This is a genomic window from Arthrobacter sp. 01T428 (assembly GCF_056398685.1).
In genome coordinates this window covers 1-54811 of sequence record NZ_JBFTPW010000020.1, presented here as the reverse complement: position 1 = coordinate 54811, position 54811 = coordinate 1, and the positions used below count along the sequence as shown (strand labels likewise).

General features: G+C 62.4%; 67 protein-coding genes and 2 tRNA genes (1 of these 69 cut by a window edge). 51 read left to right on the top strand and 18 right to left on the bottom strand.

Features of this window, described 5'->3' with window-relative positions; translation table 11 throughout:
• From AC1DJB_RS18715 to AC1DJB_RS18530, 38 genes are all read left to right on the top strand, one after another.
• Positions 1-291, top strand: partial view of a hypothetical protein gene (locus tag AC1DJB_RS18715; RefSeq protein ID WP_476910669.1) — the 3' portion only. The gene continues 108 nt to the left of window position 1, outside the view; the window shows 291 of its 399 coding nt (coding positions 109-399); its start codon lies off the left edge, out of view; its stop codon occupies positions 289-291.
• Positions 288-1154, top strand: coding sequence for a hypothetical protein (locus tag AC1DJB_RS18710; protein ID WP_476910668.1), 867 nt, complete (start codon positions 288-290; stop codon positions 1152-1154). The genes AC1DJB_RS18715 and AC1DJB_RS18710 overlap by 4 nt, the downstream gene beginning before the upstream one ends.
• A 295-nt stretch (positions 1155-1449) precedes the next feature.
• Complete coding sequence (locus tag AC1DJB_RS18705; RefSeq protein ID WP_476910667.1) at positions 1450-1842, top strand: hypothetical protein; 393 nt, start codon at positions 1450-1452, stop codon at positions 1840-1842.
• Between the two features lie 2 nt (positions 1843-1844).
• The gene (locus tag AC1DJB_RS18700) at positions 1845-2081 is read left to right on the top strand and encodes a hypothetical protein (RefSeq protein WP_476910666.1); all 237 of its coding nucleotides are present in this window, start codon (positions 1845-1847) and stop codon (positions 2079-2081) included.
• Positions 2078-2389, top strand: coding sequence for a hypothetical protein (locus tag AC1DJB_RS18695; RefSeq protein WP_476910665.1), 312 nt, complete (start codon positions 2078-2080; stop codon positions 2387-2389). Before AC1DJB_RS18700 ends, AC1DJB_RS18695 begins: the two co-directional genes overlap by 4 nt.
• Entirely contained in the window at positions 2386-2796 is a 411-nt protein-coding gene (locus AC1DJB_RS18690; RefSeq protein ID WP_476910664.1) for a RusA family crossover junction endodeoxyribonuclease, read from the top strand. Before AC1DJB_RS18695 ends, AC1DJB_RS18690 begins: the two co-directional genes overlap by 4 nt.
• The gene (locus tag AC1DJB_RS18685) at positions 2793-2972 is read left to right on the top strand and encodes a hypothetical protein (protein ID WP_476910663.1); all 180 of its coding nucleotides are present in this window, start codon (positions 2793-2795) and stop codon (positions 2970-2972) included. Before AC1DJB_RS18690 ends, AC1DJB_RS18685 begins: the two co-directional genes overlap by 4 nt.
• Complete coding sequence (locus AC1DJB_RS18680; RefSeq protein ID WP_476910662.1) at positions 2969-3589, top strand: hypothetical protein; 621 nt, start codon at positions 2969-2971, stop codon at positions 3587-3589. The genes AC1DJB_RS18685 and AC1DJB_RS18680 overlap by 4 nt, the downstream gene beginning before the upstream one ends.
• Before the next feature lie 466 nt (positions 3590-4055).
• A tRNA-OTHER gene (locus AC1DJB_RS18675) sits at positions 4056-4140 on the top strand.
• A gap of 310 nt (positions 4141-4450) precedes the next feature.
• Entirely contained in the window at positions 4451-4756 is a 306-nt protein-coding gene (locus tag AC1DJB_RS18670; protein ID WP_476910692.1) for an HNH endonuclease, read from the top strand.
• A gap of 254 nt (positions 4757-5010) precedes the next feature.
• The gene (locus AC1DJB_RS18665) at positions 5011-5403 is read left to right on the top strand and encodes a hypothetical protein (protein ID WP_476910661.1); all 393 of its coding nucleotides are present in this window, start codon (positions 5011-5013) and stop codon (positions 5401-5403) included.
• Positions 5404-5413: 10 nt separating this feature from the next.
• On the top strand, positions 5414-6919 hold the full coding sequence (locus tag AC1DJB_RS18660) for a hypothetical protein (RefSeq protein ID WP_476910660.1): 1506 nt from the start codon (positions 5414-5416) through the stop codon (positions 6917-6919).
• An 11-nt stretch (positions 6920-6930) separates the two neighbouring features.
• On the top strand, positions 6931-8529 hold the full coding sequence (locus tag AC1DJB_RS18655; protein WP_476910659.1) for a hypothetical protein: 1599 nt from the start codon (positions 6931-6933) through the stop codon (positions 8527-8529).
• Positions 8530-8531: 2 nt separating this feature from the next.
• Positions 8532-9278: a VG15 protein gene (locus tag AC1DJB_RS18650; RefSeq protein ID WP_476910658.1), complete on the top strand. Its 747-nt coding sequence runs from the start codon at positions 8532-8534 to the stop codon at positions 9276-9278.
• 86 nt (positions 9279-9364) lie between these two features.
• Positions 9365-10003 carry a hypothetical protein gene (locus AC1DJB_RS18645; RefSeq protein ID WP_476910657.1) on the top strand — a complete coding sequence of 213 codons (639 nt, stop codon included), beginning with the start codon at positions 9365-9367 and terminating at the stop codon, positions 10001-10003.
• A 12-nt stretch (positions 10004-10015) separates the two neighbouring features.
• Positions 10016-10402, top strand: coding sequence for a hypothetical protein (locus tag AC1DJB_RS18640; protein ID WP_476910656.1), 387 nt, complete (start codon positions 10016-10018; stop codon positions 10400-10402).
• A 17-nt stretch (positions 10403-10419) separates the two neighbouring features.
• Entirely contained in the window at positions 10420-11436 is a 1017-nt protein-coding gene (locus AC1DJB_RS18635) for a major capsid protein (RefSeq protein ID WP_476910655.1), read from the top strand.
• 115 nt (positions 11437-11551) lie between these two features.
• Positions 11552-11863, top strand: coding sequence for a hypothetical protein (locus AC1DJB_RS18630; RefSeq protein ID WP_476910654.1), 312 nt, complete (start codon positions 11552-11554; stop codon positions 11861-11863).
• A 2-nt stretch (positions 11864-11865) separates the two neighbouring features.
• The gene (locus AC1DJB_RS18625; protein ID WP_476910653.1) at positions 11866-12258 is read left to right on the top strand and encodes a hypothetical protein; all 393 of its coding nucleotides are present in this window, start codon (positions 11866-11868) and stop codon (positions 12256-12258) included.
• A gap of 1 nt (position 12259) precedes the next feature.
• Entirely contained in the window at positions 12260-12589 is a 330-nt protein-coding gene (locus AC1DJB_RS18620) for a hypothetical protein (protein WP_476910652.1), read from the top strand.
• Positions 12589-12984, top strand: coding sequence for a hypothetical protein (locus AC1DJB_RS18615; RefSeq protein ID WP_476910651.1), 396 nt, complete (start codon positions 12589-12591; stop codon positions 12982-12984). The genes AC1DJB_RS18620 and AC1DJB_RS18615 overlap by 1 nt, the downstream gene beginning before the upstream one ends.
• Positions 12984-13388: a hypothetical protein gene (locus AC1DJB_RS18610; RefSeq protein ID WP_476910650.1), complete on the top strand. Its 405-nt coding sequence runs from the start codon at positions 12984-12986 to the stop codon at positions 13386-13388. The genes AC1DJB_RS18615 and AC1DJB_RS18610 overlap by 1 nt, the downstream gene beginning before the upstream one ends.
• A gap of 51 nt (positions 13389-13439) precedes the next feature.
• Positions 13440-14105, top strand: coding sequence for a hypothetical protein (locus tag AC1DJB_RS18605; protein ID WP_476910649.1), 666 nt, complete (start codon positions 13440-13442; stop codon positions 14103-14105).
• Positions 14106-14191: 86 nt separating this feature from the next.
• Positions 14192-14332, top strand: a complete 141-nt coding sequence (locus AC1DJB_RS18600) for a hypothetical protein (protein ID WP_476910648.1) — start codon at positions 14192-14194, stop codon at positions 14330-14332.
• A 29-nt stretch (positions 14333-14361) separates the two neighbouring features.
• A complete protein-coding gene (locus AC1DJB_RS18595; protein WP_476910647.1) occupies positions 14362-14706 on the top strand; it encodes a hypothetical protein in 345 nt (114 codons plus the stop codon).
• Positions 14707-14756: 50 nt separating this feature from the next.
• On the top strand, positions 14757-15155 hold the full coding sequence (locus AC1DJB_RS18590; protein WP_476910646.1) for a hypothetical protein: 399 nt from the start codon (positions 14757-14759) through the stop codon (positions 15153-15155).
• Between the two features lie 19 nt (positions 15156-15174).
• On the top strand, positions 15175-18840 hold the full coding sequence (locus AC1DJB_RS18585) for a peptidoglycan DD-metalloendopeptidase family protein (protein WP_476910645.1): 3666 nt from the start codon (positions 15175-15177) through the stop codon (positions 18838-18840).
• 11 nt (positions 18841-18851) lie between these two features.
• Entirely contained in the window at positions 18852-19829 is a 978-nt protein-coding gene (locus AC1DJB_RS18580; protein ID WP_476910644.1) for a phage tail family protein, read from the top strand.
• Positions 19829-20935, top strand: a complete 1107-nt coding sequence (locus tag AC1DJB_RS18575) for a Gp37-like protein (protein ID WP_476910643.1) — start codon at positions 19829-19831, stop codon at positions 20933-20935. The genes AC1DJB_RS18580 and AC1DJB_RS18575 overlap by 1 nt, the downstream gene beginning before the upstream one ends.
• Positions 20935-21921, top strand: a complete 987-nt coding sequence (locus AC1DJB_RS18570) for a hypothetical protein (RefSeq protein ID WP_476910642.1) — start codon at positions 20935-20937, stop codon at positions 21919-21921. The genes AC1DJB_RS18575 and AC1DJB_RS18570 overlap by 1 nt, the downstream gene beginning before the upstream one ends.
• A complete protein-coding gene (locus AC1DJB_RS18565; RefSeq protein WP_476910641.1) occupies positions 21918-22352 on the top strand; it encodes a hypothetical protein in 435 nt (144 codons plus the stop codon). Before AC1DJB_RS18570 ends, AC1DJB_RS18565 begins: the two co-directional genes overlap by 4 nt.
• 11 nt (positions 22353-22363) lie before the next feature.
• Positions 22364-22693 carry a hypothetical protein gene (locus AC1DJB_RS18560; protein WP_476910640.1) on the top strand — a complete coding sequence of 110 codons (330 nt, stop codon included), beginning with the start codon at positions 22364-22366 and terminating at the stop codon, positions 22691-22693.
• A gap of 60 nt (positions 22694-22753) precedes the next feature.
• Positions 22754-23710 (top strand): LysM peptidoglycan-binding domain-containing protein, encoded by a 957-nt coding sequence (locus tag AC1DJB_RS18555; RefSeq protein WP_476910639.1) that lies wholly within the window; start codon positions 22754-22756, stop codon positions 23708-23710.
• Between the two features lie 4 nt (positions 23711-23714).
• Positions 23715-23840, top strand: a complete 126-nt coding sequence (locus tag AC1DJB_RS18550; protein ID WP_476910638.1) for a hypothetical protein — start codon at positions 23715-23717, stop codon at positions 23838-23840.
• Positions 23840-24166 carry a hypothetical protein gene (locus AC1DJB_RS18545; protein ID WP_476910637.1) on the top strand — a complete coding sequence of 109 codons (327 nt, stop codon included), beginning with the start codon at positions 23840-23842 and terminating at the stop codon, positions 24164-24166. The genes AC1DJB_RS18550 and AC1DJB_RS18545 overlap by 1 nt, the downstream gene beginning before the upstream one ends.
• The gene (locus AC1DJB_RS18540; protein ID WP_476910636.1) at positions 24163-24663 is read left to right on the top strand and encodes a hypothetical protein; all 501 of its coding nucleotides are present in this window, start codon (positions 24163-24165) and stop codon (positions 24661-24663) included. The genes AC1DJB_RS18545 and AC1DJB_RS18540 overlap by 4 nt, the downstream gene beginning before the upstream one ends.
• Before the next feature lie 14 nt (positions 24664-24677).
• Entirely contained in the window at positions 24678-25016 is a 339-nt protein-coding gene (locus AC1DJB_RS18535; protein ID WP_476910635.1) for a hypothetical protein, read from the top strand.
• An 8-nt stretch (positions 25017-25024) separates the two neighbouring features.
• On the top strand, positions 25025-26443 hold the full coding sequence (locus AC1DJB_RS18530; RefSeq protein ID WP_476910634.1) for an SGNH/GDSL hydrolase family protein: 1419 nt from the start codon (positions 25025-25027) through the stop codon (positions 26441-26443).
• A 320-nt stretch (positions 26444-26763) separates the two neighbouring features.
• Here AC1DJB_RS18530 and AC1DJB_RS18525 read toward each other — a convergent pair whose 3' ends face one another.
• The 10 genes from AC1DJB_RS18525 to AC1DJB_RS18480 all read right to left on the bottom strand — a co-directional run bounded on the left by AC1DJB_RS18525 (position 26764) and on the right by AC1DJB_RS18480 (position 33776).
• Positions 26764-28188 (bottom strand): hypothetical protein, encoded by a 1425-nt coding sequence (locus tag AC1DJB_RS18525; protein WP_476910633.1) that lies wholly within the window; start codon positions 28186-28188, stop codon positions 26764-26766.
• Between the two features lie 158 nt (positions 28189-28346).
• On the bottom strand, positions 28347-29531 hold the full coding sequence (locus AC1DJB_RS18520) for an acyltransferase family protein (RefSeq protein ID WP_476910632.1): 1185 nt from the start codon (positions 29529-29531) through the stop codon (positions 28347-28349).
• A 133-nt stretch (positions 29532-29664) separates the two neighbouring features.
• Complete coding sequence (locus AC1DJB_RS18515; protein ID WP_476910631.1) at positions 29665-30132, bottom strand: hypothetical protein; 468 nt, start codon at positions 30130-30132, stop codon at positions 29665-29667.
• A 122-nt stretch (positions 30133-30254) separates the two neighbouring features.
• On the bottom strand, positions 30255-30659 hold the full coding sequence (locus AC1DJB_RS18510; protein WP_476910630.1) for a hypothetical protein: 405 nt from the start codon (positions 30657-30659) through the stop codon (positions 30255-30257).
• Complete coding sequence (locus tag AC1DJB_RS18505; RefSeq protein ID WP_476910629.1) at positions 30656-31141, bottom strand: DUF2335 domain-containing protein; 486 nt, start codon at positions 31139-31141, stop codon at positions 30656-30658. Before AC1DJB_RS18505 ends, AC1DJB_RS18510 begins: the two co-directional genes overlap by 4 nt.
• A gap of 81 nt (positions 31142-31222) precedes the next feature.
• Positions 31223-31522, bottom strand: a complete 300-nt coding sequence (locus AC1DJB_RS18500) for a hypothetical protein (RefSeq protein WP_476910628.1) — start codon at positions 31520-31522, stop codon at positions 31223-31225.
• 47 nt (positions 31523-31569) lie between these two features.
• Complete coding sequence (locus tag AC1DJB_RS18495) at positions 31570-32280, bottom strand: SOS response-associated peptidase (RefSeq protein ID WP_476910627.1); 711 nt, start codon at positions 32278-32280, stop codon at positions 31570-31572.
• A gap of 81 nt (positions 32281-32361) precedes the next feature.
• Positions 32362-33159 carry a hypothetical protein gene (locus tag AC1DJB_RS18490; protein WP_476910626.1) on the bottom strand — a complete coding sequence of 266 codons (798 nt, stop codon included), beginning with the start codon at positions 33157-33159 and terminating at the stop codon, positions 32362-32364.
• Between the two features lie 22 nt (positions 33160-33181).
• Positions 33182-33328 (bottom strand): hypothetical protein, encoded by a 147-nt coding sequence (locus AC1DJB_RS18485; RefSeq protein WP_476910625.1) that lies wholly within the window; start codon positions 33326-33328, stop codon positions 33182-33184.
• A gap of 375 nt (positions 33329-33703) precedes the next feature.
• Positions 33704-33776 (bottom strand) — tRNA-Thr (locus tag AC1DJB_RS18480).
• A 228-nt stretch (positions 33777-34004) separates the two neighbouring features.
• Between AC1DJB_RS18480 and AC1DJB_RS18475 the strand changes: the two genes are divergently transcribed.
• Entirely contained in the window at positions 34005-34742 is a 738-nt protein-coding gene (locus tag AC1DJB_RS18475; protein WP_306962736.1) for an HAD-IA family hydrolase, read from the top strand.
• Positions 34743-34770: 28 nt separating this feature from the next.
• Here AC1DJB_RS18475 and AC1DJB_RS18470 read toward each other — a convergent pair whose 3' ends face one another.
• From AC1DJB_RS18470 to tmk, 3 genes are read right to left on the bottom strand one after another with little or no spacing between them, the layout of a single operon-like run.
• Entirely contained in the window at positions 34771-36372 is a 1602-nt protein-coding gene (locus tag AC1DJB_RS18470; protein WP_476910624.1) for an alpha/beta hydrolase, read from the bottom strand.
• Positions 36373-36421: 49 nt separating this feature from the next.
• On the bottom strand, positions 36422-37570 hold the full coding sequence (locus AC1DJB_RS18465; protein WP_284988794.1) for a DNA polymerase III subunit delta': 1149 nt from the start codon (positions 37568-37570) through the stop codon (positions 36422-36424).
• A complete protein-coding gene (tmk, locus tag AC1DJB_RS18460) occupies positions 37567-38211 on the bottom strand; it encodes a dTMP kinase (RefSeq protein ID WP_059388660.1) in 645 nt (214 codons plus the stop codon). The genes AC1DJB_RS18465 and tmk overlap by 4 nt, the downstream gene beginning before the upstream one ends.
• 174 nt (positions 38212-38385) lie before the next feature.
• On the opposite strand from tmk, the gene AC1DJB_RS18455 reads away from it, so the two are divergent.
• Entirely contained in the window at positions 38386-39570 is a 1185-nt protein-coding gene (locus AC1DJB_RS18455; RefSeq protein ID WP_306962707.1) for a trans-sulfuration enzyme family protein, read from the top strand.
• Positions 39571-39580: 10 nt separating this feature from the next.
• A complete protein-coding gene (locus tag AC1DJB_RS18450; RefSeq protein WP_306962709.1) occupies positions 39581-39919 on the top strand; it encodes a DUF2516 family protein in 339 nt (112 codons plus the stop codon).
• Positions 39920-39956: 37 nt separating this feature from the next.
• Here the strand turns inward: AC1DJB_RS18450 and AC1DJB_RS18445 are convergent, their stop codons facing one another.
• Positions 39957-40769, bottom strand: a complete 813-nt coding sequence (locus tag AC1DJB_RS18445; protein WP_441438440.1) for a class I SAM-dependent methyltransferase — start codon at positions 40767-40769, stop codon at positions 39957-39959.
• 133 nt (positions 40770-40902) lie between these two features.
• On the opposite strand from AC1DJB_RS18445, the gene AC1DJB_RS18440 reads away from it, so the two are divergent.
• Positions 40903-41631, top strand: coding sequence for a phosphoglyceromutase (locus AC1DJB_RS18440; protein WP_476910623.1), 729 nt, complete (start codon positions 40903-40905; stop codon positions 41629-41631).
• On the opposite strand, the gene phoU is transcribed toward AC1DJB_RS18440, so the two are convergent.
• The gene (gene phoU, locus AC1DJB_RS18435; RefSeq protein ID WP_284753411.1) at positions 41628-42281 is read right to left on the bottom strand and encodes a phosphate signaling complex protein PhoU; all 654 of its coding nucleotides are present in this window, start codon (positions 42279-42281) and stop codon (positions 41628-41630) included. The two genes, AC1DJB_RS18440 and phoU, sit on opposite strands and share 4 nt — an antisense overlap.
• Positions 42282-42487: 206 nt before the next feature.
• Between phoU and AC1DJB_RS18430 the strand changes: the two genes are divergently transcribed.
• A complete protein-coding gene (locus AC1DJB_RS18430; RefSeq protein ID WP_284988815.1) occupies positions 42488-43693 on the top strand; it encodes a sensor histidine kinase in 1206 nt (401 codons plus the stop codon).
• Positions 43690-44370: a response regulator transcription factor gene (locus tag AC1DJB_RS18425; protein WP_059388662.1), complete on the top strand. Its 681-nt coding sequence runs from the start codon at positions 43690-43692 to the stop codon at positions 44368-44370. Before AC1DJB_RS18430 ends, AC1DJB_RS18425 begins: the two co-directional genes overlap by 4 nt.
• A 98-nt stretch (positions 44371-44468) precedes the next feature.
• Here the strand turns inward: AC1DJB_RS18425 and AC1DJB_RS18420 are convergent, their stop codons facing one another.
• A complete protein-coding gene (locus tag AC1DJB_RS18420) occupies positions 44469-45041 on the bottom strand; it encodes a hypothetical protein (RefSeq protein ID WP_441438443.1) in 573 nt (190 codons plus the stop codon).
• A 295-nt stretch (positions 45042-45336) separates the two neighbouring features.
• Between AC1DJB_RS18420 and AC1DJB_RS18415 the strand changes: the two genes are divergently transcribed.
• The 5 genes from AC1DJB_RS18415 (at position 45337) to rlmB (ending at position 49919) form a co-directional block, all read left to right on the top strand.
• Entirely contained in the window at positions 45337-45819 is a 483-nt protein-coding gene (locus AC1DJB_RS18415; protein WP_011690592.1) for a CarD family transcriptional regulator, read from the top strand.
• A 177-nt stretch (positions 45820-45996) separates the two neighbouring features.
• Positions 45997-46779 carry a 2-C-methyl-D-erythritol 4-phosphate cytidylyltransferase gene (ispD, locus tag AC1DJB_RS18410; protein WP_284988798.1) on the top strand — a complete coding sequence of 261 codons (783 nt, stop codon included), beginning with the start codon at positions 45997-45999 and terminating at the stop codon, positions 46777-46779.
• A 23-nt stretch (positions 46780-46802) separates the two neighbouring features.
• A complete protein-coding gene (gene ispF, locus AC1DJB_RS18405; protein ID WP_370872236.1) occupies positions 46803-47312 on the top strand; it encodes a 2-C-methyl-D-erythritol 2,4-cyclodiphosphate synthase in 510 nt (169 codons plus the stop codon).
• Positions 47313-47380: 68 nt separating this feature from the next.
• Positions 47381-48844: a cysteine--tRNA ligase gene (cysS, locus tag AC1DJB_RS18400; protein ID WP_306962714.1), complete on the top strand. Its 1464-nt coding sequence runs from the start codon at positions 47381-47383 to the stop codon at positions 48842-48844.
• Between the two features lie 79 nt (positions 48845-48923).
• The gene (gene rlmB, locus AC1DJB_RS18395; protein ID WP_284753371.1) at positions 48924-49919 is read left to right on the top strand and encodes a 23S rRNA (guanosine(2251)-2'-O)-methyltransferase RlmB; all 996 of its coding nucleotides are present in this window, start codon (positions 48924-48926) and stop codon (positions 49917-49919) included.
• A 172-nt stretch (positions 49920-50091) separates the two neighbouring features.
• Here rlmB and AC1DJB_RS18390 read toward each other — a convergent pair whose 3' ends face one another.
• Positions 50092-50904 (bottom strand): carbon-nitrogen hydrolase family protein, encoded by an 813-nt coding sequence (locus AC1DJB_RS18390; RefSeq protein ID WP_441438442.1) that lies wholly within the window; start codon positions 50902-50904, stop codon positions 50092-50094.
• Between the two features lie 282 nt (positions 50905-51186).
• On the opposite strand from AC1DJB_RS18390, the gene glgX reads away from it, so the two are divergent.
• Both glgX and AC1DJB_RS18380 read left to right on the top strand, forming a co-directional pair.
• Complete coding sequence (gene glgX, locus AC1DJB_RS18385) at positions 51187-53295, top strand: glycogen debranching protein GlgX (protein WP_306962718.1); 2109 nt, start codon at positions 51187-51189, stop codon at positions 53293-53295.
• A 5-nt stretch (positions 53296-53300) separates the two neighbouring features.
• Positions 53301-53660: a barstar family protein gene (locus AC1DJB_RS18380; protein ID WP_059388670.1), complete on the top strand. Its 360-nt coding sequence runs from the start codon at positions 53301-53303 to the stop codon at positions 53658-53660.
• Positions 53661-53695: 35 nt separating this feature from the next.
• On the opposite strand, the gene glgP is transcribed toward AC1DJB_RS18380, so the two are convergent.
• The coding region (gene glgP / locus AC1DJB_RS18375; protein WP_476910622.1) for an alpha-glucan family phosphorylase at positions 53696-54811 on the bottom strand (1116 nt) is incomplete at its 5' end.

Below are 54811 nucleotides of genomic sequence, written 5' to 3'. Positions count from 1 at the left end.
GTCCCAAGCCTGGGCGCCCTGACCATCGCCGCGACCACCAAGGCCATGGAAGCCACGTGCCTGACGCCGGCGCCGATCTTCCACCCGGGGCCGCATTGGCCGGAAGCCGCCCGTCGCCAGCTACCCAAGCCGCCGCCGTGTGAAGACCACATCGGCCAAGACGCCCACACCTGCAGATCATGCTGGGCGGACGTCAAAGCCGGGATCCGCCCACAAACCCACATCGGAAAACACTACGAAGCCGTCTCAGAAGAGGCGGCTTCAGTCATTGAAAGCGAGGACACCCAGTGACGGAAGTGACGCATACCGCCCACAGCATGACCGAGCTCCTACGCCAGCACTACAACCCAGACGGCCGCGCAATGGGGCATCTCTTCATGCCCGAGATCGGAGCGCCCGGCGGGCGCCGGCGGGCCGACCTGCTCGTCGCACCCATATCCATCGCAGGAGCGAAGGCAAACACGCTCATTGGGCACGAAATCAAAGTGACCCGCTCCGACGTCATGGCCGAACTTGCTGACCCAACGAAGGCCGACCCTTGGATGCGGTACTGCACCCGCTGGTACCTCGTCGTCGCCGACCCCGCACTAGTCGAAGGGCTCACGATCCCCGACCTCTGGGGCGTCATGGCCCCACCGTCAGGCCGACGTACCCGCTCGATGACCATCCTTCGGGAAGCGCCCAAACTCACCCCTGACGGCGACATGTCCCCAGCCCTGTCCCGGCTCGCCGCCTACATGGTCGGAAGGCTTGAAGGCGTCGTCAAGCGCGCCGAGTACGACCGCGATGCCTACAAGCGGCGCGCCGAGCGCGCCGAGGAGCGAGAGCAAGAACTGAGGCTCAGCGGGGCGGTAGGGCACATCAGCCCGAACATTCAGCGGATCAACGCGATCGTGAACCTCGTCGAGCACGGCAAGTACGACTACCGGTCAGGGGTGCCGTACCTCAACAGCAAAGACGTCACCGATCAGGACATAGCCGACGGCATACTCGACCTGGCCCGTAGCCGCTCAATCGCCGCCGACGTCCGCCGGAACATCGACGAAACGATCAGTGAAGCGCAACGAGCGCTCGACCCGTTCAAGCACGTCACCAAAAGCCTCGAAGCCGTCAAGGCGAACGCCCAGCGCATCGATGAGCGGCAAGCATCGTGAGCCCCGGCTATTGCTGGCCATCGCTTGGCGAACCATGCGGCGGCTGCCACCGCTGCGGGCCGCCCGAGCCGCAACCATGCGAGGGCTGCTACTACGTCTACGGCGACATGCGCGAATGCGACGGCGGCTGTAACGGGCTCACATCAGCCGAAGACGCCGAACGCCGGGCCGCAATGTTCGCAGACCCAGAAGGCCAAGCCCTAGTCCAACGAATCATCGAACGAAAAAACCACGAAGCCGTCCCGACCGGGGCGGCTTCAGTCATTCCCGACGAAAAACGAAAGCAGGCCTGACCATGGCAACAATCAGCGACACCACCGTGACCTCACTCGGCACACTTCAGGCCGTGTGCTGGCAGAACTCCGAAGACAAAGGCTTCCACGACAACGAGCCAACCGACGCCGCCGAGCTCGCCATCTACAACGGCAACCGCCTCATGCTCATCGTCAGCGAGGCCGCCGAAGCCCTCGAAGAGATCCGCGGCGGCCGGCCCGCGAACGAGACCTACTACAGCGGCGGTGACCTCAGCCTCATCAAGAAGCCGGAAGGCGTCCCGTCCGAGCTCGCCGACATCGTCATCCGATGCTTCGACTTCGCCGGCTCGAACGGATTCGATCTCGGCCAAATCATCCAAGAGAAGCTCGCCTACAACACCAGCCGCCAGCACATGCACGGAAAGAAGTTCTGACCATGGCGCCGAAGATCTCCATCGACGGCAACGACGTCGAGCTCGAGGAACCGTTCGACGGCGACCTCATCACCGACGTCGTCATTCTCAGGCGGGCAGTGATCCACCAAGACGACGGGAAACTCGCGGATTCGCTCTACATAGACAACAGCCCGCAAACAACTTCGATCGTGCAACGCGGAATGATCGAGGCCGCCAAATCAGCCATCAACCAACGAGGCATCGAGGACAGCGAATGAACACCATGATCCGAAAAGAAGGCAAGGCCCGCTGGACGTACACCTGCGAACCCTGCGAAGTCCGGGTGACATTCCCGGACCAGTTTCGGGCCATCGAAGCATGCCACCGGCACGAACGGTCCTCGAACCACGCCTTCAAGATGATCGGGAAGGCACTACAGCCTGTCCTGGACGTCTACATGCAGTTCTTCAACTCGATCTTCCCCGTCGTGGAGCAGTTCCAGAAGGACTACGAGTTGATCCCACCGCCAAACAAGCCACACGATCCAACCCTCCTGCGGGACCGGCGAAAGTGGGGCGGACGATGACCTCGCTGCGTGTCGTCGCCTACGGTCTCCCCGCCAGTCAAGGCAGCAAGAAGGCGTTCAAGCGTGGACGGAAGATCGTCCTGGTCGAGATGGACGAGAAGCTGCCAGCATGGCGCGCCGCGGTCGAAGGCGCAGCGCGAGCCGCCGCCGGGATGCACTGGGCGACCATCGACGGGCCAGTATCGATAAGCGGCGAGATCCGGCTACCCAAGCCCCGCTCAACCAAGTACCCGGACGCGCCCGCCGGCACCCCCGATTTGGATAAGTTGCAGCGCGCAGTAGGCGACGCCCTCACCAAATCCAAAGTCATCAAAGACGACGCCCGAATCGTCCACTGGAACATCCGCAAAGTCTGGGCCGACAACCTAAGCGGACTCGACATCACCATCACCCAGGAGCAGCCATGAGCAACATCAAGATCGAACACGCCGCCGACGACAAGAAAACCGGCATGACCGTCGGCGACGTCTTCGCATTCGCCCAAAACGCCCTCAACCACAACATCGACCCAAGAACACCCGTCAAAGTCACCACCGGATTCCGCATGCAAATCCAAAAACTCGAAGCAGGAGGCAGCCGATGAGCCATGAGTGCACCACAGAGGATTGCCTCAACCACACAGACACCTACCTCTGCACCCACTGTGTCCGAGACCTGCAAGCCTGGCTCGACAAAGTGGACGTCCTTATCGAAACTCTTGGGGTCACCATCGCCAAACTCGACCACGTCCGGCCCGCAAACGCAGGATGGAACGCCGGTGGCAAACCCGGCAGCGCTGCACCCATCAACCTCGACGCCCTCCAGCTGCAACAAAACCTCAAGAGCGTCGGCCGTTACGCCAAGGACTACGCGCGCGACGAACGGGCCGCCGGGATCGCATGGCTCATCCGAGACTGGATCACCAAAGCCGAACTACTCGTCAGCGGCCCCGAAGAGGAGGTAATCGACCACGCCGAGATCAAGGAACGCATCAAAGAAGCAAACGGCGAACCACTCCCACCCCGGGAAGCAATCGACTACCTCCGCTCCAAAACCAAAGTCGCGGTCAAAATGGCCGACTTCAAAAACTGGGTGAAACTCGGCCACCTCAAATACGTATTCGACCGAGTCGCAACCGACGACAAAGCACGAAGAATCTACTACCCAGGAGACGTATTTCGTGTCGCACAACAAATGCGTGAACGACGCGTCAAACTTTGATAGGGTAAATCCCGGGTTAGAAGTGTATCCACTGACAACCACGCAAAGCCGGATCGCCACAAGCGCTTCGGCTTTTTTAGTGCCCGAATCTTTCCACTTCGGAGGTCACTATCTCCCGCGCAGGGTCAAGCGCAACGCCATCGCTGAGAAGCAGAAGGCCACACACACTTCCCCGGGGAACCGGGAAGCAAGAGCAACGGCTGGTGACCGTTGCAACGCTGGACCCGGGCGAGGCGCGCCAAGCCCGGGCCTGGCACAAGAACCAACAACTGAATAGCCCGCAGAACATGAGCTGCGGGAGGGCTGAACGAGTTAGCTGGCCTTGACCGCTGGAACATGCGGCCGGTCGAAATAGCGTCAGGTTCGATTCCTGCCAGCCCACGGGAACCACAATGGCTCCCCGAATCGAGGCACAGCCGAGAGGCAGCGTCCGGCCCGCGCAAACCCCCATGAGCGCGGGCCACAAGGGAATGTAGCTCAGATGGTTAGAGCACTGGGTGTGCGCATACAGAACAAGACAGAGGTCGCTGGTTCGAATCCAGCCATTCCCCCTTTCCGGTAGCGGCGGTCAAAGTCACGCCCCGCTTCACGAACGGCAAGCGAACCAAGGTAGGAGCCGGGTGTTTGCTCTCTCCACCCGCCAAGGCGCCCACCTGCCGCCGCACCGGAAACACCATCCCCAAGAACATGTGATGCCGAGCCCAAGAGATGGCGACGCGGAATTGGTACGGGGCTAAGACCTTGGAACGTCGGGAAGCAAATCAACATTCGTCCCGCGACCCGCAAGCCAAGGCAGTCCATACCGGCCACCGTCTCAGGCAAACCGGAAGCACAACCAGGGACAAGCTTTAGGAGGTAGTCATCGCTACCTCACGCACAGGCACAGCCACATGGAAGCGCATCTCACGCCAAGCCAAGAAGCTGGCCCGAGCCAATGGCCAGACGCAATGCCCTCACTGCGGTGTCACGCTCGACTACGACGTCGGGCTCACGCCATGCAGTGCCGAAGCAGACCACATCATCCCGCATGCCAAAGGCGGACGAGACGAACTATCAAACGTCATCGTCATATGCAGGCGGTGCAACCAATCCAAAGGCAAACGCGCTGCACCCAAAGCAACAACAGTCATGGCAGCCAAACCACTCAAAACCAGCCGGAAATGGTGACCTGTGGATAACCCCAGATACGAAAACTCGTATCCCAGAACCCCATATCGGGGTATGGGGGAGGACCCCTCCCCGGCGGCCTCCCGTTCGCACCCCAGGCATTAGCGAAAATATCCCCCCGAGCTGGCTCGTGGGGCCGGCGGGCCTCCCTCGGCCGCCTTTCTAGCCGCCGGGCCGTTTGCTTGTAGGGCATTTTGACCCCATTCAAAATGCCCTCGCGGACGGCTCGGCCCCAAACTTCTAGGAGGTCCGCGGTGGATGTTCCTGCTGGCCTTGGTGAGCGTGGCTTGTCTATCTGGGAGGCGATGGCCACTCAAGATGTTCCGCGGAATGCGCTTGTGCTTGAGGCTGCTCGGCTGGCTGACCGTTTGGACGAGCTCGACAACATCATTCAGGGCAAGGGCGTCCTGAACCTCATGCAGTTCCGGCTGGACATGGAGTCCGGTGAGGACGGCGAGTACAACGTCGAGGTCAAGTTCCAGAACGTATTTTCCGAGGCCCGCCAGCAGGCGACTGCCTTCGCGGGCATTCTCGCGAAGCTCACCCCTGCAGATGCGGCGGCCAAAGCGAGCCCAAAGCCGGCGCCGGCAGATCTTCCGGCCAATGTCTCTCCACTGCAGAGGTTGATGCAAAAGCAAAAGGCGTAGGTGGTGCAGTGTGCTGATCGGTTCGCAGGTCGCACGCTTCAATACGGCGCCGTCGCCTCGTGGGTACAGCGTTGAGCATGCTGAGAGAGCGATCGAGTTCGCCGAGGGATATCAGTTCGTTGCTGATCCTTGGCAGTCCGAGGTTGTGCGCGCCTGGCTGCGCACTGATGAGGCTGGCTGGCTTGCCTCAACTTGGGGCCTGAGTGTTCCTCGCCAGAACGGCAAGAACGGCGCTCTGGAGATCGTCGAGCTGTACCTGATGGTGGCGCTTGGCTTGAAGATCTTGCACACCTCGCACCTTCTCGGCTCGGCCCGCAAGGCGTTCAAGCGCCTTATGTTTTTCTTTGGCACTAAGGTCAACGACCCGAGTGCGAGATTCCCGGAGCTGAATGCTCTGGTCAAGGAGATCCGCAAGACGAACGGCCAGGAGGCCATTGAGCTTCACAACGGCGGATTGATCGAGCTGGGCGCCCGCACTGGCGGCGCCGGCCGAGGTAGCTCCTTCGATGTCCTTGTCGTTGACGAGGCCCAGGAGTACGAAGAGGACGAGCAGGAGGCTCTTGAGCCGACTGTTTCCGCTTCTCCGTCTGGCGATCCGATCATCATCTACATGGGCACCCCGCCGCGGGATTTGAGCGAGCGTGGCGAGCCTTTCGTTCGCGTCCGTAACGCCGCGGTGACTGGTGCTGACAAGCGCTCGGCTTGGGTTGAGCACTCTGCTGTTGGCGACGTCGACAAGATGGACGAGGCTGAACTGCGCGTCTTTGTCGCTGACCGGGCCAACTGGGCTCAGTCGAATCCTGCTCTTGGTGGTCGTATCAAGCTGCGCACGGTGGAGGGCGAGCACTTCCGGCAGTCGGCGAGGTCGTTCGCGCGCGAGCGGCTGAACATGTGGCCGACGCCTTCCGAAGCAGGCCAGGTTGCTTTCACGAAGTGGGATGACCGGAAGATTGACCATCCGGATCCTGAGTGGCCTGTCGCCGCGTACGGGGTCGACATGAACCCGGAGCGCACGAAGGTTTCGATCGGGGTTTCGACGTTCGCGGATGGCGAGAATATCCACCTCGAGTTGGCCGCGGATGCTCCGTTTGATGAGGCTGGCACGTCGGCTCTCGTGGAGTGGCTTTGGGAGCGGTGTAAGCGCCGAATTCCCGTGGTCATTGATGCTTTCTCGCCAGCGCGTGACCTGCTTGAGGCGCACCTGAAGAAAAAGGGAATGAAGGTGTTCATTCTGCAGGCGAGCGAGTACACCCAGGCATGCGCGATGCTGCATGAGGCTGTTGAGAAGCACCCGGCGGTTACTCATTTCGGCCAGGAGCATCTGAACGAGTCAGCGAAGCACACCACGAAGGATCCGATAAAGAATCGGCCCGGCTCTTTCAAGTGGAACCGTACGAGTCTTGACGTCGATTTGGCCCCAACCGTGGCCGTTACGTGCGCCCATTTCGGCGCCATCAAGTTTGCCAGGCGCCCCCGTTCCGGGGCCGTGAAGAAGAGACACGCAATTGTTGGTTAGGGGTGACGCTGGTGGCTGTTCTTGACGTGGTTCGGAAGCTCTCTTTTGAGGAGTCGACGGCGTTTTACCGGATGCTTTCGACTATCCGGCGTAAGGCCTCACGTAACAAGCTGCGGGAGGCGTACGTCGAGGACAAGAAGCGTCTGGAAAAGATTGGTTTTTCGGTTCCGCCGCACATGATCGACTTTCAGACGCCGATTGGTTGGGCGTCGAAGGGGATCAAGGTTCCGGCGTCGAGGATTCGTCCTGACGGTTTCACTCTTCCGCGCACGTCAAAGCTCCTGGATGAGGTCAATGAGACTTTCGAGGACAACTACTTGGGCGCTGTGGAACGGATGGCGATTGAGTCGTCGCTTCAGCATTCTGTCGCGTTCGTCTTTGTGACCCCTGGCGATTCGGATCTTGCCGAGCCTGAAGTGATCGTTGCAGCCCGTACGGCACTTGAGGCCACGGCGGAAGTTGACGCCCGGACCAACCGCGTGACACTGGCTCTTGAGATGGTTTCGGCCACTACGGCCTTGTTGTACGTTCCGGGCAAGACGTTGCGCTTGGATTCTGGCCAGAACGGCTGGATAGTCACGCGCGAAATTGAGAACTTGTCCGGCCTCATTCCCTGCATCCCTTACATCTGGGGATGGTCGCTGTCCCGCCCGTTTGGCCGGTCCAGGGTAACGCGCCCGTTGATGGGCTACATCGACAAGGGTGTGCGGACGATGCTCCGGCAGGAAGTCACTGCCGAGTTCTTCTCTGCCCCGCAGCGGGCATTGCTGGGCGCTGACGAGGCGCACTTCACTGGTCCGGACGGTAAGCGGATCTCGCCGCTTGAGGCTCTGATTGGCGGCATGTGGGCGTTGCCTGACGTGTTCGACGAGGACGAGCAGAAGCTTGTTCGCCCGGACATCAAGCAACTCCAGCAAGCTTCAATGCAGCCGCATTCGGAGATGATGCGCACCATTGGGTTGATGGTCTCTAGTGAGCTGTCAATACCGGTTGGCTATCTCGGCATCATTCATGACAATCCGTCGTCTGCTGATGCGATTCTCGCTTCGGAGTCGGACATGGTTGCCATGGTTGAGCATGAGCGGGATATCAGCTACAAGATTGCTCACGAGTCGCTGGCTCGGACGATCCTGGCTGTCAAGCACGGCGGGATCACGGCGGCCATGGCTGCTGAGTTGCGCGGCTTGCAGGCGAATTTCGCGGATGCTGGGACACCTACCCGTGCGGCACGCGCCGATTCGGCCTTGAAGTACACCACGGCCTTCCCGAATGGCGACCCTGAGGTTGCCATGGAGGAATACGGGCTTTCGAAGTCGCAGATCGAGCGAAACCTTGCGTATGCGAAAAGCGTGCAGTCCGGGCAGCGTCTTGATGCTCTGGTGGCGGCCGCCAAGTCCTCCGCGGCTCCAGTGTTCAGTGATGGCACTACGGCGCCGGCTGGGGCGGTTGATGATCAGCTAAAGCAAGCGCAGGTGCTCAAGGCCCAGGCTGACGCGCTGGGCGTGCTCCGCCGCGCTGGTGTTGATGCTGGTGATGCTGCCGCACGTTCGGGCCTTACTGGCGTCAAGTTCATGCCAGGCTCGCCGATCACCATTCGTGAGAATCCGTAGCTATGGCTGATCCGGTAATTGAGCAGTTCCGGGCCGCTAACGCGGGGCTTTCGAAGCTAGTTCGTGATGAGTTGGCGGGGTTCTTCGGCACGCTCAATTTGGCTAAGCCGGAAGCGGTACGGGACGCCCTGTTGGAGTTCGTTCCGCTTTTGGTGTCTGAGTATGGTTCGGTTGCTGAAACGCTGGCCCTGGACTATTACGACGAGCTCCGGGCGGCTTCCGGCGCTACTGGAGTGTTCCGGGCTGCTGCTGGTGCCGATGGCATTCCTGGATCGGCTGTGGAAGCGAAGATCCGCTACCTCGCCAAGCAGCTGTGGACCCCGGATCCTGCTTCGATGCTTGGCGGTCTACTGACGGCAACTGACAAGTACGTGAAGCAGCCGGGCCGCAATGCGATCTCCTACAACGCCAAGCGCGAAGGCGCCCGGTGGGCTCGCGTGCCGACCGGCGCAAAGACATGCAGTTGGTGCCTGGTGCTCGCCTCGCTGGACGCCGTCTACCTGTCCAAGCAATCCGCCGGCGATCGGCGCGGCACTGGCAAAGGCGATGCGTTCCACGGCGACTGCAACTGCGCGGTTGTTCGGATAGGCAAGGCCTCCGACTATCCGCTTGGCTACCTCCCGGATGACTACCTCGCCATGTACGAGGCAGCCCGCGCCGAGGCCGCCTCGGGCGACCTCAAGGACATCAGCGCGGCCTTCCGCCGGCTTCACCCGGACGCAGTTACCGACGCCGTCCACACTCACTAACCGCTCCGGCGGTTCACACTCTCCCTTCCGTGCGATGCGGGCAGGGTTATTCGCCGTGCGATGCGGCATCCAAGAAGGAGTTCGAATTGAGCAAGAATTTTCCCCACGGTATCGACATCACTGCCCCTGGCGGCATTGAGAAGCTGTTCGCGTTCAACCGGACCCGTTTCGGCAATGCCGTCATGGAGATCACCCCGGAAGCTGCCGCGCAGGCAACCGCCGACGCCGCGGCAAAAGCTGCGGCTGACGCTGCAGCCGCAGATGCCGCGAAGGCCGCCGGCGAGAAGCTTGGCGAGGGCGGGCTGAAGGCTTTGCAGGCTGAGCGCGATGCTCGAGCTGCTGCCGAAAAGCGGGCCGCCGATGCTGAGGCGAAAATTCAGGCCGCGGAGGACGCCAAACTCTCCGAGATCGACCGCGCAAAGAAGGAACGAGACGACCAAGCAGCCGAGAACGCGAAGCTCAAGGCCACTAACGCACGTCTCGCTGCTCTGGCAGAGCATCCCGTTCCGAAGGAATACCAAGACCTTGTGACCGGGACTGACGAAGCCAGCTTCCTCGCCTCTGCCAAGAAGATCTCCGAGCTTTACGCCCGCGCCGAGGGTAAGACTCCCAAGGGCTCCCCGGTTCACGAATCCGGCAACCGCTCCGGCGAAAACAACCCGACTGGCGGCTCCATTGCTGCTGGCCGCGACATCTACGCATCCAAGCACAACAAATCTTCCTAGAAAGGATCCATCATGCCTCGTCTTCGCACTGAAACTTACGGCAGCGGAAGCCTTGCCTGGCTCGGTTCCGGACATGCCATTGGCAATGCCCGCACCGAGACGGTCAGCGTCGCAGCCTTCACCAAGGCAACCCACTTCCCGGACGGCTATCTCCGCTCCGGCCAACCCGTGGCCAAGGTCGGCGGCGTTCTTGTCCCGTACGACGCCACGGAAGCTACCGTGACGGGCGCCGGCATCCTCGCGGGTCACATCCTGTTCGACCTGCAGGTGGAAGGCCAGGCCAACGTTGCCGCCCCGCTGCTGGACCATGGCCGCGTCGTGGCCTCCAAGGTCCCGGGTGTCTTCGTGAAGCCCGCTGCGGCCGCCAAGCTGTCCGCTACGACCATCGTCTACGTCTAAGAAAGGAGTGACCGATTATGCTTTGGACTGATCTCGTCACCCCCGCCGAGGCCACAGGGTATGCTCGCGCAGCCCTGTCCGACCTCGAAGTCAACAAGGCCTCGCTGGCCCGCTGGATTCCGAATACTGATGTTTCTGACCTCTCGGTTCGGTTCCGCAAGGGGCAGGCCGGTTTCGTGCAGGAAGCCGCGTTCCGCGCCTTCGACGCCGAGCCGGAACTGGCCGGTTCCACCTCGGGTCAGCGCGTCACCATTGACCTGCCCGCCCTCGGCCAGAACCGCCCGGTCTCGGAGTACGACCAGCTTCTGTTGCGCAACTCGCCGGATGAGGTTATCCGCGACTCGATCTTCAAGGAGATCTCGAACGCGGCCCGCGCCGTCGCCGACCGAATCGAGCGCCTGCGCGGTACCGTGCTCGCCACGGGCAAGGCCACGATCAACCAGGCGAACTTCATCTCCGATGACGACTTTGGACGCTCCGGCACCCATAGCGTCACGGCAGCCTCGCTCTGGTCTGACCCGACGGTTTCGCGCCTGAGCGACCTGAATGCATGGTCGGACGTGTACTCCGCGACGAACAACGGCACGGTCCCTGGCTGCATGCTGATGTCTCGCCGCGTGTTCCGTGCTCTTGCCGCGGGCAAGGAGTTTGCCACGCTGCTGGCGAACGGGGCTACCCGTCCCGGTTTGGAAGCTGACGTGCGCGGCCTCCTGACCGCCGCCGGCTTGCCGGAACTGTTCATCTACGACCGCTCCACTTCTGGTGGCCGCGTGATCGCTGATGACAAGCTCCTGTTCCTGCCGGCCCCGGTTGATCCGCAGTCCGGTCAGTCCGAGATGGGCGCAACCTTCTGGGGCCAGACGCTGACCTCGATGGATTCCAACTACGCCATCGAGCCGTCCGAACAGCCCGGCGTCGTCGTCGGCGTCTACAAGAACGAGAAGCCCCCGATGATCGCCGAGGTCGTCTCGGATGCCATCGCCCTTCCCGTTCTGGCGAACGCGAACCTGTCCTTCGTGGCCAAGGTTCTCTAGTTGACCGCTGGGCGGCGCCTGGGATTCGAGCCCGGGCGCCGTTCGGCCCCAATCTTTAGGAGTCAATATGGCGACTTTTGCCGCACATGTTTTTGTTCATGGTGAGTCTGGGCCCGTGCACTTTGCTCCCGGTGACGAGCTGCCCGAGTGGGCGGAAGGTCTCGTCGGCAAGCATTGCCTTGTGCCCGAGGTCGAGACCGGCGTCCCTGACTTCACCGCCGGCGGTGCTGACGGTGGCCAGAGCGACCCTGAAGGCACCGGCGGGGACCCTGACGCCGACGACGCTGACAAGGCCGACGACGGCGAGGAAGAGGGCGAAGGCGAAGGCGATGCTGGCGAAATCGACGACGTCGACCCCGCCGCGAAGACCGACGCCCCCGACTTCACTGCACCGGCTCCGCGCCGCGGCCGTCCCCGGAAGGTCTAACCATGGCGGCCGACTACGCGACGCTGGAAGACCTCCAGGAGCACTGGTCGGCTCTTCCCGAGGCGAAAGAATCCGAGGCTCAGCAGAAGCTTCATGAAGCGTCCGTTGAAGTCCGGGCACTGTACTCGGATCTCGACGGCCGCATAGCCTCTGGATCGATTGACGCTGATGTGCCACGCCTCGTCGTGTGCCGCATGGTCAAGCGCGCGCTTGAGCCGAAGGACGAGAACGCGCCGCCGTCGGGCATGGAGTCATTCCAGTTCGGCGCCGGCCCATTCTCCGTGGGCGGCAAGATGGCAAACCCTGACGGCAGCCTCTACCTGACCGCTGCTGACAAGCGGCTCCTTGCCAAGTCGAAGCGACGCCAAGCTTGGACGATCCACCCGGGAGGCTGACATGGGCATTGTGAGCATGTTCCCGAAGTCGTGGCGCACCGATGTCGTGGTGCTCCGCGGCGGCGGCCGGGACGCGAAGGGCAATCCGTTGCCAGTGCAGGAGATCCCGGTGACTGACTGCATCATCGGGCCGCGTGCGACGGCTGAGCCGCTGGACCATTCCGACGTCGTTGACTCGAAAGCTGTCCTATACCGGGATCCTGGCTTCACGTTCCTGCCCGCCGACCGTGTCCGCGTCCCTGAGGGTGCGCGCATGCCTGGCACGTGGTCTGTTGAGGGCCGCCCGGGTGAATGGCCGTACGGTTCCGAGGTTGGGTTGGTGATGGGCTGATGGGTCTGCACAAAGTGCCCGGATCGAAGTCGTATCTGGCTGAGGATGCCGGGCTCAAGGATCTTGGGACGTCATCCGCGGTGGCCGCTGCGACGTTGTCAGCGGCGCAGCGCTTGGCCGGGAATGCGCAAGCTGTAGGGCGCGGCACTTACGAGGCCGCCCCTGCGACCGTCACGGCTGGTTGGGCGAACAGTCGGCGCGCTGGGGCAGTGGTGCGGGAGACCCGAAGGGACTGGCGCGACACAAGGGACGCCATCCTGCTCCGGGTGGCTGAGGCCATGGCGATTGCCCGCCCGGGAGGCGGCGAGAGGGACATGGTCACTTACACGCGTCGAGACGGCACTCAACGGCAGGCTACTCGTGCGCAGGCCGCTAACTGGTCGAGGGGGCGGTAATGATTGATGCCCTGATTTTTCCGGACACCCGCGATGCATTGTTCGATTTGATCGACGGAGCCACGCACCTTGGCGAACCGGTGAGATGCGTTTACCAAATCCCCGCTGACAAGTACGGCGCGATTCTTGGCCCGTTCCCGATCGCGCTGGTCTACTCCGGTGGCGGCAACCGTGGCTTTGTTGACCAAGTCGACCGGGCCACGATCGAGCTCTACGCCCCCGGGCAGCAAGCCGTGAACACGCTGGTATCGATCAGCGCGTCCATCATCGGCACGGACATCGAAACACCGTCGGGGTTCATCGACTCCATCGAGGCAAACGTAACGCCAGCGGATGTTCCCTACCAGTCGGACACCATCAACAAAGCCGTCGCGACTTTCTTGGTCACTTCCCGGCCCATCTGACCCCACGAGGGGAACCAACACATTCCAAGCCCTTGAAAGGGGTTATTTGCCATGCCAACTTTTGCCACGATTCAGCAGGAAGCTGACGAACGAAATCTGATCCGCAAGATCCAGAAGGCCGTAGCGTTCCTGGCACCTCCATCGGTTGAACTGCCCACGAGCCTGTTTGGCGTCGGCGGTGCCCTGATCGACCTCAAAGCGCTGGGCTACCTGCCGTTTGGCCTGGTCACCCCGGATGGTTTCGAGTTCGGCCGCGACATCAGCAAGTCTGATGTGTCCGCTCTCGGCTATGCAGGCCCGGTCCGCTCCGACATTGACACCGTCGCCCGTTCGGTGAAGATGACCGCACTGGAAACCGGTCGCAAGCACATGCTCGAGCTGACATACGGAACTGACCTTTCGGCCGTGACCCAGTCGGCGACAACCGGTGAGATCGTCTTTGACGAGCCGGACTTGCCTGTTGGCCAGGAGTACCGCCTGCTGATCTTGGGCAACGACGGTCCTGCCGCTGACAACTGGATCCTTGGCCGCGGCTACGGCTCCGTGAAGCTCGCGGCGACCGATTCCCAGAAGTGGGGGACGAGCGACCCGGTGCAGCAGTCCTACACCTTCGACGTGTTCACGGATTCCGAGATCGGCGTACCGGTGAAGCACTACATCGGCGGCACTGGCGCTCTGAAGCACAAGACGGCGCTCGGCTTCACGGCCGGGACCTAACCCCCTCAAGCGCGGTGCGCGTCGCTTTCCGGGTGTGGCGACGCGCACCGTTTTCACCTCACACCCGAAGTTCTCAGGAGTCGATCATGGCCCGCTTCATTTCAAAGGACGGCAAGCACGCCGTCGACACCGCCGTCGCTACCGAGGCCGCTGAGCTTCGCCGCGACGGCTACACCGAAGAGAAGGCCGAGGCCCCCAAGGCCGACGCCGCCAAGCCCACCAAGTAAATCCACCCCTCACACCCGGAGGTAACACCATGGCCGCAAACGACAAGCCGACCGTCCACCTTTCCCTCGCGAGCCTTCGCAAGGAGGTTGCCAAGCCCGAAGTGTTTCGCGTTGCGTTGTCCGCGTCCAAGATCATCACGTTCCCGGACCTTTACGCTGTCGAGTCGGTCGAGGCCGAGGAGATCTTCGGCGCCCTGAATCAGAGCTCGACCAACTGGGACGCTCTCGAAAAGTGGCTGACCAAGGCTGATGCTGCGGCTTTGAAGGCTGAGAAGCTGTCCGTCCGCGAGCTGGGCGCCGTCGTACAGGCCGCAATCTCCTACTACGAGCAGACTGTCGGCACTGCGGGAAACGCCGCCGCCTCCGCGAGCTAGTAAGCCGCTACCGTCCCCAGATCCGCGCCGACCTCCTGCGGGAGTACGGCGTGGATCTGGCGGAATGGTACGCCGCGGGCAGGTGGGTTGGGTTGCTCGAACTGATCGACATGCTCCCCACTGCCTGCAGGCTCAACGAGGCGATCGCTAACGATCCCGAAATGGCCGCAATCTTGGCTGAGCAGAGGCTGTCACGCCGTGACGACGACGCCGATCCTTGGTCACCCAAGATCTCAGAGTTTGACCTGAACATCACTGTTCTGCGCGAGATCCTTCACGCCGTCAAAGGCTTGCGGCAGGTCAGCATCGCAGCCGCCGGCGGGAAGCCTGGCGAAGAGACGCCCTTCCCCGCCCCGTACACCGAGATTGACCGCGCTGTCGAGGCTGCGGAACGCAACTGGGCCGAGATGTTCGTCCAGCAGTTCGGATTCTCTCCGGAGGACATCTGACAACTTCATAGGAGGCCAAATGCCCACGATCGGTGTCGCCGACATCCTTGTGGTTCCGGTATTCAAGGACCTCCAGAAGAAGGTTGGCAAGGAGCTCGACGCGGCCGCCAGTACTGCTGGTGACAGCGCAGGTAAGAGCCTCGCCAGCAAACTGACTGGCGCGGTTGGCGGCTTCATGTCCGGGACCATGAAGGCCGCTGGGATCGCTGGCGGGCTGACCGTCGGCGCGGCCTTCGGTACGGCCCTGGCGAAGGGCTTTGGACGGCTCCAGGCAATCGAGGAGGCCAAGGCCAAGCTGAGCGGCCTGGGCCACTCAGCGGAGACCGTGCAGGGCATCATGAACGACGCCATGGCTGCCGTGAAGGGCACAGCTTTTGGCCTTGGTGATGCCGCGTCGGTCGCTGCTGGCGCCGTCGCTGCTGGCGTGAAGCCGGGCAAGGATCTCGAGAGAACACTCAAGCTGACTGGCGACGCTGCGACCATCGCAGGTGTCGGAATGGGCGAAATGGGCGCCATCTTCAACAAGGTGAGCGCGTCCAACAAGATCCAGGGCGACGTTATCGCCCAGTTGAATGACGCCGGTATCCCGATTATCCAGCTGCTCGGCAAGGAGCTCGGCAAGTCCGCCGAGGAGACTGTGAAGCTCGCCTCCGAAGGCAAAATCAATTTTGAGACCTTCCAGAACGCCATGGAGAAGGGCCTTGGTGGGGCTGCGCTGAAGTCAGGCGAAACCCTGCGGGGCGCGTTCAAGAACACCATCGCCTCAGTCGGCCGCATCGGCGCCTCATTGCTGTCCGGCGTGTACCCGAAAATTCAGCAGTTCTTCGCCGGGGCAATCACGTGGCTGAAGCCTCTTGAGGAGGGCGCGAAGATCGCGGGCGCGGCGATCGGGACCTTCCTTGATAAGGCACTTTCTGGTGCACAGGCAATCTGGGATTTGGTTGTTGGTGGGAATTTCACCCCGAAGTTCCGGGAGATCTTCCACGTCGAGGAAGATTCCAAGCTGGTCGACTTCCTTCTCAAGGTCCGCGACGGCGCACAGGGTCTTTATGACCTGCTCGTCGGTGGCGACTACACGGGGAAGTTGCGGCAGGCGTTCGGGTGGGAAGAGGATTCCCGTTTCGTTGACTTCCTTCTGACCGTCCGCGACATGGTCCTGAAGATCCCTGACGCGCTCGGCAAGGTCATCTCGACTGGGGCCGACGTGGCCAAGTTCCTTTGGGACATGCGCGAGCCCATCGGCATCATTGCTGGGCTCATCGTCGTCTCCCTGATCCCGCACTGGGTAGCGCTCGGCGTGGAAGCAATGAAGTCCGCTATCCAGCAGAAAATCGCATGGGGGATCACGAAGGCCGAGGCCATCAAGGCGGCTTTCGCTCACTCGTGGGCCGTCACGACCATGATTGCCGGCTGGGTTCTCATGGGGACGCAGGCGACCATCCAAGCGGTGAAGATCGCTGCCGCATGGCTCATTTCCTTGGGTTGGGTCGGCCTGATCATCGCGATCGTTGCGGCCTTGGTCGCTGGCTTCATCTGGGCTTACAACAACCTCGATTGGTTCCGCGACGGCGTCGATGCCGCCATGAAGTGGATCTCGGATGCCGTTTCGACGGCCTTCCAGTGGGTGCAAGGCGCAATTGCTGCAGTGGTCGACTGGTTTACCGGTACAGCGGTCCCGGCATGGCAGTCCGCCGTTCAAGCCGTAGGTGACTTTTTCATGTACCTGTGGACGGACTGGATCAAGCCAGCCCTCGACGGGATCGGTGCGGCCATCTCGTGGGTTTACGAGTCGGTCATCAAACCAATTTTCGATGGAATTTTGTTCGCGGTCGGCATTGTCGGTGCGATTTTCGACTGGCTGTATACGAACATCCTGAAGCCAGTGTTCGACAGCGCTGCAGTGGTAATTGGCGGCTTTTATCTGCTGTTCCGGGGCATTTTTCAGGTGATCGTCTCGATCATCCAGTACATCATTGCGCCGCTGTTCATGTGGTGGTGGAACAACGTCATGGTCCCGGTTTTCCAGGGGATCGGCTCGACCATTTCTGACTGGTGGAATTCGGCTGTCTCGATTTTCAATGGCGCCGTCGGTTTCGTCCGGGACGTCCTTGCCGCCGTGTTCACGTGGTTCCACGACGCGATCATCAAGCCGGTGTTCGATGCCATCGGTGCTGCCATTTCGTGGGTTTCTGACAACGTGATCAAGCCGGTTGTGGACGCTTGGAACCTGTGGTTCGGAACGATCCTCCCAGCGGCTTTCACGTGGCTCTACAACAACGTCATCAAGCCCGTTTTTGACGCGATCGGCAACGCCATCAATTGGGTGTGGCTAAACGTCATCAAGCCCACAATCGACACTTGGGTGTACTTCTTCCAGAACATCCTCGGGCCGGCCGTGAACTGGCTCTACCAGAACGTCATCAAGCCCGCCTTCGACGGCATCGGTTCGGCGATCAAGTGGGTTTGGGAAAACGTCATCAAGCCCGTCTTCGACACCCTTTCGGACTTCATAACGAAGACCATTCCGAAGGCCTTCGAGGACGGCGTCTCGTTCATCAAGAAATTCTGGGATGGACTACAGGAAATAGCGAAAGCACCGGTCCGCTTCGTCGTGGACACGGTCATCAACGATGGCCTGATCGGCGCGTTCAACACCATTGCCGGGATCCTGCCAGGCGTGGACAAGCTCCCGCGTGTGGCGCTCCCCAAAGGCTTCATGAACGGCGGCTACACGGGCAACGGCGCCAAGGACGAGCCTGCGGGCATCGTTCACGGCGGCGAGTTCGTGTTCACCAAGGAGCAGACCCGCCGCGCTGGCGTGCGGAACCTGTACGCCTTGGCGGACTCGCTGGCCGGTTACATGAACGGCGGGTTCGTGAATCCGTTGAAGCAGATGGTCGAGACGCAGGGCTACAACCGGGTCCATAAGGGCGTCGACTATGCGGCGTCGGTGGGCACTCCGGTGTTCGCGACGGAGAACGGCCGGGTTAGCTGGTCCGGTCCTGGCATCGCGGCACCGGGTGTTTGGGGCGGCAACGAGATCCACGTCGACGGCGGCTCAGGCATCCAGACGTGGTTCGCTCACCTGTCCTCGATGGCTGTGAGGGTTGGCGAGATGGTTCGGGCCGGGCAGCAGATTGCGCTGTCGGGCAATACGGGCATCACGTCCGGGCCTCACCTGCACTTTGGGACGTTCGCCGGGGGCTGGCCTAATGACATCGACCCGCACGGTTACCTGGGCGGGGCGGGGATTCCATCAGGTGGCGGCTTCAACCCGTTCGCCGGGATCATCGACGGGCTGCTTTCGCAGTTCAAGTCGGCGTTCCCGGCGGCGGGCATCTTGGCTGACATTGCCATCGGCATCGGCAAGAAGCTGTTTAGCACTGTCGCGGACGTCATCACCGGCGGCGGCAAGGGCTCCGCAATCGGAGATCCCGCACTGTATGACCTTGGGGGCATTCTGCCTCCGGGCGTCTCGCAGGTCGTCAACCGCACGGGCCAGCCTGAAGCGATCCTCAACCCGCAACAGTGGGCGGACATTCACCGGCTCGCGACTCTCCGGAGCGAAAGCGCCGGCGGGCGTGGCGACGTGATCTTCAAGGGCAACGTTGGTTGGGATCCGGATGAGGTTGCCAACCGTATCGAAACGAAGCGGCGGGATACGTTCGCCGCCTTCGGGATCTAGGAGGTCACATAGTGGGTATCGTTTACGCCGCCCCGTACAGGCCGCCAGCACCTCCGGCGAATCCTTGGCGGGGCATTGGCCTGTCATGGACGGGCTGGGATGGCAGCGAGTGGGAGCTCACTAACCCGGCCGCAGGTTTGTTCCTGCGGCCGGGGGTGCGCGGCCTTCAACTGCCGGCGTTTGAGCGGCAGTCCAGTTCGTCGCCCGCAGTGGCCGGGTCAAGGCATCTCGGCACATCCACCAAGGACCGGGATGCATTCTGGCCGCTCTACCTGTACTCGGATACGAGCTCTGCCGAGTTCATGGAGCGGGACCGCGCTTTCTGGCGCAGTCTCGACCCTGACTTCGAGGGCACGTGGACGGCGAAACTGCCGAACGGTGATCGGCGGACGCTCGGGCTGCGGCTGATCAGTGCCGATGACGAACTGACGCACGACACGATCCAGCGTGGCTGGGCGAAGTACGGCATCAACCTCTTGGCTGATAAGCCGTACTGGCTTGGCGAGAAAGTCACGAAGTCATGGGCGCAGGGCGATATGCGGAACTACTACATCACCGAGGCGGACCGGGTTGCTTACGGTTATCCGGCGGATGCCATCCACTACCTCTCGCCAGGCGGCGCGCTCGGGGAAGCGACGTTCACGAACGACGGCGACGTCGCGGCGTATCCGGTGTGGACGGTTGTCGGTCACACCACGGCGGTCTCATTCGGTGTCGGCGGTAATGACATCATCGTCCCGTTTGAGATCCCCGCGGGCTACGCGGTGCAGCTGGACACTGACCCGGTCAACGGCCAGGTGCTCTGGTACGGGCAATGGGACGATGCAACGAAGTCGATCCTGTCACCACTGGATCGCACATCGGAGCTTGACCCGGCGTCGGCGTTCGTTGCGATTCCCCGAGGGCAGGACCGGCCCCTGACTATCCAAATGACTGGCACTGGCAGCGTGATTGCCGAGGTGCAGAACCGGTATCGGAGGGCTTGGTAGTGGCTTCCGAGATTCCCTACGAGATCGTTGTGTACAAGGGCTGGGAGTTCAAGGGTTGGGTTGGGCGGCCGCTCGATCTGAAGCCGACCATCCGCCACAATGTGCGGTCCACGGCGACGTTCACGATCGAGGCTGACCACCGTCGGGCATCGCAGCTGATGGAGCCGGGCGCTCGGGTGATGATTTACCGGCACGGCGAGTTCCAGATGTCTGGGCCCGTCAGGTTGGCCGGCGGCCAGTTCACGACGGCGGCCATGCTGACCTTCTCTGTCGAGGATGATTTCCGGATCCTGAACAACTGGCTGGCATGGCCGAAGCCCACGGCTCCACTGACTGGGCAGGATGTCGAGTACCGGTCGATCACTGGCCCGGCCGAGACTGTCGTGAAGACGGTGATGGCTGAGGCTGCCACCAGGCTCGGTTACCCACTGACCGTGGCGCCGTCGCTGGGGCGCGGAGCATCCGGGAAGTACACGTTCCGTTTCCACCCGGCCTATGACCGGCTCTTTCCCGCAGTGGACCAAGCCGGAATCGGGGTGACCGTCCGGCAGCAAGGCAACGGTCTACTGCTGGACTGCTACGAGCCCCGGGACTACGTGCACCACCTCTCCCCGGAGAACGGAACGGTCATCGGCGGCACCTACTCACTGGCCGCCCCGGCCGTGACGCGCGTGGTTGTCGGCGGCCAGGGTGAAGGCGTCGATCGCGAGTTTAAAGGCTTCTCCGAGCCGGCGCGCGAGACCGCATGGAACGACATCATCGAGGTCTTGCAGGACGCCCGCGACTCATCCTCCGGCGACGTCTACGCCGACCGCGCCAAGGAAGTCCTTGCGGAAGGTGCCCCGCTGGCCGGGCTCTCGCTCGAACTTTCCGAGACAAAGCACTTCCGCTACGGCGGGGACGGGCTGCGGGTAGGCGACCGGGTGACGGCCATGATCCGCGGCCAAGCATTCACCGACGTCCTCCGGGAAGCCCGCTTGTCTTGGGACAGGGACGGCGACACGGCAACACCCATCGTGGGTGAACGCGCCGACGATCCCGATACCGCCTTGGCCAAGAGAATCCGCGCCTTGCAGCGCGACAACGCAGACAGGAAGGCCCGCTAATGGCTTTGACCAGCGTCTTTTACGACGGTGTAGTGACCGAAACCGACCGGGCAAAGAACCGGGCCGGGGTTCCCGATTATGGCGTCTACGGTGCCGATGATTTCAAGGTGAAGCCTCACCCGTCGATCCCGTACGCGGTGCTCGTGACCAAGGGCAAGGCTCATGGTTGGGGCGTCACCGACGAGGCGACCGAGGATCAGGTGGTTCAGTGCGGGACCATCAGCTCTGGCGTCCGCTACGACCTCATATCGGTTCGTAGGAATTGGCAGCCCGCCGCCGGCGGCCCGTCCACTCTTGTAGCCATCCCGGGCAGTGACGTCGCTGAAATACCCGCGACGCGCAAGATCGGCCCCGGCGTCGAGGATGACCAGCCGCTTGCATTGGTCAAATGGAAGGCCGGGCTGAGCGCGCCGGAGAAGATCATTGACCTACGATGCTGGGCCGGCAACGGCGGCGTCGTGGCCAAAGAAGATCTCGTGCGTACTTATCTGACTCGCCTCGGCACCCGGCTACGCATCGGCAGCGCCGAATGGCAATACACTGTCGGTCCCAACGACATCCCCGTCTGGATCCAAACGAACCTCGTTCCGCGGGCCGAGTTTGTCTCGCAGAACATGGACTACCCGGGAGACAGTCAGGCCTGGGGCCCGGGAACATCTCTGAAACTGGACGAGCCGAGCAGCACCCCCAATCCGCCTTTCCAAGCAATTCAGGACGGCGTGAAAGTCATGGAGTCCGGAGCGTACCTCTTCGAGGCGTGGCTGCAGGGAGCGACCGGCTCGCCACCGGATATGACCCTCGCTTTGATAACCGCGAACGGGCAAATCGTCGAGACCAGCGTCAAGCAAGGCCGGGCTTGGAGCGCCTACATCGTCGGATCAGCCTATGTTTCCGCAGGGAGCGACGTCAGAGTATCGACCTCGTGGCGAACTTCGGGATGGCGCGCGAAATGCCGCATGAAGATCACCAAACAGGGGCTCGCGTGAACCGGGGCAATGAAATGATCGATGTCCTCAAGCGCCTGTGGTTCATGATCCAAGAACCTCGTTTCTTCTCCATCTGCTATTGCGGCGCCTACCTGATGATGGCCATCGCTGGCACGGCCGTCATCCTGGACCCTCCCCGGACCATGGAGCACGGCCTTGGCGAGATCCTTGTCCATGTCTGGGCCGGGCTGCTGATCTTCGGCGGCGTTCTCGGTTCACTGACGACCCTGCCGGGGATCTGGTGGCTCGAACGGCCTGCCACGATCGCATGCATGTTCGCGATCACGATCTACGGCGCAGCGGTGCTAGCGCTCCCTTTGACACAACCGAGCGCCCGGATCGTCTCAATGTGCTTCATCGCGTTCGCCCTTCTCACGTTCGCCGTCCGACTAGTGAAGATCAAACACTTCGCCTACGACCCCGAAAAGTAGAGGTCCAGCGAATGGACGGAACACAACAATTCGTGCTGGCCATGGTCAGCATCGGCGGCGGCATGGTCGCTTTGGAACTGATCAGGGGCCTAGTGAAGTTCTTTACGGGTGCGGCAGGTCGGGAGCGCGCCCGGAACGTCACGCTGAAAGAGCAGCGCAACGAGGCTTGGGCGGATGCTGAGCGGGAGCGTGACCGGGCCGACCGGGAGGCGCACAACCGGCGCATCACGGAAGAGTACGCCTCCCAGCTGCGCCGAGACTGCACCGAGCATGGCATGACGGATCAGGAGCTTCGTCCTTGGCCCGTCCTGAAGAAACCTCCGCCAGACAGCACCACCTAACAACTCACGAAAGGCCCTGGCAGTCGCCGGGGCCTTTGTCATGCCCGGAAAGGGGCCATCATGAAGCTCTCGAACCTTGCAAATGTCCTTCGCTCCGCAGGTCTTACTGTTGTTGAGACCGCAGGCTGGGCCTCTCGCGGCTACGCTGGCCAGGACCTCGCCGACGTGCGCGGCGTCCTCTGGCACCACACCGCTACGAACCGTGGCGCGTTCGCTGGCTCCGACACGCCGACCCTGAACATGTGCATCGGTGGGCGCTCCGACCTCGCCGGGCCCCTGTGCAACATCGTGTTCGGGCGCAACGGCACCGTCTACCTTGTCGCCGCGGGGCTGGCGAACCATGCGGGCCGCGGTTCGGCCGCCGGGATTCCGACGGACGCCGGGAACTATTACCTCATCGGCATCGAAATGGAGTCCTCCGGCGTCGCGCCGTTCGACTGGACTGAGGACCAGATCAGGGTGGCGCCGCACCTGGGCGCGGCACTGGAGCGGGCATACCTCTTGAACCAGCCGGAGGAACTGCGCCTGCAGCTGGGCCACCTCGAATACTCCTCTGAGGGCAAGATCGACCCGGCTGGCTGGCCGGGCGGCATGGACGGCTTGCGGGCGTCGATCAACGCCGTTCTCGGCGGCGGCGCTGCTGAAATTCTTGCGCCGGCTTCCACTCCAGTCCCGGCACCTGCACCGGCTCCTGCCCCGGGCCAGATCATCCGCGGTGACAACGAAATCCACTGGGTGGTTGAGCGCGGTGACACGCTCTCCAAAATCCAGGCCTACTATAACGGCCCGAGCGTCGACCAGATCGCGGCCTACAACCGCATCGACAAGAACAGCATCACTCCCGGCCAGAAGATTTGGATTCCGGGGCCGCTGGTGTGGATTATCGAGGCCCCGGACACGATCCGTTCGATCGCCGACTATTACGGCCTTGACGCCGGATACCTTTCGGCCCTCAACGGCCTTCCCGGGCCGGATGCCGAGATCTACATCGGCAACGTCCTCACCATCAAGGCCTAGGCCCATGCGGTCATTTCTTTGGCTGACGGCCGTCGCTTTGGCAATGGCCGCCACCAGCTTTTGGTTTTACGCACTGACCGTTGTGGACGCCTTCGTTGTGGTCCTCGAACTCTTGAAAGGGGCTCTCTAGTGGAGACGCTCGCAACCATCATGGCCGCTGTCCTCACCGTCGTTTCACCGCTCGGCATTGCCTGGGCTAAGTCGGAATCATGGTCGAAGGTCATCAAGGTGGCCGTTCCGATCATCGTGTCTCTGGTGATCGCTACGGCCTATCTGTGGGTCAGCGGCCAGCTCTACAGCCCGGCAGGTTGGGCGCCGACCATCCTTGCCGTCTACGGCGCCCAGCAGCTCGCGTACACGACCATCCTGCGCTGGTGGGCCTCGATTCTGGAACAAGCCGGACAGAATCCCGATGCCGGGCCGGCGCACCGCGCAGAGCGCAAGGAGACCTCGTGACTACATACCCTTTTGAGGCGCCGCTCTTCGTTGACGCGGTGACGTTCACCCGGGCTCCGAACGCTCACATCACGATTTATGACGAGGCGGATACAGCCGGCACGACACCACTGGCGTTGACGGACCCGAACGGATTGCCGCTGGCGAACCCTCTGACCGCGTCGCCCGATGCATTTGGGCCGAACTTCCGGGCCCCGAGCATGCGCGTGAAATGGTCCGGTGGCGGGCTGACAGGCTTCCTTTCCTCGCCCCAGGCTGTGTTGGACGAGGCCAAGGCGGCGAGGTCAGCAGCTGACACAGCCTCAGGCTCAGCATCCGGTGCGGCAGCAGCCGCTATGGCCGCTCAGGCGGCAGCGGAGGCCGCGGCTGCGACCGCGGCTGGCGGGGGGACCGCCGTCGACCCACTCGATCCTGATGCGTTGCTCATCACCACCAAAACGGATGGCTCAGTGGCGATCGACCCATCCGACGCCGATGCCATCACGATCACCACCTGACAGGAGACCTTCGAATGGCAACAAAGAAAATCCCTACCCTCGATGACAGCGGCAAGGTCCGGGACAAGCACCTCCCCGCGTACGTCGGACTCATTCAGGCCGCTAAAAGCCCGGACTTGTTGATTGTCGGAGCGATCACCTTGGACAGTTCTGATCAAGTAACGAGCGCGGCCGTGCTGTGGCCGGATGGGACGCCCGGCACATTCACGATCACTGCCCGCCACGCTTCGGGAGCAGTGACCAGCTACAACATCACGTACGGCTCGCCAGTAACCAAGACCTTCACGCAACCCGCCGTGTCCCGGAATGCAGCAGGCGCGGCAACCAACGTCCCGACCATCGTCGTCACTTAGGAGTACAAATGGGAATCCTCGACACACCCGTTGGGCCACAGATCAGCCAAGCCCTCAAACTGCCGCGCCGACGGGAACGGCCTTCGCCAGCGCTGGCGGGCCTCACTATTGACAAAGTCATGGCCACCCCGCCCACAGTCGGCGCTCCGGCGACAACTTCTGCAATCACGGGGGGCGTCAACTGGTCACCGCTGAAGAATGGCGTTGCCACTGGCGACGCGACCGCGGTTGATCCGGCAGGGCAGTTCGATTTCGCTCTAGCGTCGGCTGGCCGGCAGCAGGGAAGCACCTTCCCGAGCTACGGGTACATGGTCTTCGAATCCCCGGCGCACCCGAACGCACAATCGGCGGTGTACCGGGCAAGGTTCCATTTCGACGGAACCAATCTGGAAATCATGATGTCGATCTACGCAAATGTGCAGTACCAGATTTACGTAGACGGACAGGCAGTTGCTGCCTCAGCGGCATCGATCGGAAGCAATCAGACGGTCTCCTATATTCCTCTGACCTTCGCAAGTAGGGCTCAACGGCTCATTGAAGTGGTCAGCTCCAACCCCTTCGGAGGCGTGCGGACGACCCCTACGGACACCATCTGGAAGCCGGCTCCAGTAGGGGGTCCCAGGGTAATTGTCCTGGGCGACTCCTACACGGGTGGCACGGGAGCTGATGCATCCGGTATCACTGGATGGGTTCAGAAGTTCGCCGCGATCATGGGCTGGCCAGATACTTGGCAGGCCGGCGTTGGCGGCTCGGGGTACCTCGCGACAGGCCAAGGGGCAAAATTCCGCGACCGTGTTGTCTCGGACGTCACTGCGAACGCACCTGACCTCGTCATTGTTGCTGGGGGACACAATGACACGGGCTTTACGACCGCAGCCGTACAGACCGAGGCTGCGCTTCTTTACGATGCAATCAAGGCTGGGTCTCCAAAGGCAAAGCTCATCGTTGTTGGGCCAATGGGTGCGGCCAATGCTCAAGGAACCTACGCTGCGATGCAGAGCGCAATTTTCGCGGCGGCGGCGAGCAAAGCGGACTTGACTATAAATACCCTCGCGCCGAACTGGTTTACGGGCAATGGATTCATCGGAACGAACAGGGCGGTCGTAGACGCCGTTACGACCAATGGGTCAACCACGATCACGTCCGCAACGGCAGCCTTTGTAGCCGGTGACGTAAACCGCGTGGTTTCTGGTGCCGGCATCCCTACCGGGGCAAAGATCGCGAGCGTAACGAACTCCACAACCGCCGTCCTGTCCGTCGCGGCGACAGCTTCGGCGTCCTCAGTTTCACTGGCACTCACAAACCAGCGCGGGGACGGCAACGACGACTATTACGTCTGGACTGACAACGTGCATCCGTCTCAGGCTGGGCACGAGTATATCGCGCGCAGAATCGGGTCAGCTGTTACGTCCTGGCTGGCGGCCTGATCCGTACGGCCGCGGGTATGGCGCCGGCTCACAGAGGTTAGGCGGTTGCGTTCACCCAAAGTTCGTTGGCGCACTCCTCCGAGCATGCCTGGAACTCCGGAATTGGGTGAATGTCCGGAAGAATCCGGCCGCAGTTCTCACAGCGACCCTTCCTCAGCTTGTGCCAAGCGACTAGACGCATAAGGAGATTCCGCATGCTGTGAAGTATAGGGCCAACTCGTAGTGGATTGGCCAAGAATCATGTGACGGCGGGCTGCTGCACCATCTCAAAGGGCAGCAGCCCGCTTCTTCCGTTTGGGGCGTATCAAGGGCCGCTCGAACTAGTCGATTTGGCGTGTCATCCCTTGCTGACGCGCAAGTCTGGCATACATTTCGCTGGGCGCCGGTCGCGCTACTTTCACCGGCCCCTGGGCGCGTTCCTTGGGAGCCAATACTGGCATATCTGGCAAAGATGCAGTGTAGATCAGTCCTGCCATTATGAACACGAACGTTGAGTCTGATGCTGGCTGAGACAGCAGCAGAACAATCAATATAAGAAGAATCGGGGCGGTGGTTGCTGCCTTGTTCGGGTGACCGATCCTTGGCAGCAATAAGGTGCCGACCACTATGACGAAGAACGGGATACCAAGCGGGGCCAAGGAAGCAAGCAGATTGATACCTTCAGACACGCCAGTATGAACGCCGCCAAAAGGGTTATCCACTATCGCTCCAAGACCCGCATTCGTGGCCCTCGTTCTGTCATCCAGCGAGACCGCGTTGACATCGCCTTTTGCCATGTAACCAAAGACTGGAGCAGTCAAGGCGACCCATCCTGCTAGACCAAGCGCAACGAGTTTGACTAGGAAGCTGAGGAAGTGGACAGCTGGATCGCTCCCTTTGTCTCCGCGAGCCATCCAGGCGAGGATGATGACCACTACGAAGGCTCCGAAACCGGCGGTTGAGAAGGTTCCAAGGAGCCCAATGATGAGGAACACCGCGCCCGGGAGCCTCACTCGACCCACCCTGGGCCACAGCAGGAGAGCCAAACCCGCGTACATCGACATCCATCCGGGTTCCCTGCCAAGGCCGGTGAAGCGCGGGAACGTAACGCCACCGAGGCCCTGGTACCCCGTGGCTGGCGTAAATGGAAGGTACAAGATGGCGATCCAGCCATTCTTGTCGATGTCGAAGGAGCCAAGCACAAGTGTTGTAAATTTTATTGCGAGACCGGCAACCAACGTGAACGCGTATGAGGCGCAGAGCAGGATCATCAACCAGACGAACCCGCGCACCAGTATCCTGCGCCTGATGGGGTTGGCGATGACCACCCCAACTGCGACTACAGGTAGAGCGGTCGTCACGATACCTTGAAGGATCGTCGAGACGGTATCGGTTGCGGAAAATATGGCGGCATTAATCAACGTCCACAGGTACATGACAGCAACCCCGGAGGCTACCACCAAGTAACTCCTTGGGATGCGAAACCGCCCGGCATCCGAAACAAGTGCAATGAATGCCGCGACCAAACACATGGCAACCGCGATCAGTGCATAGTTTCCGCCCAAGATGTTCGGGCGCATGAACGGAAATGCCGCCAGGACGAGCGCTGGCGCCACGATTTGTGGTCTCTTGATGGATAGGCCAAGTAGGACGACCACTCCAATGACGATCAAAGCCGATGGCGGCCAGAAGATGACCCCCGCGACGCAAAGTGGCGTTAATACGATGCCTACAAGGGGCAAGGCCCAGCGTGCACTATTTCTCAAGAGCGATCCTGTTCATTTCTCACGCATATTTTCCCACGCGGCAAGTCCCCCCAGGACGAGTGGCACCGGGATAGCCCACCAGCCGTAGAAACGGTAGGCGCCATAGGCTAAGCAAAGTGCAGCAACGGAAAATAGGGTCAACTTGAGGGCTGTGACATTCACCTTGTCGACCTCCGATTCAATACTCGGGAATCTATCCATCGGCGCACCGAGTCGGTGTGTGCTTCCGTTACCTTTGCGAAAAGATAGCCTACGACGATAAGCCCGATTACTACGCACAGGGCCAGGAGCGAGTGCATGGGATCCATCTGCCAACGCTGGGAAACGGACGGGACGAGTGCTGCTGCCAAGATCGCGATGATTGGCATGTGCGTCGCGTAAAGCGAATACGAAAAGTGGGCCGACTTGGCCGAAGAGTCCAAAATCTTGCCGCGCCATCCGTCCCATTCGATGTCCCGGATGCAGACAAAGACGAGAAGCGAGGCGACGGCCGCGACGAGCCATTCTCCCGTCGCACCCGGGAAGTGGACCTGTCGAACCATCACCATCGTTCCGAAAGTTAGCGTAAATCCACCGGCATGTAGCCAAGCCATCGTTCGAGACGACAGTTTGGATAGCATGTGAGCGGCCTTGGAGCGGTACGCCCCAACCGCAGCGCCAGCAAGCCACGCGGGTATGAGGATGAAGACCTCGGGCCCGGCAACGATTGCGCTCAGAACAAGAATTACACCCGCGCTGATTCGCCTTGTTTTACTGTTGCCACGCCACAGAATCAGGAGGAGTGCGGGGAACATTACGTAGTACCAGAATTCGTATGCGAGCGACCAGAGTGGCTTGTCTAGCCCAAACTCGGATACGTGGATCTTCTGCAAAAAGAGCAAGTTGCCGATGAAAGTGGGCAAGGAGTACGAAACGGTCTCGGGCACCCCAGCGTAGCTTGAAGTGTGGCTGTAGATGTCGGACTGGGGAAAGAATGCGCGGCCAGCTTGGTCAACAATCAGAGTCAGTAACAGCGCCGGCACAAGCACGAGCCAAAGCCTTGAGAGGCGACTGGTCGCGTAAGACCGCCAACGGAATTCGTTGCGTCGAAGTTTTGATACGACGCCGCCCCCAACCCAGTAGCCACTCAGCACGAAGAACACGATGACAGAAAGGTTTCCGAGGCTTGTGCATGCGTACAGGATCGCTGTGACAGGGTCGTGATGGGCGTCTGGGTAGTCGACAAAAAATAGGAGCCGAACGTGTCCGAGAACAACGAACAGTGCGGATACGGATCGGATAATGTTCAACGATCGGTTCTCGCGTACCTCGACGCGTTTCCCGTGCACGGCAAGCTGCGTCACGACTGTCCCCCATGTATTGCGGCCGGATACTCCCCACATGGTATCGGAGGATTCCCCTGGCTGCTGAAATTGCGGCCGGGTCTGAACGCACCGTCGTCGACCATAGAGGTCTGATCCGGGACGGACATCACGTCTATGAAAGGACCGTACCGGGCCGGGGCATATCCAAACGGCTCCGGTCCCCGATCTTGCGGGCGGGGACGCCGGCCCAAATCTCCCACTCGCCAGTTGACCGCGTGACAACAGCATTGGCAGCAACAATGGTCCCGCGACCTACCCGCGTTGGCTCTGCGCCGCCGAAGATACGGGCGCCAGGATACACGACAACATCGTCGCAGAGCTCAATGGCTACATCCGGCAGCGGATGGCCAGCGAGGTTGTCCTTCCTACCGGTTGTCACCTGATGGAAGAGGCGAACACGGTTACCAATTTTAGTGTTGGCGCTGAGTATCAGACCGTTACCTCGATGTTCCACTCGCAAATCTGAGCCAATCGATACCTGTGGCGGCACCTCAACAGCCAGAAGCAAAAGCACTTGATGGATGAGTTTCCCAATGATCGGCTTATTCCGCGAGTAGATCAGACGCTCCATAGTCCCCATGACGAGGATCCTAGCAGGGCCACATCAGACCGGTTACGCACCGCGGGAAGCTGGCTTGCGGGATAGAGGTAACCGGCAACCTAGCGGGCCGCCTACACTATGCCAAGCAATCGGATTCCGGGTTAGTCCAATCGCTTCTTCTTGGAGTGGCGTCTCATTCCAAGGTCGAGAACCAAAGACGCAGCGATTGCGGCAGCTGCAACAAAGATGCTCACAACCAGGAAAATCATCAAGCCCTTGTCGGGCTTCTCAGTGCCAAAGACAGTTATGGTCGTCGGTACCACCAGGCCCAGCACGAAGAAACCGACCCACTTCAACCAGTCGCTTATCGTGCTGACTTTTCCCCTAGGCGCTGCGAGCTCGGCAATGGCTTGGTGAACGTCGTCTCGCAGGATTTCCTCGTGCGAACTCAGTCTTTGAGCTGCGAGGCGGACGGAAGTTCTAAGGTTCTGGATGTGCGTTTCAAGAGCAATTTCAGCCTCCGGAGTGTAGCGCTTCGGTTCACGAGTCTCAGTCGAAACGGTCATTTTTTGGCTCCGCGATCGGTCCTTGATTCAGCGGTCGCCGAGTAACGGGCAAAATAGAAACCGACGGCCGAAACCAAGACCGAGATGGCTGGGCCAATGGTGAAAGCAATGGGATCACCACCTCGAACCAGAGAATAAACTCCAACGGCCATGCTAAGTAGCCATATTGCGACAATCGTAACAAGGCCGAATCGCCGTGATCGTCTGGCAGAATTCAACGTCTTTTCGTACATTTCTTGCTGGAAGCGGGCTTCTACCTCGACAAGGTGTAGAAGCCTGCCGGGCAAGTCCGGTGAAATTCTCGCATACGCGGCGAGCACTTCTGGCGAAGGAACCGGCCCATGCCAGTCCTTTGAAAGATCTGTGTCAGAAATCGCAAACTCGTCAGCTGCCCGGCTCTCCGCTGAACTCGTCAAGCTCTTCCCAGATGCACCGACAGTCGTTGTCCACGGGATTGCTTCCTCTTCACCATCGGATGTCATAGGCGTAGTTTAGATGGACCGACTCCCCAGTAACCAGTTGTTGCTTCGTCCAAGCGAGCCTTCATCGACGGTGGTCCATATCTAACGCACCCTTGGATCGATTGTCCGACGTCGCACCCTGGCCGCCTCAACCCACACCTGTTTGCGGCCTTCGTAGTATTCCTCCGGCCAAGGCACGTTCACGAGGACGAGCGTCTTTGTCCATCCGTATGCGAAGGCTGGCACCTCGTGACTCTCGCCGTTGTCGTAATCCAGCATCACGAAGACCGGCAGCGGTTCCTTGGGCCTCGTCGCGCCCGCCACTGCCGCGGGATCCACAGGCGGCACCACGGGCGTGACCTTGCGCGACTGGGGCGGTCCCCAGAACTTCTTTTCCTCCACACCCAGAGTCTGCCACCGCGGGCAGACAGTGAGCAGAGGTAGCGGTATTAGGCTGCCGGCCGGATGAGTTCCGGGCCGTTGTTCCGCACGTAGTTGACCTTGTCGCCTACCACGCGAGGCACAAGATGGGGTTCGGGCATGGAATCCAGCAAGGCGCGGACGTCAGCCTCAGAGGTTGTCTCAGGGTCAAGCCAGTCCGAGAACATGTCCGACGGGACAATCAGCGGCGTGCGGTCATGGATGTGGCCAAGCGCGTCTGAGGCCGCCGTCGTGATGATCGTCGCCGTACGCAACCACTTCTCAGGGTGCCCGTCCGGTAACCCAGGATCCGGCCAGTTCTCAAACAATGCTGCGAATGCCAGGATCCGGTCATCGGCGTCATGCAGATACGTCGGGATCTTTCCGCCACCCGGGACCTTCTCCCACTCGTAATAGCCATCACCAACAAGCAATCCACGCCTCGCCGAGGCCGCCTTCCGGAATGAGGGCTTCTCGGTGACAGTCTCCATCCTGGCGTTGATCAGCCGCGCTCCACCCTTGGTGTCTTTCGCCCACGACGGCACGAGGCCCCATCGCGCCGTGACCAGCTTCCGGGTCACTGGTTCGTCCTCCCCGGAACTCCGGTCCAGAATCAACGGGACCGAGTCAGTGGGGGCGACATTGTAGGAAGGCTGCAGCTCATCCACATACGACTCCTGGACGCTGAAAGCAGCCATCAGGTCGGCAGTCGACTTCGAAACCACGTAGCGTCCGCACATGACTTCATCATGCCGCAGACAGCAGATGCTGTCAGGTGGGCCCAGGACCGCCATGTCATCTTCGAATGCTAGTGCCGAGCATCAAAGACCCGCCTTGGCCACCTCATCTGGAAGTAACTCTGGAAACCGGGCACGGACACTTCGAATGAGCTCCCAAGCGATCTGCCTAATCGAGGCTGGCACCGGGGATCCGAGAGCCATGAAAGCACTCTCTCCATCGTCGGCTGGCTTGGGGCCAAATGCGATGGACATATTAGAAGGGTTGCCGGATGCATGGATCGACGCTGAGTTGAGCCGTGAGAGTGCGTAATACTTCTCCTCAAGGCTTGGGTCCACATGCGCTCCACCATCACTGTTCGCGACCGCGGCAACAAGAAATTCGCGGCTGAACTCGTTGCCGTGCGAGTCGCGAATCACGGTAGCCTTCCACCAATCCGCAATCCGGAAGTGGAACCCTGGTGCTCGAGGAGCTTTCCTTCCTTCGATGAGCTCATGCACCTGATATGCGGTGTTCGGTTGCTCAGTCTTGGACTCGTCAAACTTAGGGATGTAGCTGACCCCGGCCAAGTATCCGCCCCCGTCTACTTCCATGTGGACGCCAACGAGGTTGAACACCGAGGTGACATCGTCGGCACGCAAGTCGCCCGCGCTATCGAATATCCACAAACGTTCCATGACACCGCACTGTTCCAAAAGGGGATGCGATGTCCGACTCTTGTAGAGCAGTATCCTTAGCGCTGTCGCAATTCTCTGGGCTTCGGCGGTACTGCCATTGTCGAAGTCCTTGCACGACCGGGCGAGGAACCCGAACTGAGACCTCGTGTGCTCCATGGACTCGCCCTCTGGCCGCGGAATCCTAACCGTCGCGTTTGCCTTCATTTGTAACATCTAACACTAAGACTCAGTCCGCCTTGCGGATCGCAATCATGCGGCTGCCCTCTGGCACCTTGGCCCTGGCTGCGTCTAAGGCTTCCTCGTAGGTCGCGGCCGTCTCGGTGACATGGGTGAAAGTGCCGTCCGGTGCTTCGATGGTGCACGTAATTTCCACCGCAACAGTCTAAGGCTGAGCCATCATTGAGAGGCGCCGCCACCCGAGAATTGGGGGAACCTCAGGTGGCGGCGCCTCTCCAAACTATCGGCAAGTCGGCGCTCACTCTCAGCTTCTCGGCACGATCTTTACGAAATCTTTACGGCAAGCGCCAGCAGACGTGCGGGGCTTCGATCAGAGCCCAAGGACAACGGCGTCTGACGCCCTTCACGATCCCGGCAAGACGCTGCATGCGGTCCTGTGCCGAAACATGCCGGGCGAGATGAGTTGAGTACACCCACGGGTACACCAAGGCACTTTTTGGCCCGATCTAGCTAGGTAACGAAGAGCCCCGGTTCCCTTTATTTGCAAGGGAACCGGGGCTCTTTTCGTTCGAGCTTCCTATCAGAATCGAACTGATGACCTTTTCATTACGAGTGAAACGCTCTACCGACTGAGCTAAGGAAGCACCGCGTTATCGTCCGGGTACCGGCTGAATCACGCAAGATACAACTGTAATAGAGTCACCTCGTCCGGGTCAAAACAGCCCGGCGCGGAGCTCCCTTGGCGCCGTTGTTGCGGAATTCACCCGCTCGTCGCGCCGGGTTCAGGCCGCCGTAGCGGACCGGGGGCAAGCTGGGCGGACTAACGTGGCCGCACGATTTCGGTCATCAACCAGCGAAGGGGCGCCATGAGCATGGACAGCAGCAAGAGGATCAACGCGGACGACGCCGGGGCGCACCGTGCGGAGCGGCTGCGGCTTGCTGTCTTGGATATGGTGGGCACCACGATTACCGACGATGGCCGTACCGAGCGGGCGATGTCCCTCGCCCTGCAGGAGACCGGCGTCGAGCCTGGTTCGCCCCGTTTCGAAAGCATGCTCGGCTACGCCCGGGACACCATGGGCTTTTCCAAGCTGACCGTCTTCAGCCACCTTTTTGAAGAAGCACAACGAGCTGAGAGCGCCAACAAGGCCTTCGAACGCGCCTACGACGATCTGATTGCCGACGGTGGCGTCCGGGCTATTCCAGGTGCTGAGGAAACCATCGACTGGTTGCGAGACTCCGGCGTGAAAGTTTGCCTGGCTACGGGCTTCGGCCGGCACACCCAGAACATGGTGCTCGAGTCCCTGGGCTGGATGGGGAAGGCCGATCTCAGCCTGTGCCCGGCCGACGCCGGCCGCGGGCGCCCTTACCCAGACATGATTCTCACGGCAGTCTTGGCCCTTGACCTAGATGATGTCCGCGAGGTCGTCGTGGTGGGGGACACGAGCTCGGATATGTTGTCCGGCCTTCGCTCCGGCGCCTCCGCCGTGGTGGGCGTGCTCACTGGCTTCCACTCCGAGGCGGCTTTGCGCGCGGCCGGCGCCACCGCCGTCGTGCCCTCGGTCAAGGATCTTCCCGCATTGCTTGAGCCCCGCGCGGCACGGCTCTAGCGCGGGCGCCTCAAGTTTGCGAACAAGCTCAGCACATAGTCCCGTCTGAAGGCGCCGTTCCATTCACGAAGTAGTTGTCCACGGCGTCGGAAACGCACTGGTTGGAGCGGCCGTAGGCGGTGTGGCCTTCGCCCTTCCACGTCACGAGGGAAGCATTGCCGAGTTGTTTCCGCAGGGAACCAGCCCAGGCGACAGGTGTCGCCGGGTCCCCGGTGGTGCCAATAACCACAACCGGCGCCGAGCCCGTGTACTTGACGGGAGCAGGTGTGTGCACGGGCTTGTAGGGCCAGTCCTTGCAGTTGATGCCGCCGTAAGCGAAGTAGTAGCCGAAGGTTGGGGAGAGCTGCTTCAGCCGGGCTTCCTCGGAACGCATCCCGGCCGTGTCCGTGACCATAGGGTAGTCAAGGCAGTTGATGGCGTTGAACGCGAACTGGGTGTTCGAAATGTAGGTGCCGTTCGGGTCCCGGTCTGCGCCGAAGTCGGCAATCCGAAGCATGAGCGACACGTCGCCCTTGAACGCGGCCACCAGGGCCTGGGTCAGGACGGGCCACGATTCGTTGTCGTAGAGCGGGGTGAAAATACCGCTGACGAACGTCGCCCCGGTGACCAGCCGCCCGTCCTTGGCGCGCTTGGGATTCTGCTCGACGTCGGCAATGAGGTCCTGGATCTGCTGCACGCCATTATCGACGCTGCCGGTCATCGGGCATCCGGATCTTGCCTGGCAATCCGCCACATACGTGCGGAGCTCCTTTTCGAACGCCTCGGCCTGCCCAGCAGTGAGGTCCTCGTTGTTGAGGGCCGGATCCACAGCGCCATCCAAAACGAGCCTGCCGACGTTGTTCGGGAACAAGGACGCATAGGTGGCGCCCAAGGACGTTCCGTAGGAGAAGCCCAGGTAGTTGAGTTTTGCGTCGTTCAGCACTGCACGGAGGATGTCCATGTCCTTGGCGGAGCTGGCAGTGTCAATGTGCGGCAGGGCGGGCCCGGATTTTTCCACGCACTTGGTATTGATGGCCTTGGTGTCGGCCAACGCCGCGGCGATGCCCTGGTCGGTTTCGTAGTTGTAGACCTTCTCGCGGGAAGCGTCCCGCTCGGCATCGCTGAGGCACGTCACCGGCGCCGACCGCTTGACGCCGCGGGGATCGAAGCCCACCAGGTCGAAGCTGGACCGCAGCTTGCTGGTGAAGTGGGTTTTCGCCGCGTCCCTGACGAAGTCATAGCCCGAAGCGCCAGGGCCACCGGGATTCACCAGGAGTGAACCCTTCTTTGTGCCTTGGCTCTGGAGCCGGATGGCCGCGATGGAGATGCTGTCACCATCGGGTTTGGCATAGTCCACCGGCACTTTGATGTTGGCGCACTGGAATCCCTGCTCACAGGACGTCCAGTTCACTCTTTGGGAGTAGAAACTCTCCAGTCCTGCCGGCGCCGCGGCGGCGATGGACGCATCCGGGGTGCTGACGTTGCCGGACCCGTTGCCGGCACCATCGTTGGGCGCCGGTACCGAGAAAACGCAGCCGCTCAGCAGCAGGCTCGCGGAGACCGTGGCAGCGACTGCCGCTGCCACCCGCCGCAGTGAGGGGAACCGTGTCCTGGAACTGGACCCGGCGGGCCGGCGTCGTGCGGGGGTCATGCGTTTCTCCTCAGGCTGGGGAAGCGTGCTGTACTTCTAAACTATCCGGCTATTGCTGAATCAGGCTGCTCGCCATGGACTCGACGGCCAGCAGCGGTGCCACGTTGGTGGTGGTGATCCGCACGCGCGCCTTGTTGATGGCATCCATGCGCGCCAAGGTGATTTCAGGCGTGGAGCCTGCCGCATAGGCCTCCAGTTCACTCCTGAGTTCAACGTTGACCAACTCCACGGCGTTCCCCAGTTGGATGACCAGGACGTCCCGATAGAAGGACAGCAGATCAGTCAGCGTGCGGTCGAGGGAATCGGTGATGGAGCGCTTGGCCCGCCGTTTCTGGTCGTCCTCAAGTTGCCTCACCTGGCTTCGCATCGACGGCGGCAGCGTGCCCGATTCCGGAGCGCCCAAGCTCGCGAGCAGGGCAACCTTCTCGGCGGCGTCGCGTTCGTCGTTGGAGCTGTTGGCTTCATCAGTCGCGATCTTGACGAGCTTTTCGGCCATCATCACGGCGGCAGTGACGCCCCTCAGGCCCAGCGGGAAACGGACAGTCTCCATCCGGCGTTCCCTGGCCTCCGGATCGCGGGCCAACCGACGCGCAATGCCGATGTGGCTTTGGGCAGCGCGGGCGGCCCGGTCAGCGATGGCGGGGTCGACGCCGTCGCGCCTTACCAGCAGGGCGGCGACGTCGGCAGCCGGCGGAATCCGAAGGCTCACGGGACGGCAACGCGAGCGGATGGTGACCAGCACATCCGCGGGCGACGGTGCGCACAGCATCCAGATGGTCCGGGGTGTGGGTTCCTCGATGGCCTTAAGCAGTACGTTGGTGGTGCGCTCGGCCATACGGTCCGCGTCCTCCACCACAATGATGCGCCAGCGGCCCGACGCCGGCCGGTCGCCGGCCTTGGACACCAGCTGGCGGGCTTCTTCGATGGTGATGGTGACCTTCTCCGTGCGGACAAAGGTCACGTCGGAGTGGGTCTCGCCGAGGATGGTCCGGCACGATGCGCATTCGCCGCAGCCTCGAAGGGCGACGTCGTCCTGCTCACAGTTCAATGCCGCCGCGAACGCCTTGGCCGCGTTGGAACGGCCCGAACCCGGCGGTCCGGTGAACAACCACGCGTGCGTGAGGCCTTCGCCTTGGGCAGCCGCGCGCAATTGCGCGACGACGGGCGCTTGGCCCTGGAGCTCGTCCCAGACGCTCATGTGCGGCTCCCAAGTAAGTCCTGCACGCGCCGGAGGATCTGCGCGGCGAGGTCCTCGACGGCATCCTTGGCGGGCAGCACGAGGTACGTCTCCGGGCGCGCCTGTGCCAGTTCCAGGAAAGCGGCACGGATGCGGGCGTGGAAATCGTCCGGTTCCGACTCGAGCCGGTCCTCGGCAGCGTCTCCGGCAGTTCTGCGGTCCCGGCCATCGCCCGGGTGGACGTCGAGGAGGACAGTCAGGTCCGGCTCGAGTCCTTCGGTGGCCCATTCGTTGAGCCGCCTGACGTCGACGGTTCCGAGATCCCTGCCGGCGCCCTGGTAAGCGACGGAGGAGTCTATATAGCGGTCCGTGATCACCACTGCGCCTTGTGCCAACGCCGGGCGGATGACCTGGCTTGCGTGGGCGGCCCGGGAGGCTGCGAACATCAGGGCCTCGGTCCGGGGATCAATAGTGCCGTGGCCGTGGTCCAGCACGAGGGAACGCAGCTTCTCACCGATCGGCGTGCCTCCGGGCTCCCGGGTGCGCAGCACGGAAAAGCCAAGGGACTCGAGCGACTCAGCGAGGCGGGCGGCCTGCGTGGACTTGCCGGCCCCGTCCCCGCCTTCGAAGGCGATGAAGAGTCCGGGGCGCTGGTCCGGCATGGGGCTCTGGTCCTGCTTGAGGCGCTGCGTAGTCACGGATCTAAGCGTACAGAGGAACTCTGACAGTGCCCGACGACGGCGCTCGCCCGCCCGGGCGCGACGCACCCTACCGCTGGGCGAGACGAAGCCGTAACAGCTTTCCAGCGCCCGCTCCCCGCGCCGTAGGCTGGGGCAATGAGTCTTTCCCGAGAACATGCCGCAGATCTGTCCCCTGACACTGTGGTGGTGGCGGCAGGCCGTCCCGAACGAAGCCATGACCAGCCCGTCAACCCGCCCATCGTTCTGTCCTCCACGTATTTCGGCACGGGAGCACTGAGCGACGGCGACCGCGGCTACGGACGCTATGCCAACCCCACGTGGGATCCGTTCGAGGAAGCGCTGGCCCAGCTGGAAGGAGCCGAGCTGCCCGGCCTGCTGTATGCCTCGGGCCTGGCAGCGGTGAGTTCCGCGTTGTCGCTCGTGCCGGCCGGGGGAGTCCTCGTCATGCCGACGCACAGCTACGCAGGATCGCTCGTCATGGCCACCGAACTCGCGGCCAAGGGCATCCTTGAATTGCGGACCGTCGACATCGCGGACACTGACGCCGTCAAGGCGCAGCTCGCCCCCGCGGATGGAAAGCCCGCCAGCATGCTGTGGATCGAAAGCCCCACCAACCCCATGCTCGGCATCGCCGACGTCCGGGCCCTGGCCACCGCGGCCCATGAGGTCGGTGCCATCGTGGTCACGGACAACACCTTCTCCACGCCGCTCGTCCAGCAGCCCCTCAGCCTGGGCTCCGACGTCGTGCTCCATTCGGTGACCAAATACCTGGCCGGCCACTCCGACGTCGTACTCGGCGCCTTGGTGACATCCGACGCCGGGCTGCGCGGGGAACTCCTGCACCACCGCATCATCCACGGCGGCATCGCGGGCCCGTTCGAGGCCTGGCTCGCGCTCCGCGGACTGCGCACGCTGGCACTCCGGATCGAGCGCTCGCAAGCTTCTGCCGCAACCCTGGCCGAGCGGCTGAGTACCCACCCCCGCGTCGAGTCGATCCGTTTCCCGGGCCTGCCCACCGATCCCGGCCATGAGCGGGCCAAGTCCCAAATGAAGGGCTTCGGTTCGATCCTCTGCATCCAGCTCGCCGGAGACGGGACCCGCAGCGGTGCCGACGCGGCAGATCAGCTGGTTCGTGCATTGCAGTTGTGGATCCCGGCGACGTCGCTGGGCGGCGTCGAATCCCTCATCGAACGCCGACGCCGGCACACCGCCGAGCCGCTCAGCGTGCCGGACAACCTGGTCAGGATGAGCGTCGGAATCGAGAACGTCGAAGACCTCTGGGCGGATTTGGAGCAAGCGTTCAAGTCGCTTGACCGCTAGGCTTGTGGGCGTGGACGGAAAAATTTTGATTTCAAACATCCAGAATGGGATTTGGTTCATTCTGGGACTGGTCGCCTTCGCTTTGGAGCTGTGGGCGCTGGTCGATTGCCTGCGCCACAAACCCTCGTCCTTTGAGGCCGCGTCCAAGCGCACCAAGACTTTCTGGCTTGCCCTGACCGGCATCGCAGCGGTGATCGGCGGGCTTTCCCTGCTCGGTGGCGGCAGTGGCTTCGGCTTCTTCGGCATCGCGGCTGTCACCGCGGCGTGCGTCTATTTGGCGGACGTCCGTCCCGCGGTGAAGGAAATCGGCAACAGCGGCCGCAACCAGGGGCCGTACGGTCCCTGGTGATCCCCACCGGCGAGGGCCCAGGCCTGCCCGCGGCCAACTAAGCCGGGGCCACCGCTGACCAGTCGACCGTAAGTTCCCCCAAGCGCCAGCGCGAGGGTCCGTCCTGAAGGGGCCAACCGGCGTCGCGCATTGATTGGCACATGGCGGTCCACCGCTGCCTGCTGCCGAAGGACGCAAGCGGTGCGGCTTCCAGCCAGGCTTGGTCCAACGCATTCAGGAAAGCATGGATGCGTTCGCCGGGGATATTGCGGTGGATGAGTGCCTTGGGCAGGCGCTCGGCCACGTCAGAGGGCAGTTCGAAGCCGCCGAACCGCATGGACAGGCTCAGGCTCAACGGCCCGTCCGGATCCAGTGCAACCCACGTCACCCTGCGGCCGATTTCGTCACACGTACCGTCGATGAACAACCCCTGCGGTGCCAACCGCGACTGCACGAGCGCCCAGATCCCCGCCACGTCCGACTCCTCGTATTGCCGCAGTACGTTGAAGGCGCGCACCAACACTGGATTGCCCGGAACAGGAACCTCGAAACCGCCCACGTGGAAGCTGAGCCCGGGCCTTTCCAAGGGCTTCGCGATACTGACTCGCTCGGGTTCGATCTCGATCCCGCACACGCGGACGTCCGGGCGGACGGCCTGCAGCCTTTCGAAGAGTTCGACGGCGGTGGCCGGGGAAGCGCCGTAGCCAAGGTCCACTACCAAGGGGTCGACGGCGGAGCGTAGCCGCCATCCCTGCGGGCCCGCCAACCAGCGGTCCAAACGGCGCATGCGGTTGGGATTGGTGGTGCCCCTGGTGATGTTTCCGACGGGTTTGCCGCGCCTTCCCTGCACCCGCTCCGCTTTTCGCACCACCGTCCCACTTTATCCTCCAACGCGGGGTCACTTACGGCCCATCCGGCGGTCAAACACCGGCGCTAAGTGACCCCGCGTCGTGGAGGGCGTAACGCCCGGCAACGGCAGGGCTTGATCGCTTAGGATGAAAACCATGACTTACAAGCTGATTCTGCTGCGCCACGGCCACAGCGACTGGAACGCCAAGAACCTGTTCACCGGCTGGGTGGACGTCGACCTGAACGACCAAGGCCGCGAGGAAGCAGCCCGCGGCGGAGAGCTTCTGGTCGAGAACAACATTCTCCCGGACATCCTGTACACGTCCCTGCTCAAGCGGGCCATCAACACCGCGAACATCGCCTTGGACAAGGCCGATCGCGGCTGGATCCCGGTCAAGCGTGACTGGCGCCTCAACGAGCGCCACTACGGCGCCTTGCAGGGCAAGGACAAGGCCCAGACCCTCGCTGAGTTCGGTGAAGAGCAGTTCATGGAATGGCGCCGCAGCTACGACACCCCGCCGCCCCCGCTCTCCGACGACAGCGAGTTCTCCCAGGCACACGATCCCCGTTACGCGGACCTCGGCGATGCCCTCCCGCGCACCGAATGCCTCAAGGACGTCCTCGTGCGTCTCCTGCCGTACTGGGAATCCGACATCAAGGAAGACCTCAAGTCGGGCAAGACCGTCCTGGTCACGGCTCACGGAAATTCCCTGCGCGCTCTCGTCAAACACCTCGACGGCATCAGCGACGAAGACATCGCGGGCCTCAACATCCCCACCGGCATCCCGCTGGTCTACGACCTGGACGAGAACTTCCAGCCGATCAACCCCGGCGGACCTTGCGAGGTGGGCCGGCCGCCGTCGTTGTTTGCTAAGACTGGCTAGAAGCCTTCAGGCTGCCATTCACCGGTGACCAGGTAGGTCACCTTGCGGGCAACGGAGACGCCGTGGTCGGCGAAACGCTCGAAGTAGCGGCTGGCGAGGGCCACATCCACCGTGGTGGCTGCAGTCTCGGCCCAGGCAGGATCAGCGATTGCCCTGAAGACGCTCAAGTGCAGATCGTCCACGCGGATGTTGAGCTTGAGGATGTCGCGGGCAACTTCGAGGTCGCGGGACTCCAGGAGCAGCGTCACCTTCTGGATGATTTCGAGGTCGAGGCGCGCCATGTCCTTGAATGTCGCCGTCAGCTGCTCGGGGATGACCGTGGCCGGGTAGCGCAAACGGGCCAGCTGGGCCACGTGCCGGGCGAGGTCACCCATGCGCTCCAGGGATGCGCTCATCCGCAGGGAGCCGACGATCATCCGGAGATCGCTTGCCACAGGGCCCTGGAGGGCCAGGATGTCGATGGCGCGCTCGTCGAGGCCGTTCTGCAGGAAGTCAATCCGCGCGTCGGCGGCAATGACATCCTGGGCAAGATCGACGTCGGCGCCTTCGAAGGCGGTGGTCGCGTTCTGGATCGCCTCAGTGACCAGCTTTGAGATCTCGATGAGGTCCTCACCGACCTGGATGAGCTCCTCCTGAAAAACCTTGCGCACGGTGGCGTCCTCTCCTTGGAAATCTCCTCCGCACCCCTCTGACGGCGCGGAAATCATCACAGCTAACTACGGTCCAACTAGTAAGAGTGGCAGTGGTCAATGAACGATTGCGCACCTTTAGGTGAACGTTAGCTGAATCGGGGCGGTTTGGTGACCGTTCCATATTTTGCAGTGTTTTGAGCGCATAAGCTAGATCCGTGGATCCAGTGCTCATCGGTGTCATCGCAGGTCTAGTCGGCCTGTCGTGCGGCGTCTTTGGCGTGCTCGCGTTCAGGCTCAGTGAACGGCAGCGGAAGATCGTGGACCTGGACGTCACCGAGCCGCTTCTTCCGGAGGGAGCAGCGGAGGTGCTGTCGGTCGTCGGGCGCGCTTTCGTCGTCGTGGACGCGATCGACGGCGTGGTCCGGGCCAGTCCCGCGGCCTATGCGTACGGCCTCGTGCGGGGCCACACAGTGGTGCACAAGCAGTTGCTGGACATGACCGCAAAGGTGCGGCGCGACGGCGTGATCCTCGAGGAGACTTACGAGTTGCCCCGCGGTCCATTGGGCAAGGGAACCATTGTGGTCCAGGTGAGGGCAGCCATGCTCGGATGGGAATATATCGTCCTGCTGGCCGATGACCGTACCGAAATCACCCGTACCGAAGAGATCCGCAACGACTTCGTGGCGAACGTCTCGCATGAACTCAAGACGCCGGTGGGCGCCATCTCCCTGCTTGCGGAAGCGCTCGAGGCAAGCCCGGACGACGAAGAAGCCGTGCGCCGCTTCGCGAAGCGCATGCACAAGGAATCGACACGGCTGGCCGCGCTGGTTCAGGACATCATTGAGCTGTCCCGGCTTCAAGGTGCCAATGTGGCACAGCAAGGGCACGCCGTGGACATCAATACGGTGATTTCCGAGGCCGTGGACCGCTCGCAGCTCCCGGCCGAGCTCAAGAACATCAAGATCGTCGTCGGGGGCCGCACGGAAACGATGGTTTTCGGCGACCAGGACCTGTTGGTGACCGCCTTGCGGAACCTGATCGACAACGCCATCCGTTATTCGCCGGAGAACACCCGCGTGGGAGTGGGGGTCCGCGCCAAAGAAGGCGTGGTGGCCATTTCCGTCACGGACCAGGGCGAGGGTCTCAGCCCGGAGGACCAGGAACGCATCTTCGAACGCTTCTACCGTGTGGATGCGGCGAGGTCCCGGCAGACCGGGGGAACAGGCCTGGGACTGAGCATCGTCAAGCATGTGGTGTCCAACCACGGCGGCGAGGTCACCGTCTGGTCCCAGCCAGGCCAAGGTTCTACTTTCACCATCCGCCTTCCGGAAATGGAAGGCCAGGAGGACGACGACGCCGGGGCGAAGCCCCGAAGCGTGATTCAAACGACGGGCGCAGTACGCGCCCTAGAGCAAGGAGCTGGCGCTTGAGCAGGATTCTGATCGTGGAGGACGAGGAGTCCTTCAGCGACCCTCTGTCCTACCTATTGGGCAAGGAAGGCTTCGATGTCCAGGTTGTGGACAACGGCAGTGACGCCTTGGTGGAGTTCGACCGGAACGGGGCCGACCTGGTGCTGCTGGACTTGCAGCTTCCGGGGACCCCTGGCACTGAGGTCTGCAGGCAACTGCGCCAGCGTTCCAGCGTCCCGGTCATCATGCTGACGGCCAAGGACTCGGAAATCGACAAGGTGGTTGGCCTGGAGCTCGGCGCGGACGACTACGTCACCAAGCCGTACTCCTCGAGGGAACTCGTGGCGCGCGTGCGTGCCGTGCTGCGCCGCCAAGGCGAACCGGAGGAACTCATCACGTCCACCGTCCAGGCCGGCCCGGTGCGGATGGACATTGAGCGGCACGTAGTGAGCGTCAACGGCGAACAGGTGTCGCTTCCGCTGAAGGAATTCGAACTCCTTGAGATGCTCCTTCGCAATTCAGGCCGGGTGCTCACCCGCGGGCAGCTGATCGACCGCGTCTGGGGCTCGGACTACGTGGGCGATACCAAGACCCTGGATGTCCACGTGAAGCGCTTGCGCAGCAAGATCGAGCCGGACCCCTCTGTTCCCCGCTACCTGGTGACGGTTCGGGGCCTGGGCTACAAGTTCGAGCCGTAGGAACCTACAGCAAAAAGGAAGGGCTCCCCCTCGTGGGAGCCCTTCCTTTTTGTCTTCGTGGATCCAGCTTGTTGCCGACCCTAGCGGCCGCTGGCGGCCTAGTGGCCGGTTGCGCTTGCGCTCGGCGTCGCGCTGGTGCCCGAGGTCGCACTGCTGCTCGGGTTGGCGGAACCGCTGACCGAGGGGCTCGGAGAAGCGGAAACCGTGGGGAGGTACTTCGAGTATTCCTTCAACGAAGCATCCAGGACCGGGAACTGCACGGTGCGGGAATCGGAGCCGGTCTTGATGGTCACGGAAACCATGGAACCCGGGGCTCCGCCGCTTGTGCTCAGAATCGCGGGGTCGGTGTTCTCGTTGAGGTAGGTCTGGGACTTGGCCTTGACCGGAATTGTCGCCTGTGAGCCGCCTGCGCCACTGATGGTCAGGGTTGCATCGCTCGAGGAGGTGTTGAACACGGCACCAATGACGCGTCCCGGCTTGTTGGCGTCCGTGGAGACGATGAGCATGTTGCGCAGCTGAAGCGAACCGAGGTCATCCCTGACGCCGTCAGACGGAGAGTACTGCTCGTTGGTCTGCTGGGGGTTGATATAGCCACAGCCGGTCACGGACAAGAAACCGATGCTGATGGCGGCCGCCGCCATCGCCAGCTTGCCGCGCTGGACACGGTTCATCGCAGTAATGCGCACGACACGTACTCCTCTAAGAGTCATTGGAACACTTTTCAGCCATAGCCTATCGGCAAACTAGCAGGAACAAGGATTCCGATCACCATTGTGGCGGCCCTCCAGAAGGAGTAGGGTCATCCGGAACGCTGCGTCCAATGCACTTTTATGCCCTCCCGTCAAGAGGGTGCCGGGGGGTCGAAAAGGCCATTTTCCGCGTATTTACTGGGCTCAGGACCCCTTTCCGTGCCAATCGTATGCCTTAAGCGTGATAAACTGGTCTGCGGGAAAGGGGAAAGTCCACATGGTTTTTGAGGTCGGCGAGACAGTAGTTTACCCTCACCACGGTGCAGCAAAAATTGAAGAAATCAAGATGCGCACTATCAAGGGCGAAGAGAAAATGTATCTCAAGCTCAAGGTGGCTCAGGGTGATCTGACCATTGAAGTTCCAGCAGAAAACGTAGACCTTGTTGGGGTCCGCGACGTAGTGGGCAAGGAAGGCTTGGAGCACGTATTTGACGTTCTCCGCGCCGAGTTCACTGAAGAGCCCACCAACTGGTCCCGTCGCTACAAGGCAAACCTGGAGAAGCTTGCTTCCGGCGACGTCATCAAGGTTGCAGAGGTCGTCCGCGATCTTTGGCGCCGTGATCACGATCGCGGCCTCTCCGCAGGTGAGAAGCGAATGCTGGCCAAGGCTCGTCAGATTCTGATTTCAGAACTGGCATTGGCTGAGAAGACCGACGAAGAGAAGGCCGCAAGCGTTCTCGACGAAGTTCTGGCTTCCTAACAGAGATTCAAAGATTTGAACCCCGGTAGCAACCTGCTGCCGGGGTTTCCTTTTGCCCGAAAGCTGAGCTCCCAGCGCCGCAGCCCAACCAACTCGCAGTAGGTGTCGTTCTGGGCGACCAAAACGACACCTAGTGCTAGCTAGTTGGGCCGGTGGGCACCACGTAGGCTTGGGCGCATGACTACACCATCCCAGCGCGAGGCCACCGCCGTCGTCGTCGTTGCGGCAGGCTCCGGTGAGCGGCTTGGCTACGGCATGCCCAAGGCGAAAGTGCCGCTGGGCGGCGAAACGATCCTGACCCATGCCCTTCGCGGCGTCGCGACCGCCGATGTTGCCCGCCAGATCTGCGTGGCAGTCCCCGCAGGCGATCTGGAAATGCGCGAGCTTTGTGAACAATTCCGCCAAGAGCTGGGCGCTGACGGGCCGCTGATCACCGTGGTCGACGGCGGATCCACCCGGGCCGCTTCGGTCCGGGCGGCACTTGGGGCGGTCCTTGAGGGAACCCGCGCTGTGCTGGTTCACGACGCCGCGCGTGCCTTGACTCCCGACCGGGTCTTCCACCGCGTAGCCGTTGCGCTCTCGTCGGGCGCCAAAGCGGTCATCCCCGCTATTCCGGTGGTGGACACCGTCAAGATGGTTGCGGAAACGGACGGGGACGACGCCGGAATCGCGCCGGAGATCGTCACGGGCACCGCCCCGCGAGAACAACTGCGCGCCGTGCAGACTCCGCAGGGATTCGACTATGAAACTTTGCTGCGCGCCCACGCGGCAGCCGCGACGTTCGACGACGAGCAGTCGGCGGCAGTCACGGACGACGCCATGCTCGTCGAGCTCCTGGGCGTGCCCGTGCACGCGGTCCGGGGCGCCAGCCAGTCGTTGAAGATCACCACGCCGCTGGACCTCATCATTGCCGAAGGCCTGCTGGAAGGGCCGCTCGGAGTCCGCTGGGTGGAAGGCTGATGGAAGGCTCGCAGAACGTAACGATGATCCTGCCGCGCACCGGCATCGGGGTAGACGTGCACGCCTACGCACCTGACAACGATCCGCAGCCGCTATGGCTCGGCGGGCTGTTTTGGGAGGGGGAGCGCGGACTTTCGGGGCATTCCGACGGCGATTGCGTCGCCCATGCGGCTGCGGACGCGCTCTTCTCGGCGTGCGGCATCGGTGATCTGGGCACGCATTTCGGCACGGACCGTCCCGAACTCGCGGGTGCGTCCGGGGTGAAACTCTTGGGAGAGGCTGCCAGGATCGTCCGTGCCGCCGGTTTCGAAATCGGGAACGTGGCAGTGCAGTTCGTTGCCAACAGGCCAAAGTTCGGGCCGCGGCGTGAAGAATCGCAGCGTGTCCTCAGCGCCGCCGCTGGAGCTTCCGTCAGCGTCACGGCAACCACCAGCGATGGCTTGGGTTTCACGGGGCGTGGCGAGGGCATTTCCGCCGTCGCCACGGCACTCGTGTACGCCGTGCCGGGAGCGCACAAAGGCGATAGCGCCTAAATCGCGCCTAAACAGGGACGGATGGCGCCCAACGAAGCCTGATGGTCCGCATCCGCTAATCTGGAGCGGTGACCCTGCGCTTTTACGACACCGCATCCGCCGAAGTCCGCGACTTCGTTCCCCTTGAAGCCGGCAAGGCCAGCGTCTACTACTGCGGTGCCACGGTGCAGGGGATGCCGCACGTGGGACATGTCCGTTCCGCGATCGCCTTTGACCAGTTGACCCGCTGGCTTGAATATCGCGGCCTGCGTGTCACCGTTGTCCGCAACGTCACAGACATCGACGACAAGATCCTCGCCAAGTCGGCGCAGTCATTCGGGCCGGACTGGGCCGAGGAACCAACGGCCAAGGCCGAGGAAGAATGGTGGGCTCTGGCCTACCGCTACGAGCAGGAATTCGAGCAGGCCTACGACGTCCTGGGCGTTTCCCGCCCCACGTACGAACCGCGCGCCACCGGCCATATCCCGGAGATGCACGCCCTCATTCAAAGGCTCATCGACCGCGGCCACGCCTACCCTGCGCTGGACGACTCCGGCGACGTCTACTTCGACGTCCGCTCCTGGAGCAAGTACGGCTCGCTGACCCGCCAGAACATCGACGATATGCAGGGCGCCGCCGACGTCGAGCCGCAATTCAGCAACAGGAAGCGCGACCCGCGGGACTTCGCGCTGTGGAAGGGTTACAAGGACGGGGAGCCGACGACGGCGAGCTGGGTTTCGCCGTGGGGAACCGGCCGGCCGGGTTGGCATCTTGAATGCTCCGCCATGGCTACGAAGTACTTGGGCCAGCAGTTCGACATCCACGGCGGCGGATTGGACCTCCGCTTCCCGCACCACGAGAACGAGATGGCACAATCGCAGGCTGCGGGCGACGAGTTCGCCAACTTCTGGCTGCACAACGGCATGGTCACGTATGAGGGCGAAAAGATGTCCAAGTCGGTGGGCAACACCGTGAGCCCCGAGGAGATGCTCGAACTCGCGAGTCCGCGCGTTGTCCGGTACTACCTCGGCCAGGCGCAGTACCGCTCCATCCTGGACTACCGGCCCACCTCGCTTCAGGAGGCTGCAGCTGCCGTGGAGCGTATCTACGGTTTTATTGCGAAAGCCTCCAAGAAGTTCGGTGGCGAGTTCGCCGCCCACCCTGAGTCGAGTCCCGTGCCGGATGCCTTCGCTGCTGCCATGGATGACGATCTCAACGTCCCGCAGGCCCTTGGCGCCCTGCACGAGACTGTCCGTGCCGGAAACACGGCGCTGGCGTCCGGGGACGACGCGGGAGCCCGGCAGGCGCTCCAGGCCGTGATGGCCATGACCACTGTGCTCGGACTGAACGATGTACGCGGCGAGGTCCAGGAGAATTCCGAGACCGCCCAGGCCCTTGAGGTCCTTGTGGAAGCCCAGTTGCAGGCGCGGGCCGACGCGCGGGCCAACAAGGATTGGGCGGCTTCCGACGCGATCCGGGACACTCTCGCGGCAGCCGGTATCGCCGTCGAGGATGGCGCCGACGGCGCCAGCTGGAGCCTCAAACGGGACTGAGAAAGGGCCGTCGTCCCGATTTAAGTTGATTCAGTAGACTTGATTGCAGACGTACTCAACACAATCAAGGGTGGAATTCATGGCCAACAACGGTCGCCGGGCTGTCAAGAGCAAGAAGGGCCCCACCACCGGAACCGGTGGCCACGGTCGAAAGGCCCTCGAAGGCCGGGGTCCGACCCCCAAGGCTGAGGACCGCGAGTACCACAAGGCGTACAAGAGCAAGCAGCTTGCTGAACGCTCCGCGGCCAAGCGTGCGGCCGGAGGCGCCAGCCGCTCCAACCCGGGCGCCCGCTCGGGCCCCAAGGGCCGCGCTACCGAGGAAGTGGTCACCGGACGCAACTCCGTGGTGGAGGCACTGCGCGCCGGAATCCCCGCGAAGGCACTGCACGTTGCCATCCGGATCGAGATGGACGACCGCGTCAAGGAATCCCTCAAACTCGCTGCCGAACGCGGCATCCCGCTGCTGGAAACCGGTAAGCCCGAGCTTGACCGCATGACCGAAGACGCTGTCCACCAGGGCCTCGTGCTGCAGATCCCGCCGTACGAATACCAGGACGCCTACGACCTCGCCGAAGAGACGGTCGCCAAATGGAAGAAGGGGTACATCCCCAACGCGCCCCTCTTCGTTGCGCTCGACGGCATCACCGACCCCCGCAACCTGGGCGCCATCATCCGCTCCGTTTCCGCCTTCAGCGGCCACGGCGTGATTGTCCCCGAGCGCCGCTCCGTCGGTGTCACCGCTTCGGCTTGGAAGACCAGCGCAGGCGCGGCGGTCCGCGTTCCCGTGGCCCGGGCATCCAACCTGAACAACGCCCTCAAGCAGTTCAAGCAGATGGGTATCTTCGTGTTGGGCCTGGACGGCGACGGCGATGTCTCGCTGCCGGATCTCTCCTTGGCCACCGATCCCGTGTGCATTGTGGTGGGTTCCGAGGGCAAGGGCCTCAGCCGCCTGGTCCGTGAAAACTGCGACCAGATCATCTCCATCCCGATCGACTCCGCCATGGAATCGCTCAACGCCTCTATGGCAGTGGGCATCTCCCTGTACGAAGTCTCAAGGCAGCGCGCGGCCAAGTAGCCGATTGGGTGGCGGCCCAGCCGCCGGCCAAATACTGACGCTCGCTCACTTATGTGGTGTTTCCGACGGACGCCCGCTCACTTAGGTGAGCGGGCGTCCGTCTATTTACCGCCAGATGTGAGCGGGCGTCCGTCTATTTATCCCCAGATGTGAGCGAGGGTTGCCGTTACCTTCAGAAATCGCGGCGGTTCGCCAGGACCGGGAGCTTGACCCGCGCGTCCTCGACGACGGCGGCGTCCAGTTCCGCGAACAAGAGGCCGGGTTCGGCGTCGAGCTCTTCCAACACGTTTCCCAAGGGGGACACGACGACGGAGTGCCCCACTCCGGTGGGTGCCGCACCTTTGGGTTCACGGCCCTGGGTCACTGGATCGCCCTGACCGCACGCCAGAACGAAGGTCGTGGTGTCGAGAGCCCGGGCCCGCGCGAGCAGCTTCCACTGCTCCGCCTTCCCCGGTCCGGCTCCCCAGGAAGCGGACACGATATTCACATCGGCTCCGCGCTCGGCATTGGCCGTGAAGAGCGCCGGGAATCGGATGTCGTAGCACGTGGCCAGGCCAAAGGTGAGGCCACCGGCGTCGAACGTCACAGGATCGGTGCCGGCGTCGACGGTGTCGGATTCCGCAAAGCCGAACGCGTCGAAAAGGTGGATCTTGTCATAGCTGGTGTCCACTCCGGGCCCGGTGGCGATCAGGGTGTTCCGGACCTTGCCGTTGCTGCTGCCGTCGGAGGCCACTCCAGGGGTGAACATTCCGGCCACGATCACGATCCCGAGATCCTGGGCGATCTTCCGCACCCGGCTGGCCCATGGCCCGTCCAGGGGCTCGGCGATGTCGAGCAGGGAATTTCCGAACGCCCGCATAGTCGCCTCGGGGAACACCACGAGCTCGGCGCCGCCCTCCTTGGCCCGGCGCGCGTAGTCTTCCAACAGGACGAGGTTGTCTGCCAGCTCGCGGCCGCTGATGAGTTGAGCAAGAGCGATTCGCACGATTACCTCCACATTGGTGTATAGCCAAAGTATGCAACGACCGCGCCGAGGATACGAACTCATCCTCGTGCGCGCGGGCGTCTTCGGCGCAACCGACACAATCCGCTCCACCGACCGGTTTCACGAAAAGCGCAACGGGCCGGGGGAGATGACGTTTCAGCAGGTGAGCAGCTTGTTTGCGCTCCCGGGGGCCGCCGGTTTGGGTCCGACCGGAGGATGCCGGCACTGTCATATGGGCCGTGGGCAAGGGAGAATTGGCGCTGGAGACTAAACTCTCAACTAATGGTTATGCCGATTTTTGACACAGCATCTACAGTGGACGCCTCGCGGCCGTCGCCGCTCGGGCTCAGTGTTCCGCTGCCCGGGAAATCCGACCGCGACACCTCCTCGCCGGACCGGGTCAACGTCGCTGTATGGGCCCCCGGACTCACTCGAGTCGAAATCGCCTACAAGGCCCCGGGCGACTCCTGGAAAGTCCACACGCTGCCCAAACTCGAGGACGGCGTGCACCACGGGATCGTGGACGGGCTTCCGCTCGGCACCCGGTACGGCTTCCGGGCAGCAGTCCACGAGGACACACTTCCACTATCTGTGCCTGCTCCGGACTTTGACGCCGACGACGCCGAGCAGCTCTTGCTGGATCCTTACGGTCGGGCGGTGCACCAGCGCGGAGAACTGCTGACCTCCGTGCGGATGGACTCGGCTTTCGATTGGGGCGACGACCGTCCGCTGCGCACGCCGTGGCGGGAGACTATTGTCTACGAGGCACACGTCCGCGGCCAAAGCATGCTGCATCCGGATATCCCCGAGCACCTCCGCGGCACCTACGCGGGCATGGCCCACCCCGCCATGATCGAGCACTTCCACTCATTGGGAGTCACGGCTGTCCAATTGCTTCCCATCCACTTCCACATCGACGAGCAGCACCTGCAGTACTTGGGCCTCACCAATTATTGGGGCTACAACACAGCAGCCTTCTTTGCGCCCCACTCGGACTACGCCACGCAGGCAGCCCAGCAGGCCGGGCCACACGCCGTCCAGGATGAATTCAAAGGCATGGTGAAGCTCCTGCATGCCGCCGGGATCGAAGTGATCCTCGACGTCGTCTACAACCACACGGCGGAAGGCGGCCCCGACGGCGACACCCTCAGTTTCAGGGGCCTCGGCGAGCAGCGGTATTACCGCCACGATGCCCACGGCCGCTACCTCGACACGACGGGCTGCGGCAACACCCTCAATTTTGCGGAACCGAGGGTAGTGGATCTGGCCATTGAATCGCTGCGCTATTGGGCGGAAGAATTCCACATCGATGGCTTCCGTTTCGACCTTGCCGTGACCCTGTGCCGCAATGCAGGCAACGAGTTCGATCCTGAACATCCTTTCCTGAAGCGCATCGCGGAGGACCCGGTGATCTCCAAGACCAAGCTCATTTCCGAGCCGTGGGATGTGGGCTACGGTGGCTGGCAGACAGGGCGGTTCCCCAAGGGATGGGTGGACTGGAACGATCACTTCCGCGACGGAGTGCGCCGCTTCTGGCTCTCTGACCGGGGCGCTGCCGACGCCGGGATGTCCGGGGGAAACGTGGGGGTCTTGGCGGACGCCTTGACTGGCTCAGCCCGGGTCTTTGAACCCTCTGGGCGCTCAAGGCTCGCCTCCCTCAACTTCATCACCGCCCACGACGGTTTCACGCTTGCCGACTTGGTGTCCTACGACCGCAAGCACAACGAGGCCAACGGCGAACAAAACCGCGATGGCCACAGCGACAACCGCAGCTACAACCACGGATTCGAAGGACGAACGGAGAACGAGAGGATTCTCGCGGCCCGTGCCCTTTCGAAACGGAACCTCATGACTACGTTGATGATCTCCATCGGCGTGCCCATGATCACCGCCGGCGACGAGCTTGGGCGCACACAGCAGGGAAACAACAACGCCTATTGCCAGGACAACCCCCTGACGTGGATCGACTGGACCCAGACACCCGAATCGCACGACATGCTGCGGAGCACCAAACGGGTGATCCGGCTCCGCAAGGAGTTCATGCAGGCCCAGGACGCGGGCTTCCCGGACAAGGGGACGGGCCTGGACTGGTTTGATGAGGAAGGCCAGCCCATGACAGCGGCCCGTTGGCACGATCCTTCCCTGCGGGTTGTGCAACTCCTGGTGAGCTCGGAGGGCGGCGCCTACCGCGGCTTGCTCGTGATCAACGGGAACAAAGACGATCAGAAGGTCGTCCTGCCCAAACTGGTCGCCGAATCCGGTGCCGGCAGCCGGATGTTCGAACTAAGACTGACGACGTCCGAGCTCAATGACCGCAGGCAGGGCGCGCTGGTCGCGGCAGGCGAACGGGAAGTCGTCCAAGGCAACACCATCAACGTCTACCGCACCTAGGAACCATGAAAATCTATTCCGCAGACACGTGGACACTCGAAGAACTACAGGAACAAGTGTCCGACGCCGGCCGCCGGACCGTGATGGTGCCGCCGGCCGCAAACAAGGAGGCCGTCCTGGAAGTGTTCGGCCAGGTGCTCGATTTCCCCGAGTACGACGGCGTGGACCTGGATGCGCTCAACGATTCACTCCACGATTTCGCAGACAGTGTGTCCGAGGACGAGCAACCACCCGTCACCCTGATTTGGCAGGTCCCTGCCGTCTACCGAACGGACCGGTCCTTCGGGTTGGTCTGCGAAATCCTCCAGGACGCCGAGTTCTACTCCGGGCGGGACCTCGCTGTCATAGCGATCTTCCAGCAGTAGCGCGACCGGGCGGGCAGGGCCCGCCCGGTTAGCCGCTACGCGTTGACGATCAGCCCCAGTTCGGCCTTGGAGGCCAGGGAGGGGTGTTTCGGGAAGACCCGGACGGTGTAGCCGAAGGACCCGGAGCGGTTGATCAGGATGGACCCGGTGAACAGATGGCGCCCGTTGCCAAGGTCCTCGAACGAGCTCAGTTCGGCCACGGTGATGTCCTCCAACTCATCGCTTTCTTCGGCCCGCCCATAGGCCACCTCGACGCTCACATCGTCCGGTGTCAGCGTATGGAGGGCGATGTAGGCGTTGACCTGGAGGGTGTCGCCGATCTGGGGCTCCTCGGAGACGCCGATGGAATCGACGTGTTCCACGATCAGCTGTGGCCAGGCGGTGCGGACCTTGGTGGTCCAGGCCGCGAGTTCCTTCGCTTCCTTGAACGAGCCGGCCACGGCGCGCCGTCCCGACTCGGCCGCGGGGCGGTAGAGGGTGTTGACGTAGTCCTGGAGCATGCGGTCGGCCGAGACGGCGGGGCCGAGGTGGGCCAGGGTGTGCTTGATCATCGAGACCCAGTGTGTCGGCACGGCTTCCGGGCCGGACTGCGAGGGCCCGGCCGCGCCGGCTTCCGCGGAGACGGTGGAGCCGTAGAAGCGCGGGGCCACCTGGGTTTCCAGGAGCTCGTAGAGCGCGGCCGCTTCGATGTCATCGCGTTCTGTCGGGGACGCGTCGTTGTTCGCGGTCGGGATCGCCCAGCCGTTCTCGCCGTCGTACATCTCATCCCACCAGCCGTCGAGCACCGAGAGGTTCAGGGAGCCGTTGATGGCGGCCTTCATCCCGGAGGTCCCGCAGGCTTCCAGGGGCCGGAGCGGGTTGTTCAGCCACACGTCGCAGCCCGGGAACAGGGTGCGGGCCATGGCGATGTCGTAGTTGGGCAGGAACACGATCCGGTGCCGCACGGCGGGGTCGTCGGTGAACTTCACCAGGTCCTGGATCATCTTCTTCCCGGCGTCGTCGGCCGGGTGGGACTTGCCGGCGATGACCAGCTGGATGGGGTGCTTCGGGTGCAGCAGCAGGGCCTTGAGCCGGGCCGGGTCCCGGAGCATCAGGGTCAGGCGCTTGTAGGTGGGCACGCGCCGGGCGAAACCGATCGTGAGCACGTCCGG

Excerpts from the sequence above, each read along its gene's own strand:
- AC1DJB_RS18455 (WP_306962707.1), top strand. The coding sequence starts at position 38,386 with ATGAGTCTTTCCCGAGAACATGCCGCAGATCTGTCCCCTGACACTGTG.
- AC1DJB_RS18700 (WP_476910666.1), top strand. The coding sequence starts at position 1,845 with ATGGCGCCGAAGATCTCCATCGACGGCAACGACGTCGAGCTCGAGGAA.
- AC1DJB_RS18490 (WP_476910626.1), bottom strand. The coding sequence starts at position 33,159 with ATGAAGGCAAACGCGACGGTTAGGATTCCGCGGCCAGAGGGCGAGTCC.
- ispF (WP_370872236.1), top strand. The coding sequence starts at position 46,803 with ATGATCCTGCCGCGCACCGGCATCGGGGTAGACGTGCACGCCTACGCA.
- AC1DJB_RS18530 (WP_476910634.1), top strand. The coding sequence starts at position 25,025 with ATGGGAATCCTCGACACACCCGTTGGGCCACAGATCAGCCAAGCCCTC.
- AC1DJB_RS18505 (WP_476910629.1), bottom strand. The coding sequence starts at position 31,141 with ATGACATCCGATGGTGAAGAGGAAGCAATCCCGTGGACAACGACTGTC.
- AC1DJB_RS18690 (WP_476910664.1), top strand. The coding sequence starts at position 2,386 with ATGACCTCGCTGCGTGTCGTCGCCTACGGTCTCCCCGCCAGTCAAGGC.
- AC1DJB_RS18440 (WP_476910623.1), top strand. The coding sequence starts at position 40,903 with ATGACTTACAAGCTGATTCTGCTGCGCCACGGCCACAGCGACTGGAAC.
- glgX (WP_306962718.1), top strand. The coding sequence starts at position 51,187 with ATGGTTATGCCGATTTTTGACACAGCATCTACAGTGGACGCCTCGCGG.
- AC1DJB_RS18420 (WP_441438443.1), bottom strand. The coding sequence starts at position 45,041 with ATGAACCGTGTCCAGCGCGGCAAGCTGGCGATGGCGGCGGCCGCCATC.
- AC1DJB_RS18685 (WP_476910663.1), top strand. The coding sequence starts at position 2,793 with ATGAGCAACATCAAGATCGAACACGCCGCCGACGACAAGAAAACCGGC.
- ispD (WP_284988798.1), top strand. The coding sequence starts at position 45,997 with ATGACTACACCATCCCAGCGCGAGGCCACCGCCGTCGTCGTCGTTGCG.
- AC1DJB_RS18620 (WP_476910652.1), top strand. The coding sequence starts at position 12,260 with ATGGGCATTGTGAGCATGTTCCCGAAGTCGTGGCGCACCGATGTCGTG.
- AC1DJB_RS18510 (WP_476910630.1), bottom strand. The coding sequence starts at position 30,659 with ATGACCGTTTCGACTGAGACTCGTGAACCGAAGCGCTACACTCCGGAG.
- AC1DJB_RS18415 (WP_011690592.1), top strand. The coding sequence starts at position 45,337 with ATGGTTTTTGAGGTCGGCGAGACAGTAGTTTACCCTCACCACGGTGCA.
- rlmB (WP_284753371.1), top strand. The coding sequence starts at position 48,924 with ATGGCCAACAACGGTCGCCGGGCTGTCAAGAGCAAGAAGGGCCCCACC.
- AC1DJB_RS18635 (WP_476910655.1), top strand. The coding sequence starts at position 10,420 with ATGCTTTGGACTGATCTCGTCACCCCCGCCGAGGCCACAGGGTATGCT.
- AC1DJB_RS18610 (WP_476910650.1), top strand. The coding sequence starts at position 12,984 with ATGATTGATGCCCTGATTTTTCCGGACACCCGCGATGCATTGTTCGAT.
- AC1DJB_RS18595 (WP_476910647.1), top strand. The coding sequence starts at position 14,362 with ATGGCCGCAAACGACAAGCCGACCGTCCACCTTTCCCTCGCGAGCCTT.
- AC1DJB_RS18550 (WP_476910638.1), top strand. The coding sequence starts at position 23,715 with ATGCGGTCATTTCTTTGGCTGACGGCCGTCGCTTTGGCAATGGCCGCC.
- AC1DJB_RS18615 (WP_476910651.1), top strand. The coding sequence starts at position 12,589 with ATGGGTCTGCACAAAGTGCCCGGATCGAAGTCGTATCTGGCTGAGGAT.
- AC1DJB_RS18605 (WP_476910649.1), top strand. The coding sequence starts at position 13,440 with ATGCCAACTTTTGCCACGATTCAGCAGGAAGCTGACGAACGAAATCTG.
- AC1DJB_RS18640 (WP_476910656.1), top strand. The coding sequence starts at position 10,016 with ATGCCTCGTCTTCGCACTGAAACTTACGGCAGCGGAAGCCTTGCCTGG.
- AC1DJB_RS18495 (WP_476910627.1), bottom strand. The coding sequence starts at position 32,280 with ATGTGCGGACGCTACGTGGTTTCGAAGTCGACTGCCGACCTGATGGCT.
- AC1DJB_RS18380 (WP_059388670.1), top strand. The coding sequence starts at position 53,301 with ATGAAAATCTATTCCGCAGACACGTGGACACTCGAAGAACTACAGGAA.
- AC1DJB_RS18555 (WP_476910639.1), top strand. The coding sequence starts at position 22,754 with ATGAAGCTCTCGAACCTTGCAAATGTCCTTCGCTCCGCAGGTCTTACT.
- AC1DJB_RS18535 (WP_476910635.1), top strand. The coding sequence starts at position 24,678 with ATGGCAACAAAGAAAATCCCTACCCTCGATGACAGCGGCAAGGTCCGG.
- AC1DJB_RS18470 (WP_476910624.1), bottom strand. The coding sequence starts at position 36,372 with ATGACCCCCGCACGACGCCGGCCCGCCGGGTCCAGTTCCAGGACACGG.
- AC1DJB_RS18465 (WP_284988794.1), bottom strand. The coding sequence starts at position 37,570 with ATGAGCGTCTGGGACGAGCTCCAGGGCCAAGCGCCCGTCGTCGCGCAA.
- AC1DJB_RS18570 (WP_476910642.1), top strand. The coding sequence starts at position 20,935 with ATGGCTTTGACCAGCGTCTTTTACGACGGTGTAGTGACCGAAACCGAC.
- AC1DJB_RS18560 (WP_476910640.1), top strand. The coding sequence starts at position 22,364 with ATGGACGGAACACAACAATTCGTGCTGGCCATGGTCAGCATCGGCGGC.
- AC1DJB_RS18650 (WP_476910658.1), top strand. The coding sequence starts at position 8,532 with ATGGCTGATCCGGTAATTGAGCAGTTCCGGGCCGCTAACGCGGGGCTT.
- AC1DJB_RS18695 (WP_476910665.1), top strand. The coding sequence starts at position 2,078 with ATGAACACCATGATCCGAAAAGAAGGCAAGGCCCGCTGGACGTACACC.
- tmk (WP_059388660.1), bottom strand. The coding sequence starts at position 38,211 with ATGCCGGACCAGCGCCCCGGACTCTTCATCGCCTTCGAAGGCGGGGAC.
- AC1DJB_RS18600 (WP_476910648.1), top strand. The coding sequence starts at position 14,192 with ATGGCCCGCTTCATTTCAAAGGACGGCAAGCACGCCGTCGACACCGCC.
- AC1DJB_RS18705 (WP_476910667.1), top strand. The coding sequence starts at position 1,450 with ATGGCAACAATCAGCGACACCACCGTGACCTCACTCGGCACACTTCAG.
- AC1DJB_RS18680 (WP_476910662.1), top strand. The coding sequence starts at position 2,969 with ATGAGCCATGAGTGCACCACAGAGGATTGCCTCAACCACACAGACACC.
- AC1DJB_RS18585 (WP_476910645.1), top strand. The coding sequence starts at position 15,175 with ATGCCCACGATCGGTGTCGCCGACATCCTTGTGGTTCCGGTATTCAAG.
- AC1DJB_RS18475 (WP_306962736.1), top strand. The coding sequence starts at position 34,005 with ATGGACAGCAGCAAGAGGATCAACGCGGACGACGCCGGGGCGCACCGT.
- AC1DJB_RS18515 (WP_476910631.1), bottom strand. The coding sequence starts at position 30,132 with ATGGGGACTATGGAGCGTCTGATCTACTCGCGGAATAAGCCGATCATT.
- AC1DJB_RS18625 (WP_476910653.1), top strand. The coding sequence starts at position 11,866 with ATGGCGGCCGACTACGCGACGCTGGAAGACCTCCAGGAGCACTGGTCG.